A 50,262-nucleotide genomic window follows, 5' to 3' on the forward strand; every position below is an offset into this window, starting at 1 on the left:
GCAGGGCCCACGCTCGAATGTGGGCTCCGCTTTCGGCCGGCTCGACGTCAGTTGTCCTGCAGCTCGCGCCAATGCAGGTACAGCCGCAGATCGAACTCGATCTGGCCATAGCCCGGCAGCATGTGTTCGCAGAGCTTGTAAAAGGCGCGGTTGTGCTCGGATTCGCGCAGATGCGCCAGTTCGTGGACGACGATCATCTTCAGGAATTCCGGTGCCGCGTCCCGAAACAGCGAGGCGACCCGGATTTCCTTCTTCGCTTTCAGCTTGCCGCCCTGCACGCGTGACACAGCAGTATGCAAGCCCAGGGCACGGTGGGTGAGGTCGAGGCGATTGTCATAGAGCACCTTGTCGATCGGCGGCGCGCTTTTCAGGTGATCCTGCTTCAGGCGCTGCACATAGCCGTACAACGCCTTGTCGCTCTGGTGTTCATGGCGGCCCGGGTAGCGGCGCTGTAGATAGTCGCCCAGACGCTGTTCGGCGATCAGCTGGCGGACCTGCTCCAATAGCGGCTCGGGATAGCCGCGCAGGTATTTCAGATCAGTCATGGCCGTTCAATTGCGCTTGCGCCAGGCGAAGCTGAGCAGGAACAGCGCGGCGGCGCTGACGACGATCGAGGGCCCAGCTGGCGTGTCCTGATACCAGGACAGCGACAGTCCGAAGCAGACCGCCAGCAGGCCCAGCAGGCTTGCGCCCAGGGCCATCTGCTCCGGCGTGCGGGCGTGGCGCTGGGCCGCGGCGGCCGGGATGATCAGCAGGGAGGTGATCAACAGCACGCCGACGATCTTCATCGCCACGGCGATCACCATGGCGATCAGCAGCATCAGTGCCAGGCGGATGGCCGCGACGGGCAGGCCTTCCACCTTCGCCAGCTCCTCGTGCACCGTCACTGCCAACAGCGGACGCCACAGCGGGATCAGCACCAGCAGCACCAGCGCGCTACCGCCTGCGATCCAGGCCAGATCGGTCGGGCCCACGGCCAACAGGTCGCCGAACAGGTAGCCCATCAGGTCGATGCGCACATCCTGCATGAAACTCAGCGAGACCAGCCCGAGCGACAAGGTGCTGTGCGCGAGGATGCCGAGCAGGGTGTCGGAAGCCAGTGGCTGGCGCTGTTGCAGGGTCACCAGCAACACCGCCAGCAGCACGCAGCAAACGACGACCGCGAGGGTCAGGTTGACCTCCAGCATCAGTCCCAGCGCCACGCCGAGCAGCGCGGAATGGGACAGCGTATCGCCGAAATAGGCCATGCGCCGCCAGACCACGAAGGAGCCGAGTGGGCCGGCGACCAGTGCCAGGGCGAGGCCGGCGAGCAAGGCGTTGAGGAGAAAGTCGGGCATCGTTGGTCAGTGCTTGCAGTTCGGGCCGTGAACGTGGGTTTTACCGGTGATTACGCCGCCATGTAGGTCATGGCTGTGATCGTGCTGGTGGTGATAGATCGCCAAACTACGCGCGTCTTGACCGAATAGCTCGATGAAAGCTGGATCGGTGCTGACCTGTTCCGGATGACCGGAGCAGCACACGTGACGGTTCAGGCAGACCACTTGGTCGGTGGCGCTCATCACCAGATGCAGGTCATGGGAGACCATCAGCACGCCGCAGCCGTAACGCTCGCGTAGCCGGCCGATCAGTCGATAGAGCTCCGCCTGGCCGGCGACATCGACGCCCTGCACCGGTTCGTCGAGTACCAGCAACTCCGGTTCGCGCAGCAGCGCGCGGGCCAGCAGCACCCGTTGCATTTCGCCGCCCGAAATCGATTGCAGCGGGCTGTCGATCACCTGTTCGGCACCCACTTCGCTCAGCGCTCTGAGCGCAGCGGCGCGATCTACGCCCGGAACCAGACGCAGGAACCGTAGCACCGAGAGCGGCAGGGTGGCATCGACGTGAAGCTTCTGCGGCATATAGCCGACACGCAGCTTCGGCTTGCGCCAAACGGTGCCGCTGTCCGGTTTCAACAACCCCAGTACCGCGCGCACCAGCGTGGTCTTGCCGGCGCCGTTGGGGCCGATCAGCGTGACGATTTCGCCACGCTGCACTTGCAGCTGCACGCCTTCGAGCACCGCCTGCTTGGCGAAGCGGACATGGATGTCATCCAGGCGGATCAGCGCCTCGCTCATGCCGCACTCCGGCAGGTCGCGCAAAGACCGACCACTTCAACGGTCTGGCCTTCGACCTGGAAATTCACGCTGTGCGCAGCCTGATTGATGGCTTCGCTGACGATCGATTGTTCCAACTCGATCGCAGTGTGGCAGTTGCGGCAAATCAGAAATTGTCCCTGATGCGGATGTTCAGGGTGATTGCAGCCGATGAAGGCGTTGAGCGATGCGATGCGATGTACCAGGCCGTTTTCCAGCAGAAAGTCCAGCGCACGGTAGACGGTCGGCGGCGCGGCACGGCGGCCGTCCTGCTCGGTCAGCGCACCGAGAATGTCGTAAGCGCCGAGCGGCTTGTGGCTTTGCCAGACCAATTCCAATACACGCTTGCGTAGCGCAGTCAGGCGCACTCCGGCGCGGGCGCAAAGGGCATCGGCTTCGGCCAGCGCACTACTGACGCAGTGTTCATGGTTATGGGGAGTGCAGGCCAGCGGAGTATTAGGCATGAGCGGCGACGAGATGTTGGAGAGACGTTATTATGTTACCCATTCAGTCCAGCCGAGTGTTGCCCGTGTTTCGCCTTTTTTCATTACCTTTGCTTGTAACCCTTATCTTTCTCGGTAGCGCGCCAGCGCGCGCCGAGGTGGAACTACTGACCAGCATCAAGCCCCTGCAGCTCATCGCTGCGGCCGTTCAGGACGGTGTGGGCGAACCGCAGGTGCTGCTCCCGGCGGGCGCGTCTGCCCATCATTACGCGTTGCGCCCTTCCGACGTACGGCAGATTCGCAGTGCCGATCTGTTTTATTGGATTGGCCCGGATATGGAAGCGTTCTTGGAACCGGTGTTGAAAGGCCGTGAAGGGCCGAGCGTCGCCGCACAGGCGCTGCCGGAGCTGACATTGCGTCATTTCGGTGATGAGCATGCCGAGTCTCATCAGGGACATGCCGAGCATGCGCACGAAGCCGACGATCATGCACACGAAGCTCACGCGGCTGGCGGCCACCATGACCACGCCCATCGCCCCGGCAGTCTCGATGCGCATCTCTGGCTGTTGCCGGCCAATGCCTTGGTCATAGCCGCAGACATGGCCGACAACTTGGCGGCCGTCGACCCAGCCAACACAGCGCGTTATCAGGCGAATCTCGAGGCATTCCGGCAGCGTTTGGACGCGCTCGATCAGCGCCTGACGAAGCGGCTAAGCGATACCAGCAAAAAACCCTTCTTCGTCTTTCATGAAGCCTATGACTATTTCGAGGCAGCCTATGGCATTGCGCATACCGGTGTGTTCGCTGCTGGCGAGGCACAGCCGGGGGCGCGTCATGTCGCCGAAATGCGTCAACGCCTGGAGCAGGCCGGGCCCAGCTGCGTATTTTATGAGCCGCCGATCCGTCCGCGTCTGGCCGACAGCCTGATCAGAGATCTACCGGTGCAAGTGGCCGCGCTGGACGCAATGGGTCAGGACATTGAAGCCACAGCCGGGGGATACGAGCGTTTGATCGAAAATCTCGGCACCTCGCTCACTGCATGTCTGGACAATCTGTAAGTCACTGAAAGAAAAGAATGCCCGTAATACTCACAACGTCGCTCTGAAGCGCCACCGGTCAGGAGTTGCGCTCGACAACCGGCAACTTGATAAATGTCATCCCAAGCCGTGCCGGGCTGGCTTAAGCTTCGGTTTTCCCACCGCACGAGGATGCGCAGCATGGCGAAGACCGACGGGCCGATTGCGGCAGACAGTAAAACCACCGCCGGAATCGCCCTGCAAGCGGCTTCCGAGGATATATGGGCGCAGAAGTACCGCCTGACCGCCAAGGATGGCACGCCGGTCGACGGCAGCGTCGACGCCACCTGGCAACGGGTCGCGCGCGCCCTGGCCGACGTCGAGCCGGACGAGCAGCGCGAGCATTGGTACGAGCGCTTTCTTTGGGCGCTGCGCAATGGTGCGATTCCCGCCGGGCGGATCATTTCTAATGCCGGCGCACAGGACTACAAACCCGCCACTTCGACCATCAACTGCACCGTTTCGGGCACCATCGCCGATTCGATGGACGACATCTTGGGCAAGGTCCACGAAGCTGGATTGACGCTCAAGGCCGGCTGCGGCATCGGCTACGAATTCAGCACCCTGCGCCCGCGTGGCTCCTTCGTCTCCGGAGCTGGCGCGCATACCAGCGGGCCGCTTTCGTTCATGGATATCTTCGACAAGATGTGTTTCACCGTCAGCTCCGCAGGCGGTCGCCGTGGCGCGCAAATGGGCACCTTCGACGTCGGCCATCCGGACGTGCGCGAATTCATCCGCGCCAAGCGCGAAGACGGCCGCCTGCGCCAGTTCAACCTCAGCCTGCTTATCACCGATGAATTAATGCAGGCGGTCGAAGCCGACGGAGAATGGCCGCTGATCTTCCCGCTGCACCTCAAGGAAAAGGCCGAGCTGGATCTGGACGACCCCGAGCAGATCGTCTGGCGTGAATGGCCGAGCCACGAGGGCTACATTGTCCGCGACGACGGCCTGATCGCCTGCAAGATCTACGGCCGGGTCAAGGCGCGGCACCTGTGGGACATGATCATGGTCTCCACCTACGATTACGCCGAGCCGGGCTTTATCCTCATCGACCGCGTCAACCAGTTGAACAACAACTGGTGGTGCGAGGCGATCCGCGCAACCAATCCTTGCGGTGAGCAACCTCTGCCGCCCTATGGCTCTTGCCTGCTGGGCTCGATCAACCTAACCAACTTCGTGATCGAACCATTCGGCGTCGATGCCCGTTTTGATTGGGACAAGTACCGCGAAGTGGTGCGCCTGTTCACCCGCATGCTCGACAATGTCGTGGAAATCAATGGCCTGCCGCTGCCGCAGCAGCGTCACGAGATCGAGCACAAGCGCCGCCATGGCATGGGCTTCCTCGGCCTCGGCTCGACCCTGACGCTGCTCAAGCTGCGTTACGGCAGCCCGGAAGCCTGCGTGTTCACCGAAGAAGTCGCCCGGGAGATGGCGCTGGTCGGCTGGGAAGTGGCGCTCGAGCTGTCGAAGGAAAAGGGGCCGGCGCCCCTGCTGGCCCAAACCTTCGAAGTCACCGCCGAGATGCTGCGCAAGCGCCCAGAGATGAAGAAGCACGGTTACAAGGTCGGCGACCAGGTGCCAGGCCGCGTGCTGCACGCCAAGTATTCGCGTTACATGCAGAAGATCGCTGAATACGCGCCCGAGCTGATCGAGGCGCTGGCCGAGCAGGGCGCGCGCTTCACCCACCACAGCTCCATCGCGCCTACCGGCACCATCAGCCTGAGCCTGGCCAACAACGCTTCCAACGGTATCGAGCCGAGCTTTGCCCATCACTATTCGCGCAATCTGATCCGTGCCGGGCGCAAGGCCAAGGAAAAGATTGAGGTGTTCAGCTACGAACTGCTGGCTTACCGCACGCTGATCAATGAGCGCGCCAAGCCGGGTTCCGACGCGCCGGGCGAGAAGCTGCCCGAGTACTTCATCACCGCCGACGACATCACCCCGACCCAGCACGTCGACATCCAGGCCGCGGCACAGAAGTGGGTCGACTCGTCGATTTCCAAAACTGCCAACGTCCCCACCGATTACCCGTTCGAGGCGTTCAAGGACATCTACCGTTACGCCTGGCGCCAGGGCCTCAAAGGTTGCACCACCTTCCGCTTCAACCCGGCGGCGTTTCAGGGCGTGCTGGTCAAGGAAGCCGACCTGGAGAAAACCCTGTACCGCTTCATTCTTGAAGACGGCAGCGTGGTCGAGTTGAAAGGAAATGAAGAGGTCGAATACGACGGCGAGGTCAATTCCGCCGCCAACCTGTTCGATGCCCTCAAAGAAGGCTATTACGGCAAGTATTGAGCCCCGACCAGTAGCCGGGCGGCGCGCGCCGCCCGGATGGAGAACCTGTAATGACCGTCAAGATTACTCAGCGCATCAAGGGCTTCAAGGTTGTCGATGAGACCCTCGAACGCCCCGCCGTAACGCCCGACAGCAACGCCAGCAAGGCGAAGGTGGTGGAGATGGACGAAAGTCTGCAACGCCCCGAAACGCTGGTCGGCATGACCTACAAGATCAAGTCGCCGCTGTTCGAGCACGCGCTCTATGTCACCGTTAACGATGTCGTGCTCAACGCCGGTACGCCCCACGAGCAGCGCCGGCCGTTCGAGATCTTCATCAATTCGAAGAACATGGATCATTTCCAGTGGATCGTCGCGCTCACCCGGATCATGTCCGCAGTGTTCCGCAAAGGCGGCGACTGCACCTTCCTGGTCGAGGAGCTGAAGGCGGTATTCGACCCGCGTGGCGGCTATCTAAAGAAGGGCGGCGTCTACATGCCTTCCATCGTCGCCGAAATCGGCGGTGTGCTGGAGCGCCATTTGATTGCCATCGGCATGCTCGAAGGCCATGCGCTGGACGAAACCCAGCTCAAATACCTGGCCGAAAAACGCGCCGCCTACGAAGCCAGCCAGGGCGCGGTGGCGGTCGAGCCGGGCGAAGGCTTTCCGGCTGGCGCGCAACTGTGCAACAAGTGCAACACCCAGGCGGTGGTGCTGATGGATGGTTGCGCTACGTGTTTGAACTGCGGAAATTCGAAGTGCGGTTGAACACGTCGTCGGATCGCGACTTCGGACCGTCGGATTACGCCTTCGGCTAATCCAACCTACGTTGACTAGAGGATTGCGGCTGCTTTGCAGGATGGAATCGCCGAAGGCGCTTCCGTCGTTTACCGCGTAGCGTTTGCTTCTTCAGCCTTGGCTGTCGGCTGGACGAGCACCTGGCCCGCCGTATCGAGCGGGCCTGGCTCTGCTAGATATTAGAAACGGCTCCAGCAGGCCGGGGTTAGCGCTTCGACAGAGGGGCGAGCGACCGTAGTCGTTGCGGCCCCCCGGTTCGGGATATCAGCTCACTACCCGGTAGCACGGCTCGTAAGGCCGTCCGCCGGGTAGCTTCATCCGATGCTGCAGGACGAACGCCTGCAGCAACTCGTCCAAGGGTTTCATGATTGCCGCGTCGCCGTGGATCTCGTAACGGCCGTGCTTTTCGATGCGGCGGATACCCTTGTCCTTCACGTTACCGGCGACGATCCCGGAGAACGCCCGGCGCAGGTTTGCCGCCAGTTCGTGGGGGGGGACGTCACGGGTCAGGCGCAGGCTGGCCATGTTCTCGTGTGTCGGGTCGAACGGATGCTGGAAGCCTTCGTCGATCTTCAGTAACCAGTTGAAGTGGAAGGCGTCGTTGCGCTCGCGACGGAACTGCTTGACGGCTTTCAGCCCCTCGACCATCTGCCGGGCCACCTCGGCCGGGTCGTCGATGACGATCTGGTAGTGACGCTGGGCTTCTTCGCCAAGTGTCGCGCCTACGAAATCGCGCAGCTGCTGGAGGTAAGGCGCGGCGCTTTCCGGGCCGGTGAGGATGACCGGGAAGGGCACGTCGCGGTTATCCGGGTGCAGCAGGATGCCCAGCAGATAAAGGAATTCCTCCGCCGTGCCAACGCCGCCGGGGAAGATGATGATGCCGTGGCCCACGCGGACGAAAGCCTCCAGGCGCTTCTCGATATCCGGCAGAATCACCAGCTCGTTGACGATTGGGTTCGGTGCTTCGGCGGCAATGATGCCCGGCTCGGTCAGGCCCAGGTAACGGCCACCGACGATGCGCTGTTTGGCATGGGCGATGGTCGCGCCCTTCATCGGACCTTTCATCACACCCGGGCCGCAACCGGTGCAGATATTCAAATTGCGCAAGCCCAGCTCGTGGCCGACACGTTTGCTGTACTGGTATTCCTCGCTGCTGATCGAATGCCCACCCCAGCAAACCACCATGTTCGGCTCGATGCCCGAGCGCAGGGTGCGTGCGTTGCGCAGCAGATGGAAAACGTAGTCGGTGATGCCGGCAGAGCTGCTCAGGTCGATGCGCGAGCTGCCCAGTTCGCTCTCGGTATAGACAATGTCGCGCAATGCGCTGAAGAGCATTTCTCGTGTGCTGGCGATCATCTCACCGTCGACGAAGGCATCGGCGGGCGCGTTGATCAGCTCCAGACGTACGCCGCGATCCTGCTGATGGATACGAACCTCGAAGTCGTCGTAAGCCTCGAGCACGGTCTTGGCGTTGTCGATGCGCGCGCCGGTGTTGAGAATCGCCAGCGCGCACTGACGGAATAGTGTGTAGGTGCTGCCCGAGCTGGCTTCGCTGAGTTGTTGTACTTCCCGCTGGGACAGTGTTTCCAGGCTGCCCTTGGGGGCTACCGAGGCATTGATTACATAGCGTGAGGTCATTCGTTCTGTTCCCTGAAAACAATGCCACCGAGCCAGGCAGGTCAGGTGCATCAGGTTGGTAAGCGCAGTGCGGTGTGGCCGCGCATGGTGCGGTCGCCCGGGCTAGCATCGCGCTAGCTTCCTCATTGCGATGCTTCGTCCAGATCGCCACAACGACAGCCGGGCTGAGACCGGCCATCTTACACCTGCCGCAGCGGCGCGCAGGGTGGGTTTACTTGACGTCCAGGACACGAGAAAGGTTCCGCACGATTAGCTGGCGGTTGGGTTGGGATGCATCCGGCGCGTCTCGCCACCACGGTTCGACAGTTGGCGGCGCAGTTGCACTTCGCCGCCTTAGTCCATTTCGTTCACGGCAGCAGGGGAGCTGCGCTTACGCCCACCAATAACGCACCGTGTGAAAAAAGATCGGTGCGGCGAAGCATACCGAATCGAGGCGGTCGAGCATGCCGCCGTGCCCTTCGATCATGTGCCCCCAATCCTTCACGCCACGGTCGCGTTTGATCGCCGACATCACCAATCCGCCGAAGAAGCCGAGCAGATTCAGCGTCAGTGCGATCAGCGCTGCCTGCCAGAAAGTGAAGGGGGTGATCCAGAACAGCGCCGCGCCGATCAGCGTCGCCAGCGCGATGCCGCCAACGAAGCCTTCGACGGTTTTCGACGGCGACAGGCTGGGCGCGATTTTGCGTTTGCCGGCCAGCTTGCCGCAGACGTATTGCAAAACATCGGAGAGCTGCACCACGATCACCAGCCAAGCGATCAGCAGCAGGTTGCGGCCTTCGAAGCCGGCGATCTCCAGCGTCAGTAGCGCCGGGACGTGAGACACGCAAAACACTGCGATCATCAGCCCCCACTGCACCTTCGAGGCGCGTTCGAGATAGCGCGTGGTGTCGCCGCCCAGCGAGGCGAGGATCGGCAACAGCAGGAAGATGTACACCGGAATGAAGATCGCGAACAGGCCGTACCAGCCGATGCCGACCAGCAGATACTGCACCGGCAGCACGAAATAGAACGCCGTGATCAGCGCCGGATAGTCGCTGCGCCGGGTCGGTGCCAAGGTCATGAACTCGCGCAGGGCAAAGAAGGAAACCAGGTAGAACAGGATCACCACCGCCGTGTGCCCGAGCCAGAAGGCGATGCCGATCACCGCGACCATCACCCACCAGGCGTTGATGCGCGCGTTGAGGTTGTCAATTACCGGGTTCTCGGCGTCGCCACTGCGGCGTTTAAGTACGAAGCCGATCAGCGAGGCCAGGGCGAGCAGGGCGCCGATCCCGGCGAACAGCATGAGTGTGTTGTTATCCATGTCAGGCTTCCTCCGGCGCCAGTTCCAGCAGCGCCTGGCGGGCGCGAGTCAGGAACGCATCCTTGTCTTCGTTCTCGTCGATGCTTAGCGGCGCGCCGAAACTGATCGTGCACAGCAGCGGCAAGGGCAGCGAGTGGCCCTTTGGCATCACGCGGTTGAGGTTGGCGATCCATACCGGCACCAGCTCCACGGCGGGTCGCGCCTGGCCGAGACGGTAGAGCCCGCCCTTGAACGGCAGCAGACCTTCTTCGAGATTGCGCGTGCCCTCCGGGAACAGGATCAACGAATGCCCTTCATCCAGTGCATCGAGCATCGGCTGCAACGGATCGACCGACGGGTCGCGCCGCTCACGGTCGACCAGCACGCCGTGAAACACGCGATTGATGATGAAGCGGCGCATCTGTCCCTTCTGCCAGTAATCCGCACCGGCTACCGGTCGGGTGCGTTTGCGCAGTTCGGGCGGCAGGGAGGCCCAGAGCAGCACGAAGTCGCCATGGCTGGTGTGGTTGGCGAAGTAGATACGCTGGGTGCGGGCCGGTGCGCAGCCCAGCCAGAGACTGCGCGCACCGGTGAGCAGGCGGGCCCCGGAGGTGAGCAGGAAAGCGGACAGGTAGCCGAGCATCGATTGTCCCTCAGGCCTCGCAGGCCGGTAGTAGTGAGGAGGCCAGCGCAGCCAGAAGCTGGCGCGCAAACTTACAACAGTGGCGGGGTGGGGTAGAGGGACGCATCAGCTGACTCTCTGCGCCAGCGAAACACTGAAAATGCCCCATTCATCGATCCGCTGGGTCAGCTTGCGAAAGCCGGCCGCCTCGACCAACTGGTCCATTTCCGCCTGGCTGCGTCGACGCATGATCCAGGCTTGGCCGTCGCGGTGGCTGGTCAGGGCGCGGGCGATCAGCTCTAGCTGCGGATGCCAGGGTTGGCCGGTATAGATGAGATATCCCCCCAGCGGCACTGCCTCGGCCAGCCCGGCCAGTGAGTTCGCTAGCAATTGGTTGTCCCTAAACAGCTCATAGAGACCAGAGACGACGGCCAGTGTCGGTTTGGGATCGAGTGCGGCCAGGCTGGCCTGGTCGAAGGCATCTGCCTTGATGAAGCGGGCAATGGCACCGAGACCCTTTTCGCCGATCAACTTGGTGCCGTCGCCTACGTTGAGGTCGCTGTAATCGCGCAGCAGTATCGTCTCGGGCAGCGGTTCCACATGCTCCAGGGCTTCGAGGATGTAGCGACCGTGACCGGCGGCTATGTCGACTATATGCACCGGCGCGTCAGCCTCGCGCAGATGCGCGATGGCTAGTTGCAACAACTCTTCGACATGTCGCTTGCGTTGGCGAATACCGCGCCAGCCGATGGAATCCAGATAGTGCCGGTCGATCAGTCGACCCAGCGCCGATTTGCCGTTCGACTGGTTGCGATAGACGTAGTCCAGCGTGCTGCCAGAATCGAAGCCGGTCTCGAATCCCAGCCGGATACCGGCCGACATGCTCGCGGCCAGCCGCATGCCTGCACGCGTCGCGCGCCAGTACAGGTTCCGCATGGAGTGCTTCGGCAAGGCCGCAGCCAGCGCCTCGGCTTCGGCGCAGCTGGGGCCGATACGATCGGCATCCAGCAGGCAATGGCGCTCGGTGGCCGTCTGGAAGCTCTGCAAAATGAAGCGCCGAACACGACCGAGAGCCTGATGACGGTCACGCTCACCCAGCGTGTCGTGGAAAAATCCCGGAAGGATGTGTTTCTCCTTGCGTGCGCTACCCAACCGCGCGAAGAACTGCTCCTGCGGCTTGCGCTTGACCACAAAGTCGGCGCCGGAAATCAGCAACTGCGTCGGAATATGAATTGCCTCGGCATCGGCCACCACTCGCTTCGCCGCCTGATGCAGACCTAGCAGCATGTTCACCGAGATCGCCCTGGCAATCAGCGGGTCGCTCCTGTAGCTGGCGATGCGCGAGGTGTCGTGAGTCAGCAGTCTTGGCTTCACGTAGCTGTCGATGAAGAAATTGCCACGCCAGGCACGCAACAACGCCAGGCCTTGGCGCGCGAAGGGCACGTAGAGCTTTACCTGAAACGCCGGCGAGGCAAGCACCATAGCGCGGATTTTCGGTGCGTAGTCATGGGCCCAGGCCGACACGATCACCGCGCCGACGCTTTGTGCCAGCACCACCATGTCCGTTTCGTCTATTCCGTGCTGTTCGCCGATGTGTGCGATGAATGTCTGCACGTCGCGCACGCTGGTGGCGAAGCTGGGGCTATCACCGCGCAGGCCCGGCGATTGGCCGTGGCCACGAGCGTCCCAGGCAAATACATCGAATCCGGGAAGATCCAGCTCATCGGCCAAATGGGCCATACGCCCCGAGTGTTCATGACCGCGATGAAACATCACCAGCGCTTGGCGCGTCGCAGCGTTTTCGGCAGTTGCCGGCCAGTGGCGATAGAAGAGCTCCACGCCGTCATGGGTGGTGAAGCTGCAAGCGTCGGAGGTTCGCATCCGGAAATCCTTTTCCAAAATATTCAGGCGGCTGTTTCGTTCAGTCCTTGGCGTACACGGTTGATCAGCGTGTACAGCGCAAGGGCGGCGATCAGCAGCAACGCTGCGTTGATCCAGCTTGCCGGCAACCAGCCGCAGGCCACGCCAGCGGCCAGTACGCCGAAGGCAAAGGCGCGGTCGCTCTTGCCCATGGGACCGTCGTAGCGACGGGAGGAACCGACCATCAATCCTAGGACGCCAGCGTATTCACTGATCATCGCCAGCAGTACCACAGCGATGACCGCCTGCGGCCAAACGCCAGCGATCAGTGCGAAAGGAAGGTAGAGGGCGCTATCCGCTACGACATCACAGAGCTCGTTGAGATAGGCACCCAGCCTGGACTGCTGGTGAAATTCTCGCGCCAGCATTCCATCGATGGCATTGAGCGCCATGCGCAAAAGCATCCAGATGGGGATCAATGCAAAAAGCCAGGTCTGCTGGACCCTCAGAGCGATGACGCCAGCGACCAGTAGCGACAGTACGAGGGCGGCGATGGTGACCTGGTTGGCGGTAATGCCGAGCGCGTGGAGGCGTTGCACCAACGGGCGCAGCAGATCCTGAAAGCGTGGCTTGAGCTGATAGATGGAGAGCATCATCGATTCCTTTCGATGTGGGGCATGGTGTGCACGAATGATTGTGCAAGCCGGCTAGCGATCAATCGGAGCCGGACTTTGGGGAAAAACAGGGCGCGTGGCAAGTAGGCTCAGCGGCGCGCCGCTGTTTTTGGGAGCTGGTCGTCGTCAACTATAGAAAGACCCGTTATGGCGCTGGGTACACTGCGATTTGATGCGTCAGCCAAGTATCCAAAGTTCGGAGATCCACCCCGCGCTTCGGTACACGGCCGCTGCAGTTCGGCCAGGTCTTCGATGCGTGTGGGTCCGGCGTTCCTTGCGTTCGCAATCTTTCGCCGTGTTCAGCCTTTTGGCCTGGCTATCAGAGCGCAAACGGCAATGCGCTATGGCATTGCCGGCGGGCGGCGAGCAGGCGGCGGAATTCTTCAGGGTCCTTGATCAGCACGGGTTGCCCGGCGAAGTTCTGCGCGGCGATCAGGCGCGAGAGCCAGAAACGCACGCCAGCCACGCGCAGCATCGGCTGCCACAACTCGGCCTCGGCCGGGGTGAAGCGGCGCAGGCTGGAGTAGGCGGCGAGCAGCGCCTGGCTGCGCTCCTCGTCGAGTTCACCGTTGGGGTGGCTGCACCAATCGTTAACCGTGATGGCGATGTCGTAGAGCATTGGCCCGGAGCAGGCATTGTAAAAATCGATCACGCCGGTCAGGTGACCCCCCTCGAAGAGCACGTTGTCGCGGAACAGGTCGGCGTGCAGGTTGGCGCGGGGCAGGGCGAGGATCTTCGGTTTCAGCTCGGCGATTTCCGTCAGGCTGTCGCGCAGTAGCGGTAGCTGGGCCTCCGGCAGTCCCATGGCGATGCTGGGGCCCTCTTCTTGCATCCAGTCCAGGCCGCGGTCGCTGCGTCGCTCGATGATATGTTCGCGCGTTGTCAGATGCAGGCGCGCCAGCAGTCGGCCCACTTCGCTGCAGTGATGGGCATTGGGCGCCGCGACGTGCCGGCCCGGTAAGCGCGGTTGCAGCAGCGCCGGCTTGCCTGCCAGGTTGCGCAGGGCTTCGCCGTCGGCGGTCTGTAGTGCGTAAGGCACCGGCAGGCCTGCCCGGTGCAGTACTTCGAGCAGCTCGATGAAGAACGGCAGGTCCTGGGTCGGTCCACGCTCAACCAGGGTCAGAACGTACTGACCCTGTTCCAGGCTGACGAAGAAGTTGCTGTTTTCGCTGCCGGCGGCGATGCCCTCGAACTCTTGCAGACGGCCTAGCCCATAAGGCGCCAGAAAAGCTTCCAGTTCTTCGTGTTGCAGCGGGGTGAATACCGACATGAGTGGCCTTCCGTTATCGTCGTCGCCGCGTTACCAGCTGAAGATTTCCCAGGCGGGGATCAGCATGTCCGGTCGGTCGGCCCGGATGAAATTGCTGTCGCCATCGGCGCGCACCAGAAAATAGGGTTTGCCGGTCTTGGGGATGATCTTCACAGCATAGAGGAAGCCGTTAACCCGGTACTCTTCGACGGTCCGCTCACCTTCCTGGCGAATGGTCACGTCAGGCTCACCTTCGACCGACTCCTGGGCAAAACCGGTCAGCGGCACGAGCGCCAGCAGGCTGGCCAGCAACAGAGATTTGACTGCACGCATGATAACCTTGCCCTTTGTCGTCAAGTGGTCCCTGCATTCTAGCCCCGGACCCGCCGAAAAGGTTGATCCCGCTCATGAGTCAAACGCCCCTGGTTTTGGTGGACGGTTCGTCCTACCTCTATCGCGCCTTCCATGCCCTGCCGCCGCTGACCACCTCTACCGGCAAGCCCACCGGTGCGGTTAAAGGCGTGTTGAACATGCTGCTGTCGCTGCGCCGGCAGTATCCGGACAGCCCCTTCGCGGTCGTCTTCGATGCCAAGGGGCCGACCTTCCGCGACACGCTGTTTGCCGAGTACAAATCTCACCGTCCGCCGATGCCGGATGACCTGCGTGGCCAGGTCGAGCCGCTGCACGCCAGCGTTCGCGCGCTCGGCATGCCGCTGTTGTGCGTGGACGGGGTCGAGGCCGACGACGTGATCGGCACCTTGGCGCGCCAATGCGCAGCCCTCCAGCGCGACGTCGTCATCTCCACTGGCGACAAGGACATGGCGCAGCTGGTCTGCCCTCACGTCACGCTGGTCAACACCATGACCGGCAGCGTCTATGACATCGAGGGTGTACGGACCAAGTTCGGCGTCGGTCCCGAGCTGATCATCGATTTCCTCGCGCTGATGGGCGACAAGGTCGACAACATCCCCGGCGTGCCGGGTGTCGGCGAGAAGACCGCCTGCGGCTTGCTCAACGGCATTCCCGGCGGACTTAAGGGACTCTACGAGAACCTCGACAAGGTCTGCGATTTGCCCATTCGCGGCGCCAAGTCGCTGGCCGCCAAGCTCGAAGAGCACCGCGACGCCGCGTTCATGTCCTATGAGCTGGCAACGATCAAGATCGACGTGCCGCTGGACGTCGAAGTGGGCGACCTGATGCCCGGCGAGCCCCACCGCGAAGCCCTGATTGCACTGTACCGCGAGCTGGAATTCAAGAACTGGCTCGATGAACTGCTGCGCGAGGCGAAAGCCGCCGGGGAAGACTGCGAGGTGCAGCCTGAAGGCTGCTCGATCCAGGCCGAGGCCGAATACACGACGATCTTCGAGCAGGCCGAGTTCGACACTTGGCTCGAACGCCTGAACAGCGCCGAGTGCTTCGCCTTCGATACCGAGACCACCAGCCTCGATGCGCAGAAGGCGCAGCTGGTCGGCGTGTCTTTCGCCATCGAAGCCGGCAAGGCGGCCTATGTACCGCTGGGCCACAGCTACATGGGCGTGCCGCAGCAGCTTGATCGCGATGCCGTGCTCGCCGCGCTCAAGCCGCTGCTGGAGGACGCCGGCAGGCGCAAGATCTGCCAGCACGGCAAGTACGACATGAACGTGCTGATGCACTACGGCATCGAGATGCGCGGCATGACCTTCGACACCATGCTCGAATCCTACGTGCTCGACGCCACGGCCACCCGCCACGACATGGACAGCCTGGCGCTCAAGTATCTCGGGCGCGGCACTATTCGCTTCGAGGACATCGCCGGCAAAGGCGCTAAGCAGCTGACCTTCGACCAGATCGCTATCGAGCAGGCCGGACCCTATGCCGCCGAGGATGCCGACGTCACCCTACGTTTGCATCAGGCGCTCATGGGCAAGCTGGAAGCAACGCCGTCTCTGCTCAAGGTGCTCAACGAGATCGAGATGCCGCTGGTGCCAGTTCTGGCGCGCATCGAGCGCAACGGCGCGCTGGTCGATGCCAACCTGCTCGGGCTGCAGAGCGTCGAGATTGGCAACAAGCTCGTCGAGCTGGAGCGCGAGGCCTATGACATCGCTGGCGAGGAATTCAACCTCGGCTCGCCCAAGCAGCTCTGCGCAATCCTCTATGACAAGCTCGGCTGCCCGGTGCTGTCGAAGACCGCCGGCGGCCAGCCGTCCACGGCCGAAAGCGTGTTGGCCGACCTGGCCGAAAAGGATTACCCGCTGCCGAAAGTAATCATGCAGCATCGCAGCTTGAGCAAGCTCAAGGGCACCTACACCGACAAGCTGCCGCTGCAGATCAACCCGCGCACCGGACGTATTCACACCAGCTACCACCAGGCCGTGACGGCGACCGGGCGGCTATCGTCGAGCGACCCGAATCTGCAGAACATCCCGATCCGCACCGCCGAGGGCCGGCGCATCCGCCAGGCATTCGTCGCCGCGCCGGGCTACAAGCTACTGGCCGCGGACTATTCGCAGATCGAGCTGCGCATCATGGCGCACCTGGCGCAGGACGAAGGGTTGCTCTATGCCTTCCAGAATGACTTGGATGTGCATCGCGCCACCGCCGCTGAGGTGTTCGGCGTGGAGCTGGATCAGGTCAGCAATGACCAGCGACGCAGCGCCAAAGCGATCAACTTCGGTCTGATCTATGGCATGAGCGCGTTCGGGCTGGCCAAGCAGATCGACGTCAGCCGTGGTGAGGCGCAGGCCTATATCGATCGCTATTTCGCGCGCTACCCCGGCGTGCTCGCCTACATGGAGCGCACCCGCACGCAAGCGGCGGAGCAGGGCTACGTGGAAACGCTGTTCGGGCGCCGGCTGTATCTGCCCGAGATCAACTCGAAGAACGGTGCCATGCGCAAGGGCGCCGAACGCACCGCGATCAATGCGCCGATGCAGGGCACTGCGGCGGACATCATCAAGCGCGCCATGATCAGTGTGGACAACTGGCTGCAGGGCAGCGGTCTAGACGCCCGGGTAATCCTGCAGGTGCACGACGAACTGGTGCTGGAAGTCCGCGAAGATCTAGTCGAGCAGGTGCGCGAGACGATCTGTCCGCTGATGAGCCAGGCCGCCGAGCTGGACGTGCCGCTGTTGGTGGAAGCGGGCGTGGGCGACAACTGGGACGAGGCGCATTGAGGCGAGCATAGTCGAAGCGAAACGAAATTATTTTTCATGACCCATTGAACTCATGACGCAAAAGGCGAGTCATAGGCTTCGGAGGGTGTCAAAACCCTTCGATGCTCCTTGTTGTGTTAAGTGTTGGCAGATCATCTGGACCTCGCCCTAGCGGTCCGGATTTGGAACCTCGAACTTCCCCCTCCCCCAACGAAGTTCGAGGTTTTTTTTGCCTGTTGAAAATTCCTGCACTCTTCGTATGGCCGAATTCATTAGGTGATAGTCCCACGGCGGCCGAACAAGTTTGGCCCTACCGGACTGCAAGGCGCGTTGGGTCCGCCGGACTTTCATGAGGTACATGCCTTGTAGGGCCGAATTCGGCCATGGCTCCGCGCCGCCGAACAAGTTCGGCCCTACGGCAACTGCAGCCCGCCGCCGGCCTTATGCAAGCCACGCAGGCGATCGCCAATTTGCGCCAGATTGGCCTCCACATCCTCCAACTCTAGCCGACGCTCCTCACTCAACAGCAAGCGAACCTCTGCGTTCAGCGTCTCGGTGAGCTGCAGCAGCCGTGCCTGGCGCTGGCTGCTTTCCTGCTCCAGGCGCGCCCATTCGCTGGCCTGCGGTAGCCCGTAGCCGTGGCCATCGAGCAGCTCGGCTGGGCGACTCAGGTAGCCGCTATTAGCGAGGATGCCCTGCAGCGTGTCGTCGGCCTTGGCTAGGCTCTGGTCACCGCGTTCGCGACCACTCAGGTAGCGATTCTTCAGTTCTTCCTGTGCAAGCAACAGATGCCGGCGTAGCGCGGCTTGCTCCACTAGCAACAGGGCCGCGCTAGCGCGCAGGTCAGCCTGGGCGATCCAAGGGCGGCGCTGCTCGGCGCTTAGCGCCAGCCAATCCTCGACGTTGCTTTGCGGCAGGCCCAGCCGCTCGCGGAGCACCGCGAACATGGCTTGGTAGCGGTCGCGGTAGGAGTCGAAGCGATAACCCAGACGCAGCGCCTCGCGCGGGTCGTCGAGTACGCTTGCATCGGCTACGCCACGATTGATCAGAATCTCTAGCAGCCCGCTGGGCAGGATGCTGTCCAGCGCGTCGAATTCGGGACGGGCCGTCCCGCTGCGCAGCAGCTTGAGGGTTTCCACGGCGCAGTTATTGGACAGGAAGTAATAGTCGCCGTCATAGCTCCAATGCATCTCCGCGCTGCGCTCGACCAGCATATCGATCTCGCGCCGCTCCAGTTTCAGCGGAATCGAGGCCAGGCTGCGCAGCTCGACCTTGGTGTATTCGTCGATCACCTGACCCAGCGGCAGGACAAACAGGCGCGACGGGTAGACGCCGGTGAGGCCGTCCCAGCTGGACAGCTGCACGTCACCGACGAAGGCACGGAAAGACAACACTAGGTGGTGATCGAGATCCAGCCGGCAATCCGGCCCGCTTGGACGGCCAGGCGCGCAGATCACCAGACGCAGCATGCTGTGCCCCCAACGGCTGACCCAGGCGTCATTGGCCTCGGCGAACAGATAGTCCACTTCGTAGACGCGTTCCGGATCGAGTTCCACTAACGGTGTGCGGGCGAAATCATGACCGGCGTTGAGGATCGGCAAACCGCTCGCGCATTCATCCATTTCTGCCGGCTGCCAGCCGAAATGTTCGCGGAAATAGCGATGCAGGGAAGGTCGGCGGCAGGCGTAGCTGGGGTCCAGCAGGAAGTACTCCAGATTCACCGCAACGAATTCGAGGGGATTGGTCAGCTCATACATATCGGGGCTACGAGCGGCCTGAGCATTGCTGACTTCCCGCTCGCCGCGTTGGCCGACGCGCTGGGGCCAGCCGGCGAGATCGAGCAGGCGCGGGTCGTCGCTGAGGGTGAAGCGGCGCTCGGTCTGGCCGCGGCAGGCATCTGGCAATCCCACCAGACCGAGGCTGGCGGCGCGCTGACTGCAAAATGCGAGCTGCCGATAGCCTTCCGGCGACCAGAGCCGAGCGCGATCGTAGAGGTGAGCGATTTCGTGAATCAGCGTGGCCAGCAGCTCGCGGCGTACGGTCCCATGCGGGCGGCTGGTGCGTTGCGTGGCGGCGGAGCCATCGCTCAGCGCGGGCAGCAGACGGCGGTTGAGCAGCAGCTGATCGCCGCCAGCACTTCCGTAGACGTCATGCGTCAGCCCATCGTGCCAGCGGACGCGTACGTCCCGGTCGAGGTGCTCGACCATCCGCGGTGGCAATGCGGCCATGGCTTCATTCAGTAACTGCTGGCTAGCCGCTTGTTCGGCTGGTTGCAGGTTGCGGTCATCCAGCGTCAGGCGAAGGTCGGCCTGAGCAAAATTGGCGAGCGCGGTGAGCGCAACGGCAATCCACCATGCGCGAGGTGATTTCACTGGGCGAGGATGAGTTCAGCCAGTGCCTGGTCGCTGGCTTGCCGAGCTTCGGGGAATGCGCCGCGTAGTCCGCCAAATGCCGCTTCCAGACGAGCACCGCGAATCTCGCCGCCGCTGGCGACGAAGCCGGCCGCTTCGTCCCGCGCTTCGCTGACGACTTTCATGTCGCTGATGCGGCTGGTCACGTCCGAGGTGAAGTTGATGCTGCGATCCAGCGCGTTGACGAGGATGTTGCTGGTGGCCACCAGGGTCTGCGCCTGGGCACCGCCGACGAACAGGACCAGTGCGAGCGGCACGGCGGTCAGCTTGAAGTTCATAAGGGTTCTCGTAAAACGGGGTGGGTCATTGGACGAGGATTGCCTCGGCCAGTTCAAGGTCGCTTGCAGCCAGCTGCGGGTGGTTTTCACGCAGCCAACGCAGCGCCGATTCCAGCCGCGCTCCGCGGTTCTCGCCATCGCTGGCGACGAACCTCGCGGCTTCGTCTTTGGAGTCGAGGATCAGCTTGTTGTCGAACGGGGCGCTGGTTACCTGGCTGGCGACATAGGTGGAAGCGACACTGCCAGCAAGAAGGCTATCGAAGGCCTGTGCGTTGCCACAAAGACAACAGCCGACCAATACAAGGTAAAGCGAACGCATGCGGATCCTGGTGCCGAAAAATCAGCCGCATAGGCTAGCGAAACGCTAGCCCCAGGGCTAGCGCACGCTTGCTATAAAACTGTACGTCAGAGCGCCAGAATGGCGCTGGCCAGCTGCACGTCGCTGGCTTCGATGCCCGGTCGCTCACTGCGGATGTGTTTCAGCGCGGCTTCCAGCTGAGCACCACGTGCCTCGCCATTGCTTGCCACGAAACGGGCCGCATCGTCCCGCGCGTCGCGTACCAGCTTGTCGTCGCCCAGGTTCGAGGTGATGTCGGAGGTGCCTTCGACAGTGTTGACCAGCGAGGCGCCGATTGCATCGATGGTCCCGGTGATGCTGCCGGCGAAGGCCGTTCCCGTGACCAGGCAGGCAGCGGCGGCAACTGACAATAGATATTTGTTCATACACTTCTCCAGAGCTGAGCAACTTCGACCCGTGGCCGGGCGATGCCGTTCAGCTTATGCCGCTAGGCGTCATCAGAGAAGTGTGGCGTCAACGCCAGAACGGCTTACTCAGCTCGTCCATCCGCTCACTGTGACTGATGCCGACGTCGGACAGTTGATGATCGTCCAGCGCCGCCAGTTGGCGCCGAGTGCGCGCGCGTTGCTGCCAGAGCCGCAACAGTTGCAACAATCGGCGTAGCGGTGCCGTGCCGATACGGAGGGTGAGCATGCGGGGCAGTACGCGCTCCATGTGCCTCTCCTTCCCGCCGTTTCGCGGGGATGGGTTATGGGCAAATAGAGTCGCCTGGCGCGCTGTTGCGTAACAGTCACAGGCGTTGTGGATTGTGCCGGTCCAGTTGCAAGTGCAAACGAACTGTACGGCTGTTAATCCAGCGGAACTGTTCTTTGCAACGAGACCTGCTTGGCCTGATTCAGCCCGTAGCGGATGACGGGCTGATCATTTCGATCGGGCGGATCTCGAACTCACGAGTCAGGAAATCCATGCGCTGTTCGTGGAAGCGACGCATGTGAGGCAGCGCACTGTGCGCCTGGAGATGCTCGGGCGATTGCCAGACCTCATAGAAGATGAACAGCGTCGGGTCTTCGCCATCGCGCAGCATGTGGTATTCGATACAGCCGTCTTCGGCCCGGCTCGGGGCAACATAGCTGCGGAAAAGCGCTTCGAATTCGTCGGCTTTGTCCGGTCGCGTGTAGGCGTGGAGCATGAAGGCACAGGTGTCGCTCATGAGTTTCTTGCTCCGTAAGGGCAGTGGCTGTTGCAAACGCTACCGCATTAGCCGGCCAAGCATTCTTGACTTTCAGTCAATTCGTTTTTGTCTCAAAGGCTCTGTTTCGCGGGGTTAGTAATCGTTAGGCTGCTCGCCATTCGTAACTGATCAGGTCGCCTGTCGATGAAAAACGTATTGCTGCTCAATGGCGGAAAACAGTTCGCCCACTCCGATGGTCGCTACAACGCGACCCTTCACGAAACCGCGTTGAGCTTTCTCGACCGTGCCGGCTTCGACGTCAAGCAAACCCAGATCGATGCCGGCTATGACTTGGCAGAGGAGGTCGCCAAGTACCTCTGGGCGGACGTAGTCATTTATCAAATGCCTGGTTGGTGGATGGGCGACGCCCTGGACAGTGAAGAAGTACCTCGATGAGGTGTTCACCGAGGGCCACGGCAGCCTCTACGCCAACGACGGCCGCACACGCTCCGATGCGTCGCAAAAGTACGGCAGCGGTGGGTTGTTGCAGGGCAAGCAGTACATGATCTCGGCGACCTGGAATGCGCCGCAGCAGGCCTTCGACGATCCGACCGATTTCTTCGAAGGGAAGGGCGTCGATGCCGTGTACTTCCCGTTTCATAAGGCCAACGAGTTCCTGGGCATGACAGGCCTGCCGACTTTCCTTTGCGTCGACGTGATGAAGCGGCCGTCGATCGAGGCCGATATCCAGCGATACGAAGCGCATCTAGCGCAGGTCTTCGGTCTCTAACGTCTAAAAACAAAAAACCCCTCGCGGCGAAGCCGGGAGGGGTTCTGGTGTAGCGGGCGTCGGTTACTCCACAGCTTTAACCATGTCCTCGACGACTTTCTTGGCATCACCGAAGACCATCATGGTCTTGTCCATGTAGAACAGCTCGTTGTCGAGGCCCGCATAGCCGCTGGCCATGGAGCGCTTGTTGACGATGACCGTCTTGGCCTTGTACGCCTCGAGGATCGGCATGCCGGCGATGGGCGACTTGGGATCGTTCTTTGCCGCCGGGTTGACCACATCGTTAGCGCCAAGCACCAGCACCACGTCGGCCTGGCCGAACTCGGAGTTGATGTCGTCCATCTCGAAGACCATCTCGTAAGGCACTTCGGCTTCGGCCAGCAGCACGTTCATGTGGCCGGGCATACGGCCGGCGACCGGGTGGATCGCGTATTTCACGGTCACGCCCATGTGCGTCAACTTCTCGGCCAGCTCCATCAGCGCATGCTGTGCACGGGCCACCGCCAGGCCGTAGCCAGGGACGATGATCACGGTGTCGGCGTTCGACAGCAGGAAGGCGGCGTCATCGCTGGAACCGGATTTGACCGGGCGTTGCTCTTGGCTGCCCTTGGCCGGACCGGCATCGGCGTCGCCACCGAAGCCACCGAGAATGACATTGAAGAACGAACGATTCATCGCCTTGCACATGATGTACGAGAGGATCGCGCCACTCGAACCCACCAGCGAACCGGCGATGATCAGCATCGAGTTGTTCAGCGAGAAGCCGATACCGGCCGCCGCCCAGCCCGAGTAGCTGTTGAGCATCGAGACCACCACCGGCATGTCGGCGCCGCCGATGGGGATGATGATCAGCACGCCAATCACGAAGGCCAGCGCCACCAGAATCATGAACGCAGTGAAATTGCCAGTGAAGGTGTAGAACAGGCCCAGCACCAGAATCGCTACGCCAACGGCGAGGTTGATCTTGTGCTGATTGGGGAACACCACTGGCGCGCCCTGGAACAGCCGGAACTTGTATTTGCCCGATAGCTTGCCGAAGGCGATCACCGAACCGGAGAAGGTGATGGCGCCGATGGCTGCACCGAGGAACAGCTCCAGGCGGTTACCGGCCGGGATCGGGTACCCGATGGCCTGGACGATGCCCAGCGATTGCGGCTCGAGCACCGCGGCGATGGCGATGAACACCGCCGCCAGGCCGATCATGCTGTGCATGAAGGCGACCAGCTCGGGCATCTTGGTCATCTCGACGCGCTTGGCCATCAGCGTGCCGATGGTGCCGCCAATCAACAGACCGAGCACGATGAAGCCCAGGCCGCTCCAAGGGCTGGCGCTCTCGGCGAGCTGTGAGCCGAGCTTGAACACCAGGAACACCGTGGTAACCACGGCGATGCCCATACCGATCATGCCGAACAGGTTGCCGCGGCGTGAGGTGGTGGGGTGCGACAGGCCTTTGAGGGCCTGGATGAAGCTCACCGAAGCGATGAGGTAGAGCAGGGTGATGAGGTTCATGCTCATGGCTTGGACTCCGCCTTGGCGCCTGCGCGCTCCTTCTTCTTGAACATTTCCAGCATGCGGCGAGTCACCAGGAAGCCGCCGAAGACGTTCACCGCGGCCAGCGTTACGGCCAGGGTGCCCATCAGCTTGCCCATCGGGGTGACGGTAAGCGCAGCGGCCAGCATGGCACCGACGATGACAATTGCCGAAATCGCGTTGGTGACCGCCATCAGGGGGGTGTGCAGCGCGGGGGTGACGTTCCAGACCACGTGGTAGCCGACGTAGATCGCCAGCACGAAGATGATCAGGTTGTAGATGCCATCAGAAATCATGTCCATGTTCAGGCTCCCTTATCCGTTGGTGCGCACGACTTGGCCGTCACGGCACATCAGGCATGCGGCGACGATGTCGTCTTCGAGATTGAGCTGGAATCGGGCTTCGCCATTGATCACCAGCTTGAGGAAGTCCAGAAGGTTGCGTGCGTATAGCGCCGAGGCATCCGCCGGCACGAGGGTCGCCAGGTTGGTGTAGCCAACCAGGGTCACGCCGTGCTTGACCACCACCTGATCGGCTTCGGTCAGTGGACAGTTACCGCCCTGAGAGGCGGCGAGGTCGATTACCACCGAGCCGGGCTTCATCTGCTGCACGGTTTCTTCCTGCAGCAGCGTCGGCGCCTTGCGGCCCGGAATCAGCGCGGTGGTGATTATGATGTCGGCTTGCTTGGCACGCTCGTGCACGGCCTGGGCCTGACGGGCCATCCAGCTTGCCGGCATCGGCCGGGCGTAGCCGCCGACGCCTTCAGCGCATTCGCGCTCTTCATCGGTCTCGCACGGCACGTCGACGAACTTGGCGCCAAGGGACTCGATCTGCTCTTTCACCGCCGGACGTACGTCAGAGGCTTCGATCACCGCACCCAGGCGCTTGGCCGTAGCGATGGCTTGCAGGCCGGCAACACCGGCGCCGAGTATGAGAACGCGAGCGGCCTTCACCGTACCGGCGGCGGTCATCAGCATCGGCATGAAGCGCGGATACTGGTTTGCGGCGACCATCACGGCTTTGTAGCCGGCGATGTTGGCCTGGGAGGAGAGCACGTCGAGGCTCTGCGCACGCGACGTGCGCGGTGCCGCTTCCAGCGCGAAGGCGGTGATGCCGCGTTCGGCCATGCGCGCAATGTTTTCGTTGTCGAAGGGATTGAGCATGCCGACCAAGACCGTACCTGACTGCATCTGCGCCAGTTCGGTTTCGCTCGGTGCGTTCACCTTCAGCAGGATCTCTGCTGCGAACGCCGCAGCGGCATCGGCGATGGTGGCGCCTGCCGCTTCGAAGGCACTGTCCGGGACGCTGGCTTGTACGCCTGCACCGCTCTGCACAGTGACCTGATGCCCTTGGCCGATCAGCTTCTTGACGGTTTCCGGTGTCGCGGCGACGCGCGTTTCACCGGGCCTGGTTTCGAGAGGAACACCAATGTGCATTGTTCTTGTTCTCCTGCTTGATCGTAACCAGCGCCTCAGCTCGGATGCCGACTATCGGCCGCTGGTGGTCTGTTCGTCCGGCCACTGCAAATGGCGACGGGCGTTCGTATCGGCTAACGGGCCTCTGCACTGCTGGTCCGGCCTGCCGCGGCGCAGCATTCTGCTATCGCCGCGAAAATCAAACAACTGTTTTAATCAGGACTCGAGTGTGTCGCAACGTTCACGGGGTGACCGTTTGGTTTCGCTGCATCGCTGTAGGCTGCGCCGATATTGGCTTCGAGCCATGCCAAAACACTTGGGCGTCGGGTTATGCGCGACGTGACATGAATGGCGGGCCATAGACGGGGTTCGTCTGGTGTGTCGTCTATATTTGACTTGGGGTGCCGTTTCACAATGATCCGGCGCCAGTACCGAAAAAACTGTCAAAGGTTTGAAATGTCATGCATCCCTTGTAGTCCATAGACGTTGGTTAAGCTGGCTCTTGGCTGCCGACGACCTTCGATTGCTTTACTTGCGAGAAATTCAGCATGGCTGAACTGGATGTGAACGAGATGACCGCTTTGCTGGCCGAGCCGGCCCAGCGACGCCTGCCCTTCGCCTTCGCCCGGCGCCATGGCGTGATCTTGCTGGATCGACCCGAAGGCTTGCGTTTATGCGCGCGCGAAGGTGCGCCACTAACAGCGCTGCAGGAAGCTCAGCGCGTGGCTGGTGGGCCGTTGCCGATGCAATGGATTACGCCAGAGGCGTTCGATCAGGCGCTCGGTGCCGCCTACCAGCACGACTCCTCGGCGGCGATGCTCATGGTCGAAGGGTTGGGCGACGAGATGGACCTGCACAGCCTGGCCGACCAGATCCAGGAAACCGAAGACCTGCTCGAACAGGAAGACGATGCGCCGATCATTCGCCTGATCAATGCGATTCTCGGGGAGGCGATCAAGGAAAACGCTTCGGATATTCATGTGGAAACCTTCGAGAAGCGACTGGTGATTCGCTTCCGCATCGACGGCATCCTGCGTGAAGTGGTGCAGCCCAAACGCGAGCTGGCGGCCTTGCTGGTGTCGCGGATCAAGGTCATGGCGCGGTTGGACATTGCCGAAAAACGCATCCCCCAGGACGGCCGTATTTCTTTGCGGGTGGGTGGTCGCGAAGTCGACATCCGTGTCTCGACACTGCCCTCGGCCAATGGCGAGCGGGTAGTGCTGCGTTTGCTCGACAAGCAGGCCGGGCGCCTGACGCTGCGCCACCTGGGCATGAGCGACCGGGATCGCAAGGTGATGGAGCAGGCGGTGCAGAAGCCGCACGGCATCATCCTGGTCACCGGTCCGACCGGCTCGGGTAAGACCACTACCCTTTACGCCAGCCTGGTCACGCTCAACGACCGCACGCGCAACATCCTCACCGTCGAGGACCCGATTGAATATAACCTCGAAGGCATCGGCCAGACCCAGGTCAACACCAAGGTCGACATGACCTTCGCCCGTGGTTTGCGGGCTATCCTGCGTCAGGACCCGGACGTGGTGATGGTTGGCGAGATCCGCGATCAGGAAACCGCCGACATGGCCGTGCAGGCGTCGTTGACCGGTCACCTGGTGCTGTCGACGCTGCACACCAACAGCGCCATCGGTGCGGTGACGCGACTGGTGGACATGGGCGTGGAACCGTTCCTGATTTCCTCGTCGCTGCTCGGCGTGCTGGCCCAGCGCCTCGTACGGGTGCTGTGTAATGACTGCAAACGCGCCTATGTCGCCGATGAAGCCGAATGCGCACTGTTCGGTATCGACCCGAGCGAGGCGCCGACGCTGTATCACGCCGAGGGTTGCGATGTCTGCCGGCAGCTGGGCTACCGTGGACGGACCGGCATCTACGAGCTGGTGATGTTCGATGACACCCTGCGCAGCATGATCCACACCCGCGTAGCCGAGCAGGACATGCTTCGCCACGCGCGCCGGCTGGGCCCGAGCATCCGCGATGACGGGCTGCGCAAGGTGCGCGAAGGCGTGACTACCATTGAAGAAGTGTTGCGCGTGACACGTGAGGAGTGAGATGAACGCCATTGACCGGCAGGCACCTTACAGGCATGCAAGCGGATCGGGTTTATGTGGAACCGATAGCTGGCTTGCCGGAGATCCTGTCTGATGGCCGCCTTCGAGTACCTGGCGCTCGACCCGCGCGGCCGCGAGCAGAAAGGCCTGATCGAGGCGGACAGCCCGCGTCAGGCGCGGCAACTGTTGCGCGAGAAGCAATGGTCGCCGCTGGAGGTCAAGCAGGCCAAAGCCAAGGAAGACACCGGCGGCGGAGGGTTCGCCTTCGGCCGCGGTCTGTCCGCCCGCGACCTGGCCTTGGTGACCCGTCAGCTCGCCACACTGGTTCAGGCTGCGCTGCCCATCGAAGAGGCGCTGCGCGCGGCGGCGGCACAGGCGACTTCGCAGAAGATCAAATCGATGTTGCTGGCCGTCCGCGCGCGGGTGATGGAAGGGCATAGCCTGGCGGGATCGCTGCGTGAGTACCCATCGGCGTTTCCCGAGCTGTACCGCGCCACCGTCGCGGCCGGCGAGCATGCCGGGCATCTGGGGCTGGTGCTCGATCAACTGGCTGACTACACCGACCAGCGCCAGCAATCGCGGCAGAAGATTCAGCTGGCACTGTTGTATCCGGTGATTCTGCTGGTGGCCTCGCTGGCCATTGTGGTGTTGCTGCTGGGTTACGTGGTGCCCGATGTGGTCAAGGTCTTCGTCAACACCGGGCAGGAACTACCAGCGCTGACTACCGGGCTGATCGCCGTGAGCGAGGCGGTGCAGCGCTGGGGCTGGCTGATGTTCGTGGGCATCGTCGTGGCCGCGATCGGCATGCGGCAGGCGCTGCGCGACGAGAAGATCAAGCGCCGCTGGCACGCCGTGATCCTGCGCATTCCGCTGGTCGGGCGGTTGGCGCGGGCGACCAACACTGCACGTTTCGCCTCGACTTTGGCGATTCTTACCCGCAGCGGCGTGCCACTGGTGGATGCGCTGGGCATTGCCGCGGCGGTGATCGCCAACCTGCGCATCCGCGACAAGGTCATCGAGGCGGCGCAGCGGGTGCGTGAAGGCGGCAGTCTGACCCGCGCGCTGGACGCGACAAACGAGTTTCCGCCGATGATGCTGCACATGATTGCCAGCGGCGAGAAATCCGGTGAGCTCGATCAGATGCTCGCCCGCACCGCGCGCAATCAGGAAAACGACCTGGCCGCGCAGATTTCGCTGCTGGTGGGACTTTTCGAGCCCTTCATGCTGGTATTCATGGGGGCCGTGGTATTGGTGATCGTCCTGGCGATCCTGCTGCCGATCCTTTCTCTCAATCAACTGGTGGGCTAGTGAGCATGACGTTGAACGAACGCAAGCAGAGGGGCTTTACCCTCATCGAAATCATGGTGGTGGTGGTGATCCTCGGGATTCTCGCCGCGCTGGTGGTGCCACAGGTGATGAACCGTCCGGATCAGGCCAAGGTGACCGTGGCCAAGGGCGACATCAAGGCGATCGGCGCCGCCCTCGACATGTACAAGCTGGACAACTACTCCTATCCCAGCACCCAGCAGGGCCTCGATGCGCTGGTGGAAAAGCCCGGCGGCAATCCGCAGCCCAAGAACTGGAACCGCGACGGCTACCTCAAGCGCGTGCCGAAGGACCCCTGGGGCAACGATTACCAATATCTGTCGCCGGGCACCCAAGGCCAGTTCGACCTGTATTCCTACGGCGCCGACGGCAAGCAGGGCGGCTCCGAGCTGAACGCGGACATCGGTAACTGGGACCTCTGATCCATGCCTAGGGCGCGCCGGGAGGGCGGCTTTACGCTGATCGAGTTGCTGGTGGTGATCGTCATCCTGGGCGGCCTGGTGGGGCTGGCGGTGCTCTCGATCGGCGGTACCAACTCATCGCGCGAGATTCGCGACGAAGCGCAACGCCTGGCGACGCTGATCGGCCTGATGGCCGACGAGGCCGTGCTCGACAGCCGTGAGTACGGGCTGTTGTTCAGCCGCGACGGTTACCGGGTGATGCACTACGACGAGGCCGAAGCACGCTGGCTCGATGCCGGCGACGGCCAGGCGCACCGGGCGCCGGAGTGGATGCGTCTGGAACTCGAACTCGAAGGCTCGCCGCTGAAGCTGGTAGCACCAGTCAAGCGTGAGGATGATCCTATCGGCCTGTCCGATGACGAGGATCGTGAGCGCCGCAGCGCGCCGCGCGTGCAGCCGCAATTGCTGATCCTCTCGAGCGGCGAGCTTTCGCCCTTCACCCTGACCTTCTCCGACGAAAGACCGGGCGGTACCGGCTGGACTGTGTCCAGCGATGGCTTTCGCATGCCCCGCGCCGAACCGCTGGAAGAGCGCCGATGAGCAACAGCCTGCCGCGAGCGTGGGGGTTCACCCTGCTGGAAGTACTGGTTGCACTTGCGATTTTCGCCCTCGTCGCAGCCGTGGTATTGACCGCCGCCGGGCGTAGCGTGAGCAATGCCGGACGACTGGAAGCGCTGACACTGGCGGGCTGGATCGCCGATAACCGCCTCACCGAATTGCAACTGCAACAGCCGGCCCCGAGCATTGGCCGTGAAGACCGGGCGCTGGAGTTCGCTGGCCGCCAGTGGCAGACCCTCAGCGAAGTGGAATCCAGCGGAACGCCTGGGTTGTTGCGCATCCGCGTCTGGGTGGCAGCTGCCGAATCTCGTCGCGGCAACGCGGCTTCGATAGAGCGCCGGGCCGTCACCAGCCTGACCGGCTTTGTCGGGATCGATCCATGATGCGTCGTGCCGTGGCGGGCTTCACTCTGCTCGAGCTGCTGATCGCCATCGCGCTGTTCGCGCTGCTGGGGCTGGCGACCTATCGCATGCTCGAAGCCGTGTTGCGCAGCGATGAGGTGGTGCGCGCCCAGGAAACCCAGTTGCGCCAGCTTGGTCGCGCCGTGTGGCGCCTCGAACAGGACCTGATACAGGCCGTGCCGCGACCGGTGCGCGATGGCTACGGTGACGAGCAGAATGCCCTGATCGGTCAACTGTCGAGCTTCGAGGGCGGCGCCGCCCTGGAACTGACCCGCAGCGGTTGGCGCAATCCCACCGGGCTGCTTCGCTCGAATCTGCAACGGGTTCGCTGGCGCCTCAGTGGCGACAGCCTGGAACGGCTCTACTGGACCGTGCTCGACCGTGATCTGGACAGCGAACCGCGCGTGCAACGGGTACTGGACGATGTCACCGAGCTGCGCCTGCGTTATTTCGACGCTGAAAACAGCTGGCACGAGGAATGGCCGCCGTTCGACTTCGGCCGCGGTAATCCGGAAGAGCAGGCGCGTCGCTTGCCGGTTGCGGTCGAAGTCTCGTTCGATCACCTGCGCTACGGCACCATCACCCGGCTGCTGCGCCTGCCCGATGGCCCAACGCCGGCGCCGCAATTCATCCAGCCGGACTCCCAGGGTGTCCCCGAACCCGACCCCGAAGGAGAGATGCAATGAAAGCGCAGCGCGGTGTCGCGCTGATTACCGTGCTGTTGGTCGTTGCCATCGTCACGGTGGTCTGCGCCGGCATGATTACCCGCCAGCAGCTGTCGATTCGCGGCACCGCCAACCAGGCGCAGGCGCGCCAGGCCTGGCATTACGGGCTGGGTGGCGAAGCGCTCGCGCAATCGATTTTGCGACGCGATTTGCGCGCCTCCAGCCCCAGCCCCAGCTCCGGCACCGGCACTGGAGTCGATAATGGCACCGAAAATGGAAATAGCACCGGACAGTCAGCCGTCGATCACTTGCTCGAACCCTGGGCTTTGCCGCAGCCGGCCTACGATCTCGACGAAGGCCAGGGCCAGGTGCAGATCCGTATCGAGGATCTGGCCGGGCGATTCAACCTCAACAGCCTGGTGCAGGAGCAACAGCACAATGCGGCAGCGCTGGCGCAGTTCCGCCGCCTGCTGCTGCGCCTACAGATCACCGAACCCTATGCCGAGCGGCTGCTGGACTGGCTCGACAGCGACCAGCAACCCAGCGGCGAGCTGGGTGCCGAGGACAACGCCTATCTGCTGCTCGATCCGCCCTACCGCACTGCCGGGAGTCGTATGGAGGACTTGTCCGAGCTGCGCTTGCTACTCGATATGCGCGACGAAGACTTCCAGCGGTTGGCGCCCTATGTCACCGCGCTGCCGGCCGACACCCCGTTGAACGTCAACACCGCCAGCGCAATGGTGCTGTCGAGCCTCGCCGACAGCCTTAGCCTGAGTGCCGCCGAGGCGCTGGTTCAGGTGCGGCAGGCTGGCGGGTTTCGTGATGTTGCGAGTTTCACGGCGCAACCGGCGCTTGGCGGTGTCCAACTTGAGGGCATCCGTCTGGCGGTGGCGAGTCAATACTTCCAGGCCACCAGCGAAGTGCGGCTGGCCGATCGGCGGATGGCCCTGGTGAGCCGTCTGCGGCGCGAGGAAAACGGCGATGTCCGCGTCCTTCAGCGCAACCTGGGGCAGCCGCCACGACTGCCTCGTCAAACCAACGATGGAGAGCGATAGCTGATGGATTGCCTGTTTCTGCCGGCCGACTGCGGCGCCCGGCTCGCCACCGATACCCAGGTCTACTGGTTACCGGGCGACGGCGAAGGCGGCTGGATGCCGCTCGCCCGATGCGCCGAGCAGACGCCCGCGGCGGTGACGCTGGTGCTGCCGGCCGAGGTCTGCAGCTATTTCGCGGTCAATCTGCCGACGCGCAAGGCACGCTGGATCAGCCAGGCGCTGGCCTATGCGGTCGAAGAGCTGCTGGCCGAGAACGTCGACGATCTGCACCTGACCCATGGCGACGCGCTGGAAGACGGCCGCCGGCGGGTCATCGCGATTCGTCGGCAGCTGCTGGCCGACTGGCTGGATGATCTGCGGGCGCTGGGGCTGACCATCGTCGCCATTCACGTCGATGCCGATCTGCTGCCCCGTGACGATACCCAACTGCTGTTCATCGGCGAGCGTGCGCTATTGGGCGGCGCGCCGGAGGCGAGGTTGGCATTCGAAAGCAGTCAGTGGCCGCATCTGGCGGCCCAATGCCCGGCACCTCGTCATGCGCATGGCAACCTTGCCGAAGCTCCCGAGCCGCTCGACGACTATATCCGCGTGGACGACCCCTACCGCTTCCTCGCCTCAGGCCGTGCCGCCGCGCTGAACCTGGCTCAAGGCGATTTCGCCATGCAGTCCGCGGGCAGCGGACTGGGGCAGTGGAAGCCGGCGCTGATCGTGCTCGCATTGGTGCTGGCGGTGCAGCTGATCTTCAACCTCGCGCAGGCCTGGTCGCTGGAAAGTCAGGCCGATCGTTACGCCGACGCCAGCCGCGCGCTTTACAGCGAGCTGTTTCCCGAGGATCGGCGCATCGTCAACCTGCGCGCGCAGTTCGACGAACACATCGGTCAGAGCTCCGGCACCTCGGCCGAATTCATGCGCCTGCTCAACGAAGTGGCGCTGGTCATGGCCGAAGGCGTTCCGGTGTCGATCAGCCAGTTGGACTACAACCAGGCTCGCGGCGATCTGGCCCTGCAAGTCCGCGCCAGCGACTTCGCGGCGCTGGAGCAGCTGCGCCAACGCCTGGGTGAAACCGGTGAGCCTGTCCAGCTGGGTTCGGCCAGCCGCGATGGTGACGCCGTCAGTGCCCGCGTGGTGATAGGAGGTCGGGGATGAACCTGAGACAACAGATGCAGGTGCGCCTGGCCGAGTCGCCCATGTGGTTGCGCTGGCAGCGCCTGCAACCGCGTGAACGCCTGTCGCTGACGCTGCTCGGCTCGTTCCTGCTGGTGGTGCTGTTCTACCTGCTGCTCTGGCAGCCGGCGCAACAGCGGGTGAGCGACGCTCGGGCGTATTTTCAACAGGAGCGTGATTTGCACGCCTACCTGGAACAGAACACCGAACTGGCGCGGCAGATGTCGCGCAGCAACCCGGTCTCGCTGGCGCCCGAACAGCTGCAAGGGCTGGTCACCCAGAGCGCGCAGCAGAGCGGGCTGGTCATCGAGAGCTTCGACATCGGTAGCGACGGCAGCCTGCAAGTGAACTTGCCCGGCGCGTCCTACGCCAGCCTGCTGCGCTGGTTCGACGAGCTGCAGGCCGCAGGTGCGGGGCTGGTAGAGGTCAGTATCAGCCAGGTCGGCGATGGACTGGTGGATGCGCGGGCAAGTTTCCGCGCCAACGGCTAGCGGGTTGTTTGGCTATTTTTATCCAAATAGCCGGCTGGCTTCTGTAAGAGCCAGCTTTTCGCGAGCAAGCTCGCTCCTACGAAAAGCGCCTGGTGCAACTCGGCGTGCCGCTAAATTAACCAAACAGGCCATGGCATGCAGCAGGGCAGCGCCGTGGCTGGCGCTGCCTTAGTGTTCGGGTGGTCAGTGCGGCGACTGGAACTGCATCGCCAGGGCGCGCAGGGCGGCCTCGGCGTCCAGCACCTTGTTCACTACATCGTTGGCCTTTTCGCGGCTGAGGCCGAGGCGATCGAACAGCTCCTGCGGGATTTCGCTATAGGCGCCGGAGCCGATACCACGATTGCGCAGCAGGCGTATCGCCAGGCAGACCAGATTGGCATGGGCGGCATGCTCGCCCTGGTAATGCGGATCGTGCTGGAAGCGCAGCGCGGTGGACAACTCGTCCGGCATGCCCCAGTAACGCATCAGCCAGGCGCCGATCTGCTCGCGGGTGATGCCCAGCAGATGCTTTTCGATGACGCTGTGGCTCAGGTGCGGATTGACCTCCAGATGCCGGCAGATTAGCGAGAAATGCGGCGGAAAGACATGCGCCAGCACCAGATAGCCGAAGTTGTGCAGCAACCCGGCCAGATAGCTGATACCCGCTTCCGGTCGCTGGACGCGGGGAATGGCGCGGTTCAGGCCTTCGATCACCGCGGCGGTGTAGATCGCCTGTTGCCAGTAGGGTGTCGCCTGTTGCGGCTGATCCTTGGGCAGGCTCAGCGTCTTGCCTAGCGCGAGGCCCAGCGCCAGGTTGATCACCAGATCGAAGCCGAGCACCCGCACGATGGCATCTTCGACCGAACGGATCTTGCCGGGCGCGGCGTAATAAGGCGAAGCGGCCCAGCTGACCACCTGCGCGGCCAGCGCCGGATCGGTCTCGACCACGCCGGTGATGTCATCCACTGTGGCGTCGGGGTTGACGCGCAGCTTGATGATCTTTTGCGCCGTCTGCGCCAGGGGCGGAATTTCGATGGTTTCTTCCAGACGTTTCTGAATGCGCCGCGCGGTAAAGCTCTGCACCGCCTGGGTGATTTCGGCGCTGTCCTGTTCGGGACGGTCCAGATTGGGCTGAATCTCGCTCAGCGGCACGGCGAACCGGCCCGCGCTGGCCTTGCTGAGCAACTGCTTGAAGTCGCCGCTCGACAACGCCAAAAGCAACCCCGGTTGCCCGGATTCGACCAACAGCTCCGGCTGTTGCAGCAGGCGTTCCTCATACAGGCAGGGCGAACTGGTCAGCGGCGGCAGGCCGGGCAGCACCTGAAGGTCGTGCTTGGACAGCATGCGCGTCAGACGATCGGGCTTGACCGCGACCAACTGGCGCCCGGTCAGCTCCACCAGACGCGGCAGGTCGAGCATGTGATCGCGAGGATAAAGCACCAGCAACGCGCCGATGGCGTCGTCGACCAGCACAGCCTGCACGCGCCGGGCCGGGTCCAGATCCGGGCGATCCTCACAGGTGCGGTAAGACAACGCCAGTTTGTCGAGAAGCTGGACGATCATTGGCGGAAGCGAGATTGGTGTTTTTGTGTCGACAGCCGAGTTCATGAGCAAGTGATCCGTCTTATTCCATGCGGCGCAAGTATAGCCCTTGGGTTTGAGGGTCTGTTCCCGTTTCGTCGCGTACGAAACGGGAACAGACCTTAATGCGGTTTGGGTTTTACCGACGAGCGTTCAGACCTGCCCGTACTGCTGCCCATGACGCAGCCAGCGCTCCAGCAGTGGGCTGACGTGCTGCGGCCAGCGGGCCAGCAGCGCCTGGGCGGCGTCACGTACGGAGGGCAATAGATCGGCGTCGCGCATAAGGTCGGCGACCTTGAATTGCAGCAGGCCGGTCTGGCGGGTGCCGAGCATTTCGCCGGGGCCACGCAGTTCCAGGTCCTTCTCGGCGATGACGAAGCCGTCGTTGGTGTCGCGCATGATCGCCAGGCGCTGGCGACCGATCTGCGACAGCGGCGGGTGATAGAGCAGCACGCAATGGCTGGCCGCGCTGCCGCGGCCGACCCGTCCGCGCAGCTGGTGCAGCTGAGCCAGGCCCAGGCGCTCGGCGTTCTCGATGATCATCAGGCTGGCGTTGGGTACGTCGACACCGACTTCGATCACCGTGGTGGCGACCAGCAGTTGCAGCCGGCCTTCCTTGAACTCCAGCATCACCGCGGCCTTTTCCGCCGGCTTCATGCGGCCGTGGATCAGGCCGACGTTGAGCCCGCCGAGCGCTGCCGAGAGGTCTTCGAAGGTGGTTTCGGCGGCCTGGCAGGTGAGCTCCTCGGATTCCTCGATCAGGGTGCAGACCCAGTAGGCCTGGCGCCCTTCATTGCAGGCCGCGCGCACCCGCTCGATGACTTCCAGGCGGCGGCTGTCGGCGATCACCAGGGTGTTGACCGGCGTACGCCCCGGCGGCAGCTCGTCGAGGATCGAGGTGTCGAGGTCCGCATAGGCACTCATCGCCAGGGTGCGCGGGATCGGCGTGGCGGTCATGATCAGCTGATGCGGGCAGAGCCGGCCGTCGATGCCTTTCTGCCGTAGCGCCAGCCGTTGCTGCACGCCGAAGCGGTGCTGTTCGTCGATGATCACCAGTGCCAGGCGCTTGAACACGACTTCGTCCTGGAACAGCGCGTGGGTGCCGACCACCATCGGGCAGCCGCTGGCGATCTGTTCCAATGCAGCAGCGCGGGCCTTGCCCTTGAGCTTGCCGGCCAGCCAGGCGACGTCGATGCCCAGTGGTTCGAGCCATTTGCAGAAGGTGATGAAATGCTGCTCGGCGAGAATTTCCGTGGGCGCCATCAACGCCACCTGGTAGCCGGCTTCCAGCGCCTGCAATGCGGCCAGCGCGGCGACCACCGTCTTGCCTGCGCCGACATCGCCCTGCACCAGACGCAGCATGGGCTCGTCCTGGGACAGGTCATAGGCGATCTCGGCGCCGACCCGCTGTTGCGCGCCGGTGGGCTGAAAGCCGAGATTCTGCAGATAGCGCTGCGGCAAGCTGCGGGCGACCGGTAGTTGCGGCGCCTGCTGGGCGCGCACGCTTTCGCGCAGGCGCTGCAGCGACAGCTGGTGGGTCAGCAGTTCCTCGAAGGCCAGGCGATGCTGGGCCCAATGGCGGCCCTCGGCGAGTTCTTCCAGATCGGCATCCGGTGGCGGTCGATGCAGGTAACGGATGGCCTGGTCCAGCGGGGCCAATCGGTAGTCACGTGACAATTCTTCAGGCAGCCAATCCGGCAGGCTGTGCGGGCCGAGGCGGGTGAGCGCCTGTTCGCTGAGGCTGCGCAGACGCTGCTGGGTCAGGCCTTCGGTGGTCGGGTAAATGGGCGTCAGGGTTTGCTCGACCGGCGCTGGTTCGCTGGTCAAAGCGCGGTATTCGGGATGGTAGATTTCCAGCCCCGAGGCACCCGGTCGCGCCTCGCCGTAGCAGCGCAGCTGGGTGCCGCGCTTCATGGCTTCCTTCTGGGCATTGCTGAAGTGGTAGAAGCGCAGGCTCAGCGTGCCGCTGCCGTCCTGCAGGCGCACCAGCAGGCTGCGCCGGCGGCCCATGACGATGTCGGCGCCGGTCACCACGCCTTCGATCACGGCATCCTGGCCGGGGCGCAGCGCGCCGATAGGCACCACGCGGGTGCGGTCCTGATAGCGCAGCGGCAGATGGAACAGCACATCCTGCAAGGTTTCCAGGCCGACTTTGGCGAGCTTCTCGGCCAGCGCCGCGCCGACGCCCTTGAGTGCGGTGACCGGGACCGCCGCGAGCTCGCTCATGGATGCAGTCTTTCGCGACCGGAGGCTTGGCTAACAGACCGCTGAAAAACTACCTGCGTTGGCAATACTGCGTTAAAAACAGGCTCGGAATGCTCATTTAGAGCACCTAAACTCCGCTTCCTCGCCTGTTTTTGCCTTGTCTTGCCTGCCTCGCCTACGTTTTTCAACGGCCTGTTACCGAGCACAGGCGGATGGAGTCGGCCAGCACCTCGATGGCCCGCGGGCGCGGGAAACTGGCGCGCCAGGCGATCGCCACGGTGCGGAAGGGCACCGGCGGCGTCAGCGGCCGGATATCCAGCACGCCGGCCGAATAATGATGGCTGTCGACCGCCGACAACGGCAGGATCGACACGCCCAGGCCCGAGGCAACCATATGACGGATGGTTTCCAGTGAGGAGGATTCCACCGTGGTGTGGGTCGGCGCCTCGCCCTTGCGGGTGGTCGGGCAAGCTTCGAGCACCTGATCGCGGAAGCAGTGACCCTCGCCGAGCAGCAGCAGGCTCTTGTCGTTGAGCATCTCGGCGTCGATGGTTTCTTTCTTCGTCCACGAATGGTTTGCCGGCATCAATACGTAGAACGGCTCGTCGTAGAGCGGCAGTGTCAGTACGTCGGCTTCCTGGAACGGCAGTGCGATGATGATCGCGTCTAGTTCGCCGGTGCGCAGCTTGTCGCGCAGCACGTGGGTGAAGTTTTCCTCGATGTACAGCGGCATGTCCGGCGCCACGCGGTGCAGCTGTGGAATCAGGTGCGGGAACATGTAGGGGCCGACGGTATAGATGGCGCCGACCTTGAGCGGCGCGGCCAGCTGGTTCTTGCCCGCCTGAGCCAGCTCGCGAATACTCTGTGCCTGCTCGAGGACCTTCTGCGCCTGGGTCACGATGCCTTCGCCAACCGGGGTCAGGCGTACCGCGCTCTTGGTTCGCTCGAAGATCAGCACGCCGAGTTCGTCCTCCAGCTTCTTCACCCCCACCGAGAGGGTGGGCTGGCTGACGTGGCAGCGTTCGGCGGCGCGGCCGAAGTGTGATTCCTGGGCGAGCGTGACGATATAGCGCAGTTCGGTCAGTGTCATAGCGTGTTTCCATCAGAGTGCCGGCTAGCATAGCCTTTGCTCGTGTTCGAACCAACTGGCCATGCGCCGTTCCGTGCAAGCTGATCAGCGGCGCTGATCAGTGCAAAGCGTGCGGACGGCGGTACACTGCGATAACGCGGACCGATTGGCTGGTCCGCAACGGTTAAGGAGTAACCGACCATGGCAAATCGTCCTTCGGTCATGATCGCCGGCTGCGGTGATATTGGCGTGCGTCTTGGGCTGCAACTGAGCCGAGCGGGCTGGACGGTCTACGGCCTGCGCCGCCAGGCCGCGAGCCTGCCGGTGCCGATCCTGCCGGTCAAAGGCGATCTGGCCGCCGTCGAGGTTCCGCGCAGCTGGCCCAACGGCCCTTTGGACTATCTGGTCTACGCCGCAGCCGCGAGCCAGCATGACGAAGCGGGCTACCGCGCCGTCTACGTAGAGGGGTTGCGCAACGCGCTCGGCTGGCTGCAGCAGCGCGGCCAGCGGCCCAAGCGATTGATCTTCCTCTCCAGCACCGGCGTTTACGCGCAGAACCAGGGAGAGTGGATCGACGAATCCTCACCAACGGAACCCATCGGCTATACCGGCCAGGTGATGCTCGAAGCCGAGCAGTTGGCGCTGAGCAGCGGCATCCCGACCACGCTGGTGCGCATGGCCGGGCTTTACGATCCGGCCCGCCCCTGGATGCAGAATCAGGTCCGCGCCGGCTTGCGTGTCGATCGCGACCCGCCGCAGTACAGCAATCGCATTCATCGCGACGACGCCGCCGCGCTTTTGGCCTGCCTGCTACAGACCGATCAGAGCGGAGGCGAGCTGCAGGACTGTTATCTGGGCGTTGACGACGACCCGGCGCCACTGCATGAAGTCATCGACTGGCTACGCGAGCGACTTGGCGTGACCCATTGGGCCGAGCAAACGATGACGCGCCGGGCCGGCAGCAAGCGTTGCAGTAATGCCCGCGCCCGCGCGCTGGGCTGGACGCCGCAGTATTCAAGCTATCGCAACGGCTACGCCGGCGTCCGTCCCGGCAAGGGTTGAGCCACTGCCAAGACGACAGCCCGTCGGCGTTTTGGCCATTATTGCGACATTCAGGCAACTCTGCCGGCGCGGTGCTTACTAAAAATCTGTTAGCACGCACGCCGCGCGCCTGCCATTTGGCGGCAGTCGGGTCAGGAGCAGGTGCCGCCCCAGCGGCGATCAATCAGGAAGAACCACCACGGCGGCGTTTTCGAACACCGAACCAGGAGATTTTTCATGAGAGCCCTACGCTGGCATGGCAAGCACGATATCCGCTGCGACAACCACGTCCCGGACCCTTCAATCGAGGACCCGCGCGATGCCATCATCAAGGTCAGCTCCTGCGCCATCTGCGGCTCGGACCTGCACCTCTACGACGGTTTCATGCCCGGCATGCAACACGGCGACATCATGGGTCACGAGTTCATGGGCGAGGTGATGGAAGTAGGCTCGGCCAACAAAAAGCTCAAGGTCGGCGACCGCGTGGTGGTGCCCTTCACCATTGTCTGCGGCGAATGCGACCAGTGCCGGCGCGGCAATTTCTCGGTGTGCGAGCGCACCAACCGCAACAAGGACGTGGCCGACAAGGTCTTCGGCCACACCACCGCCGGGCTCTACGGCTATACGCATCTCACCGGCGGCTACGCTGGCGGGCAGGCTGAATTCGTCCGTGTCCCCTATGCCGACGTTGGCCCGGTGGTCGTCCCCGACGGCATGACCGACGAGCAGGTGCTGTTTCTCGGCGACATCCTGCCGACCGGCTGGCAGGCCGCGGCGCAATGCGACATCCAGCCCACCGACACCGTCGCTATCTGGGGCGCCGGGCCGGTCGGCCAGTTCGCCATCCGCAGCGCGGTGATGATGGGCGCCGAACAGGTGATCTGCATCGACAACGTGCCCGAGCGGCTGTCCATGGCTCGTGCTGGCGGCGCCATCACCATCAATTTCGATGAAGAGAGCGTGCTCGAACGGCTCAAGGAACTGACCCGCGGCAAAGGCCCGGAAAAGTGCATCGATTCGGTCGGTATGGAGGCACACGCGGCGCGCTCCATCGACTCCATGTACGACCGCGCCAAGCAGGCGCTGATGCTGGAATCGGATCGCCCGCACGTACTGCGCGAGATGATCTACGTCTGTCGTCCGGCCGGCATCATCTCCATCCCTGGCGTGTACGGCGGGTTGATCGACAAGATTCCGTTCGGCGCGGCGATGAACAAGGGCCTGACCTTCCGCATGGGCCAGACCCACGTCAACCGCTGGACCGACGACCTGCTCAAGCGCATCCAGGAAGGGCAGATCGATCCGTCTTTCGTCATCACCCACAGCGTAAGCCTCGAGCAGGGTCCGGAGATGTACAAGACCTTCCGCGACAAGCACGACGGCTGCATCAAGGTCGTTCTTAAGCCCTGAGGGCTTCGCTCCGCTTCCCTGAACAGGGAAGCGGGCGGCTTCTCCACGCCCCGAGGAGGGACTGATTCATGAGCGTTCCACATCGAGTAACCCGTACCAATCATTCGGCCCGCACGCTGGCCCGCGGCCTTGGCTGGTTCAGCATTGGCCTGGGCGTAGCGCAGCTGGTCATGCCGGGCAAACTGGCGCGTTTTCTTGGCGTGCCCGGCAATGAAGGGCTGATCCGCGCCTGCGGTGCCCGGGAAGTGGCCACAGGTCTCGGCCTGTTGCTGAGCGACGATCCCAAACCCTGGATTTATGCCCGCATCGGCGGTGATGTGTTGGATCTGGCCGGGCTCAGCATGAGCATCGAGAAGGGCACCGAACAGGTCAACGCCGCGATTGCTGCGGGCGCCGTGGCCGGTGTGACGGCGCTGGACCTGTCGTGTGCCAAAGGGCTGGCTGCGGAAAGCGAGGAGGTCATTGAGTGGGATTACAGCGATCGCAGCGGTTTTTCCCAGCCGCCTGAAGCCATGCGTGGACGCGTCGAGGCGGAGTTTGCGGCCATGCGGGCTGAGCCTAATGGGTATAGTCCGTCGGCTATGTTGCATTGAGGTTTATGTAGGGCGTCACCGGTGTGGGGACATTCTGGCTGGGCTCGATAGTTGGGTTTCAAGCCGGTTATCGAGTCGCTTGATGGCGCGGTTTCGCCCTGCTGGGCGACTCACTTTTTTCAAACGCGAAAAAAGTAAGCAAAAACGCTTGCCCCTGCATCCAGGTCTCGCTGCGCTCGACTTCCCTTCATTCCATCGCTGCTCCGAGGGTCGCCGCGCAAGGGCCATCCATGGCCCTTCACGGCTCTCGCGGCATCCATGCCGCTCGCCCCTCTACGCAGCGACTCCATTCGGCCTTCTGACGGGGCGTTCGGTGTCGTCTGATGGTTCGGCTGTTGGTAAACGATAGGCGCTCTAGACGATGCTCTGGGGACCGAACTAGAAAGCCCCTGACGAAGGAACGTACCTGTCTGCGGCCTCCTACCTTTCGTGACTCGCTCGGCATCACCCCTGTGCAGCGTCTACGCTCGGTCTCCTGAAAGGGGGCAGAAGTCCGAGTCGCCTGCTGGTCTCTTTTGCTCTTTTGCTCTTTTGCTCTTTTGCTCTTTTGCTCTTTTGCTCTTGGTTTTGGATTTTTTTGCGCGAACTATCAGGCGACGCAGAACGCCCCATCAGAAGGGTGAGCGGAATCGTTGCGCAGAGGGGCGAGCCGCATGGATGCGGCGAGAGCCGTAATGGGTCGGGGCCGCCATCGGTATGGATGGCCCTTGTACGGCGACCCTCGGAGCGGCGAGGGAGTGAACGAACCCCGGCGCAGCCGGGGCCGGATGCAGGGGCAAGACCTTTTGGTTCCTTTTGGCGGGGCCGGCCATCCGGGCAATTGCCAAAAGGGACTCGCCCAGCAGGGCGAAACCACGCTACCAAACAACTCAATAACCGGTTTGAAACCAAAACTTCCAAACTAGCAGCACCCCCGGACTTGCCAGTTCGTCATCCGCCATCGCTCACGACAACCGCGAAGCCCCCATTTTTTGCTAAGGTCTTCCGCCGGATCGTTCCGGCCAACACGCCCCGCGCCGCCACCTACTGCCGGCCAGCCTGCCGATGAGAAACCATGTCCGCCGTCGTCAATGTCGTCCTGCCGGTTTTCGCACTGATCTTCCTTGGCTATCTCTGCCGCCGTACCGGCCGTATGGGGCCGAGCGGTGCGTCCGAGCTGAATCGCTTCGTCGTCTGGCTGGGGCTGCCCGCGCTGTTGTTCAGCGTGATCGCCACCTCGACCTGGGAGCAGCTATGGCAGCCCGGTTTCATCGTCGCCTTCACGGTGGGTTGCCTTGGCGTGTTCGCTTTCACCCTGGGTTATCGGTTGCTGCAGAAGCAGCCGCTGGTCGATGCCAGCCTCGATGCACTGGGCGCGTCCTACGCCAACACCGGCTACATCGGTATTCCGCTGTGCATGCTGGTACTTGGCGACGAAGCGCTGCAGCCGGCAATGGTGGCGTCGATCATCGTAGTCTGCGTGCTGTTCGCCATCGCCCTGGCTTGCGTGGAAACCGGTTTTCATGCCGGACAGGGCTTCATTCGAACGCTGGGCAAGGTCAGCGGCGCGCTGCTGCGCAACCCGCTGGTGGTGGCGCCGCTGCTGGGTGGCGTCTGGGCCGCGAGCGGGCTAGTGTTGCCGGTGCCGCTGGCGACGCTGCTGAAATTGCTCGGCGCGGCGGCGGCGCCCTGCGCGCTGGTGTCGTTGGGACTGTTTCTTGCCCAGCCGCAGCCTGGCGGCACGGCCACCGGCGTCTGGCCACTGGTGACGCTGAAGCTGGTGGTGCAGCCGCTGATCACCTGGTATCTGGCATTCGAGGTGTTCGAGCTGCCGGCGCTGTGGGCCTATTCGGCGTTGCTGCTGAGTGCGCTGCCCACCGGCACCGGCCCCTACATGCTCGCCGAATTCTATGGCCGCGAGGCGTCACGGGTGTCGCGGGTGGTGTTGTATTCGACGCTCGGCTCGCTGATCACCTTGTCGGTGTGCCTGGTGCTGCTGCCGGTCTGAGCCGAGCCTCTGCGATTGATAGGTGCAACCCATCAATCCATGCTCAAGCGTCGCGTCGATTACTCAGCCGGCCGGGTCACTTCCAGCACCACGGCGGCGATCCGGTCGCATTCGGTATAGGCGCCGTCGAGCAATTCTTCGCCGAACACGTCCGGGTCGACTTCGCGGTAGCGCCATTGCAGGCCGCGACCTTCGAGGCGCTGACTAACTTCCATCAGGAAAGGGTCCTGATTGCCGATCATCGCCACGCCGGTATAGAGCAGCAGCGTGCCGCACGGGGCCAGCCGCTCCAGCGCGCTGTCGAAGATCGCCAGCGACAACCCGGCGCCCAGCGGGCCGCCGCCGTGGCGATAGGCGCGCTCGCCGGGGTCGACCAGGTAGGGTGGGTTGGCCAGGATCAGATCGAATTCGCCGTCGACATCCCTGAGCAGATCGCTGTGCTGGGCTCGCAGGTTGTCGGCACCGGCCAGCGCTGCGTTGATGCGGGTCAGGCGCAGCGCGGACGAATTGATGTCCACCGCCAGCACTTCGGCCTGTGGCCGAGCCAATGCGGTGAGCACAGCGCCGGCACCGGAGCCGCAACCGATATCCACCGCGCGCCGGATGTTGCCCGGGTGATCGTTCAGGTGCGCCTGGATGGCATTGGCGAAACGGTAGGTGTCCGGCCCGAAAAACACCGCGTCCGGCGCATCGGTGGGGTAGGCCGAATGCACGAACAGCTGACCATCCAGGCTCGACAGTCGGACCCGGCTGCGCCAGCGCGAATCGCAGGGCGCCAGCACGCCCGCCTGGTCCATCAGGCTGAACAGCGCCGGTAGCAGCAGCTCATGTTGGAACGGTCGACTCCAGCCAAAAACGCCGGCGAGGTCCTTGGCCAGTACGTTTTCGACTCGCTGGTTGACCCGTTCGTGGGTAAGCGGAGTGGGGGTGATGAAGTGATAGCCGCGCTCGCGCAGCGCCTGAGCCAAGTGCAGCAATGCACGGTCCTGGGCATTTTCCAGCGTCATGGGCTTCCCTGGCGAATTCGCCTCAGTTGAACGGTTTCAGTTGAACAGTCCGGTGAAAATCCGAGTGGCCAGCAGGCCGGCGGCGCTGTGGTGGCGCGCGGGCGATAACAAGGGCAACAGGTGACGCATGCGTGCATCGCGATTGGGCAGTTGCGCCAATTGCTGTTCCAGCAGTTGCGTTTCCTGGTCGAAGTCGCTGACCGTCTTGCTCCGCTCCTGCACCAGTGCAGGCTTGGTCGGACGTTCGTGAGCCGCCTGTCGACGACCGCTGAACTGGCTCTGGCGCTGCGCCAACGCGGGGTGCGGCCTGCCGCGGGACGATGGTTGCTCGGCCAGCCAGTCGCCGGCGATCCAGTCGTGAATCAGCTGCTGCTCATGGGCACTGAACACACCGAACATCGGTCCCTGTTCGCCCGCCATCAGCTGCCAGAAGCGGCTGTGCTGCGGATCTTCGTGACGCTTGATCCAGCCACGGCGCTGCAAGGTGTCGAGAAACTGCGGAATCTGCTCCGGCTCGGCCAGCCATTGGTTCACCGTGCGACCATCGAAGCGGCAATAGTCCGAATGCACGAACTGCCCGACGCCGGCCTTTTTCTCAAGCACGCGCAGTACTTCCTGCTCGGCATCGAAACCGCCAATCACCGACAGTGTGCTGGCGCCCAGGTCGTTGAGGCGATAGCCGTTGACGACCCGACGATAGAACGCCTCGCTGTCACCGATCTGTGGCCAAGCCGCCAGCAAGCCCTGTATGGCCTTCTTCGCATGTCCGTTGTCGGCGTTGTCGACGGTGACATGCAGAGTGAAATAGTAGGGGTCGATGCCCAACTCGGTGAGCTCGTACGAGCTGATCAACAGATGCAGCGGCAACTGTTCGTAACCGAGATTGAAGCCGATCACCTCGGGCAGGAAATGCTCGGCGTGTTCGGCCAGCGCCAGCTGAATCGCGCCCTGGACGAAGTTCTCGTCATCCAGGTTCTGCCAGTCGTCGCAGCCCTGGCTGGCGAGCAGCTTGCGATAGAGCACGACGTGATTCTTTTCCGGCTGGCCTTCGCCGAGTTCTTCGAGATAGGTCTGGATCAGCGCTGTGAAGCGCGCATCGTCCCAGCGCTGCAACAAGCCATAGAGCCAGGCGCCGTCGACCAGTTTGGTCGGCGCCACGCCTTGCAGAAAATGCAGCGCATGGGCCTTGCTGGAGAAATAGCGGCGCGGTGCCCCGGCGCGGCGCGCATCGAGATAGCTTTGATATTGGCCGCCGACGCTGGCGGTATGCGCTTCGAGCCATTCGCCGAGCCCTGCCGGGTCCGGCGGTAGATCGCAGGGCAGTGCCGCCGCGCTCTCCAACTGGGCGTTGAGATATTGAGCGGCGTCGGCACGCACGCTCTCGCTGGCCGGCGCATCGAGCAGCGCGAAATAGAGCGCTCGGGACGGCGCTGCGATCTCGGGTGCAACAGGAGCGGCATCCATGGGTAGGCTTCGAGTCAGTTGCATAAGCTCACACAGCGGCAAAGGGGAAGACCCCCGATGCTGTTTTGGCCTTTACCCAACCGGATAAGTTCAGCGCACCCGTCGAGTGGCCGGTCATCCCGCAAGGCGAGTCTTCATGCAACTTCCGAGACGCGTCGTCTTCCTACCTATTAGGTACACAGATGTTTTCCAGCGAAACCAGACGGAGGTCCCCCATGAACCCATCCGAACGCGGTAAGGAAAATCTTGACGTCATCAACGACCGTGACGACCAGCGCGTCGACCGAGCCGGTGGTAAAACCAATGGCGAAGCCGCCGGCGGCGACCGCAGCGACGTGCCCGGCGGCGCTTACAACGTGCCGCCGAACATGGCCGACGAAGTCAGCGAAGACGACGCCATGCAACACCGCAAACAGCAGAAGCCGGAGCGTTAGCGGCCCGCGCCGTGAACTTAGGTCGCCGGGACAAATAGTCCCGTCGTCTGATGGCCGATTTTCTGCGCTCAAAGGCCGGTGCGGTCGATGAATTTCACATCCGACGGTCGACTTATCGGTAGCGTCTGCACCGTGTCACCGAGCAGCCCGCTGTCCGGGTCGCGCTGTAGCACCACCAACTGATCGCTCTTCTGATTGGCGATGAGCATGAAGCGCCCGCTCGGGTCGATGGTGAATTCGCGCGGCTCCTGCCCCTCGCTGGCGCGCTGTTGAATCTCGCGCAGGCTGCCGGTTTCCTCGATGGCATAGACCATGATGCGGTTCGCCTCGGCGCGGTCGCTGACGTAGAGGAAGCGGCCATCCGGCGATGGATGGATGGCGCCGGGCGAATGCCCGTCGACCTTGCCGTTCTCGGCCAGATCGACCAGCTGACGCTGTACCAGGCTGCCGTCGACATGATCGAAACGTGCGACCTGCGCGCTCAACTCCAGCGTCGCGTAAGCCTGGCTGCCGTCCGGGCTGAATACCAGATGGCGCGGACCGCTGCCGTCGGGCAGCTGGATGAAGGGCGGTTCTGCGGGTGATAGCGGGCGCTCGGCACTGGCCGGATCGTAGCGATAGACGAAGATCTTGTCGGCACCCAGATCACTGACGAACAACCGCTTGCCGTTCGGCGACATCACCGCCGAATGCACATGCGCGGACTTCTGGCGTTGCGGATGCTGCTCGCTGGCCTTATGCGTGGCGAGCTGGGTCACCGGCGACAGGGTGCCGTCCTCTGCCGTGGGGATTACCGCCAGGCTGCCGCCGGGATTGGGCGCCGAGCCATAGTTGGAGACGAATAGATAGCGTCCGTCACGGCTCTGGCTCAGATGTGTGGGCTCATCGCCCAACGTGATTTGCTGGGCCAACGGCGACAGTTGCCCGCTGGCTGGCGCCATGGTGAATGCGCTCACCCGACCGACCGGATCGGGATGGCTCGGGCCATTCTCGTTTGCCGCGTAGAGCCGGTTGCGGTTCAGGTCCAGCGTCAGCCAGGACGGGTTGTGGGTGCGCACCACCTGCAAGGGCTGGGGCTCGAGATAGCCGCGCTCGGCATCGAACTGCATGCGGTAGATCCCTTCGCTACCACCCTCGCTGGTGTAGCTGCCGATCAGTAATTGGTACATGGGTGCTGCTACTCCCGAAGTGCTGAATGCCAGAAAAGCCATGGCGAGGCCGAGGCGACGATGGTGCACCAAATGAAATAGCAGACCGCGCAGTGGACCGGCCATGCCTCGCTCCTGTCTCGCTGAGTGTTTGTGATCCTGGACTGGCTTTGAGCGCCGTAGAGGAAAAAGATTTGCCGGCGCTGTCGATTTTTCCTGTTCCACCTCGACTATGAGGTAACAGCACACGTCGAGGTGTCGCAATGCGCTATCTGTGCCTGGTTTATCTGGATGAGCAGGTTCTGGCCAGCCTGTCGCCAAGTGCGCAGGCGGCGATGGATGACGAGTGCCGCGACTATCGCGAACGTCTTCAGCGCAGCGGCCAACTGATCATCGCCGAAGCGCTCCAGCCGGTCCTCAGCACCACGACGCTACGCCTGCGGGGCGGCACCCTCAGCCTGCACGACGGGCCGGTGGTCGACAGTCGTGAGCAGCCCGCGGCGTTCTATCTGTTCGAGGCAAGCGACCTCAACGACGTGATCCGGCTGGCATCGCGCATTCCACCGGGGCGGCTGGGCTGCATCGAGGTCCGAGCCCTGCATCCAAGGGCGCCACCCTGATTGCCGGTGCCGCCAACGACCTCAGCCATCCCAAGAGGCTACCAATCAAGAGGCTACTCGCATGAACAACGCAACTGAAAACCAGACCGACGAAGCCCGTATCCGCGAACTCACCAACGAGTGGGAGCGTGCGATCGGGGCCAAGGACCTCGATCGCATCATGTCCCAGTACGCCGCCGACGTACTGGCCTTCGATGCGGTGGGCCCGCTGCAATTCAAGGGCGCCGAGGCGTACCGCCAGCACTGGCAGAACTGCTTCGAATTCTGTCAGGGCGAAGGCTTTTTCGAGATCAGCGAGCTGGACGTCCACGCCAGCGCAGACCTGGCCTATAGTCATTTCCTGAGCCATTGCGGCGGCACCAACGAGAAGGGCGAAATGCAGACCGGCTGGATGCGCGGCAGCCGCTGCTGGCGTCGGCAGGGCGGCGATTGGAAGGTCGTCCATGAGCACTTCTCGATGCCGTTCGACATGGCCAGCGGGGAGATCGATTTCGGCATCGAGCCCCAGGCCAGCGCGGCCGGCTGAGCAGCAACCCTCGTCTCGCGGCTGCCAGAGCGGCAGCCGCCGGGCGTCACCGGAGACTGACATGAAATACCTGTGCTTGATCTATTACGACGAGCAGCGCGTGGATTCGATGACCGACGAGCAGTGGGCCGCGTTGGTCGAGCAGTGCATCGCCAACGGCGAGCGGCTGCAGGAGAGCGGGCACTTCATTGCCGGCGAGCCGCTGCAATCGGTGCGTACCGCCAAGACAGTGCGCGTCCGCGAGGGCACGGTGTCCGTGGTTGACGGCCCGTTCGCCGAAACCCGCGAGCAGCTGGCGGGTTTCTACCTGCTGGAAGCGCAGGATCTGGACGAGGCGCTGCGTCTGGCCGCGAAGATTCCACCGGCGCAATTGGGCAGCATCGAGGTTCGCCCGTTGCGCCAACTGCCCGATCGCTGATCGATGCAGGAACGGGGCAGGCCGCCCTCGACCGACCTCCCGAATGGCGGGCCGACGCGGGCCGAGATCGATACTCTCTACCGCAACGAGTCGCGACGGGCGCTGGCGACGCTGATCCGGCTGCTGGGCGATTTCGATCTGGCCGGGGAAGCGTTGCACGATGCCTTCTTCGCCGCGGTGCAGCAGTGGCCGCGCGACGGAATACCGGACAACCCGCGGGCCTGGCTGGTCTCGGCTGGGCGCTTCAAGGCTATCGACGGGCTGCGCCGGCGGGCGCGCTTCAATGCTTCGTTGAACCTGCTGGCCGATCACCTGGACACCGACGAGGAGCCGGACTGGGACCGCGACATGCTGGAAGATGATCGCCTGCGGCTGGTCTTCACCTGCTGCCACCCGGCTTTGCCGGCCGATGCGCAGGTGGCGCTGACCCTGCGCGAAGTCTGCGATCTGAAGACCGAGGAAATCGCCCGCGCCTTTCTCGCCTCGCCCAGCACCATTGCCCAGCGCATCGTCCGTGCCAAGCAGAAGATTCGTGATGCCGCGATTCCCTATCGCGTGCCTTCGCGCGATGAGCTGCCGGCGCGTCTGGATAACGTGCTGCGGGTGATCTACCTGGTGTTCAACGAGGGCTATTCGGCATCCAGCGGCACTGAACTGACCCGCACCGATCTGAGCGCCGAAGCGATCCGGCTGGGCCGGCTGCTGCTCGAATTGCTGCCGGACCCCGAGCTGATGGGGCTGCTGGCGCTGATGTTGCTACACGACTCGCGTCGCATCGCGCGCACCAATGGCGCGGGCGAGCTGGTGCGCCTCGACCAGCAGGACCGCAGCCTGTGGGACCGGTCGCAGATCGAAGAAGGCTCGGCGCTGGTGCAGCGGGCGCTGGCCTCGCGGCGTTTCGGTCCCTACACCTTGCAGGCCGCGATTGTCGCCGCGCATGCCGAGGCGCCCAGCGCCGCGCAGACCGACTGGGCGCAGATCGTCGGGCTCTATGACGTGTTGCTGCGAACCAGCCCGTCTCCGGTGATCGAGCTGAACCGCGCGGTAGCGGTAGCCATGCGCGACGGTCCTAATGCCGGGCTGCTGCTGGTCGAAGGCTTGCTGGCGCGCGGCCAATTGCAGGATTACCACTTGCTACATTCGGCCCGTGCCGACCTCTGCCGCCGCCTCGGCCGCCTGGACGACGCACGAAACGCCTACCGAAGCGCCTTGCAATTGGCACAGTTGGAGCCGGAGCGGCGCTTTTTGCAGCAGCGGTTGGATGAGCTCTTGTAGCGTGTCGAAGTCTCGCCGGATGAACTTTCTCAACATGCGATGCAACTCGTAGGCCGAAGTGCGGCGCTGACCCTTGCGGTGCGCGGAGCGCACCCTACGGGCGTGGCGGTGGAGTAGGGTGGCTATGCGCACCGGCGTGTACGCTGCTACGCGGGAACCCTCGCGTTGGTAGTTCTACGGCTAACGACGCGGGGCGTCGCAATAACGCATCCACGCAGAGCATGGGAGTGATCACCTGGGCAGAATCAGCCGC

48 protein-coding genes and 1 pseudogene are annotated in these 50,262 nt (G+C 63.2%); 23 read left to right on the top strand and 26 right to left on the bottom strand.

The window, feature by feature from the left end:
- Window positions 1-47 precede the first annotated feature (47 nt).
- Genes NA647_RS13820 through zur form a run of 4 tightly spaced genes read right to left on the bottom strand, consistent with a single transcriptional unit; the run spans window position 48 to window position 2,596 of the window.
- The gene (locus NA647_RS13820) at window positions 48-545 is read right to left on the bottom strand and encodes a YgjP-like metallopeptidase domain-containing protein (protein ID WP_256058196.1); all 498 of its coding nucleotides are present in this window, start codon (window positions 543-545) and stop codon (window positions 48-50) included.
- 6 nt (window positions 546-551) lie between these two features.
- Window positions 552-1,337 (bottom strand): zinc ABC transporter permease subunit ZnuB, encoded by a 786-nt coding sequence (znuB, locus tag NA647_RS13825; RefSeq protein WP_256058198.1) that lies wholly within the window; start codon window positions 1,335-1,337, stop codon window positions 552-554.
- Between the two features lie 6 nt (window positions 1,338-1,343).
- Window positions 1,344-2,114: a zinc ABC transporter ATP-binding protein ZnuC gene (gene znuC / locus NA647_RS13830; protein WP_256058199.1), complete on the bottom strand. Its 771-nt coding sequence runs from the start codon at window positions 2,112-2,114 to the stop codon at window positions 1,344-1,346.
- Entirely contained in the window at window positions 2,111-2,596 is a 486-nt protein-coding gene (gene zur / locus NA647_RS13835) for a zinc uptake transcriptional repressor Zur (protein WP_256058200.1), read from the bottom strand. Before zur ends, znuC begins: the two co-directional genes overlap by 4 nt.
- Before the next feature lie 65 nt (window positions 2,597-2,661).
- On the opposite strand from zur, the gene NA647_RS13840 reads away from it, so the two are divergent.
- From NA647_RS13840 to NA647_RS13850, 3 genes are all read left to right on the top strand, one after another.
- The gene (locus NA647_RS13840; RefSeq protein ID WP_256058201.1) at window positions 2,662-3,633 is read left to right on the top strand and encodes a zinc ABC transporter substrate-binding protein; all 972 of its coding nucleotides are present in this window, start codon (window positions 2,662-2,664) and stop codon (window positions 3,631-3,633) included.
- A 150-nt stretch (window positions 3,634-3,783) separates the two neighbouring features.
- Entirely contained in the window at window positions 3,784-5,943 is a 2,160-nt protein-coding gene (locus NA647_RS13845) for an adenosylcobalamin-dependent ribonucleoside-diphosphate reductase (protein WP_423836478.1), read from the top strand.
- A gap of 50 nt (window positions 5,944-5,993) precedes the next feature.
- A complete protein-coding gene (locus tag NA647_RS13850) occupies window positions 5,994-6,689 on the top strand; it encodes an NrdJb (RefSeq protein ID WP_256058203.1) in 696 nt (231 codons plus the stop codon).
- Window positions 6,690-6,983: 294 nt separating this feature from the next.
- Here NA647_RS13850 and ppnN read toward each other — a convergent pair whose 3' ends face one another.
- The 7 genes from ppnN to NA647_RS13885 all read right to left on the bottom strand — a co-directional run bounded on the left by ppnN (window position 6,984) and on the right by NA647_RS13885 (window position 14,377).
- The gene (gene ppnN, locus NA647_RS13855; RefSeq protein ID WP_256058204.1) at window positions 6,984-8,357 is read right to left on the bottom strand and encodes a nucleotide 5'-monophosphate nucleosidase PpnN; all 1,374 of its coding nucleotides are present in this window, start codon (window positions 8,355-8,357) and stop codon (window positions 6,984-6,986) included.
- A 370-nt stretch (window positions 8,358-8,727) separates the two neighbouring features.
- Complete coding sequence (locus tag NA647_RS13860; RefSeq protein ID WP_256058205.1) at window positions 8,728-9,660, bottom strand: phosphatidate cytidylyltransferase; 933 nt, start codon at window positions 9,658-9,660, stop codon at window positions 8,728-8,730.
- Between the two features lies 1 nt (window position 9,661).
- The gene (locus NA647_RS13865; RefSeq protein WP_256058206.1) at window positions 9,662-10,282 is read right to left on the bottom strand and encodes a lysophospholipid acyltransferase family protein; all 621 of its coding nucleotides are present in this window, start codon (window positions 10,280-10,282) and stop codon (window positions 9,662-9,664) included.
- Between the two features lie 105 nt (window positions 10,283-10,387).
- On the bottom strand, window positions 10,388-12,142 hold the full coding sequence (locus tag NA647_RS13870) for a bifunctional alpha/beta hydrolase/class I SAM-dependent methyltransferase (protein ID WP_256058207.1): 1,755 nt from the start codon (window positions 12,140-12,142) through the stop codon (window positions 10,388-10,390).
- Between the two features lie 23 nt (window positions 12,143-12,165).
- Window positions 12,166-12,774 (bottom strand): CDP-alcohol phosphatidyltransferase family protein, encoded by a 609-nt coding sequence (locus NA647_RS13875; RefSeq protein WP_256058208.1) that lies wholly within the window; start codon window positions 12,772-12,774, stop codon window positions 12,166-12,168.
- Between the two features lie 340 nt (window positions 12,775-13,114).
- Window positions 13,115-14,065: a homoserine kinase gene (locus NA647_RS13880; protein ID WP_256058209.1), complete on the bottom strand. Its 951-nt coding sequence runs from the start codon at window positions 14,063-14,065 to the stop codon at window positions 13,115-13,117.
- A 30-nt stretch (window positions 14,066-14,095) separates the two neighbouring features.
- Entirely contained in the window at window positions 14,096-14,377 is a 282-nt protein-coding gene (locus tag NA647_RS13885) for a DUF2782 domain-containing protein (protein ID WP_256058210.1), read from the bottom strand.
- A gap of 74 nt (window positions 14,378-14,451) precedes the next feature.
- On the opposite strand from NA647_RS13885, the gene polA reads away from it, so the two are divergent.
- Complete coding sequence (polA, locus tag NA647_RS13890; RefSeq protein ID WP_256058211.1) at window positions 14,452-17,196, top strand: DNA polymerase I; 2,745 nt, start codon at window positions 14,452-14,454, stop codon at window positions 17,194-17,196.
- Between the two features lie 392 nt (window positions 17,197-17,588).
- Here polA and NA647_RS13895 read toward each other — a convergent pair whose 3' ends face one another.
- From NA647_RS13895 to NA647_RS13920, 6 genes are all read right to left on the bottom strand, one after another.
- Complete coding sequence (locus tag NA647_RS13895) at window positions 17,589-19,547, bottom strand: DUF4105 domain-containing protein (protein WP_256058212.1); 1,959 nt, start codon at window positions 19,545-19,547, stop codon at window positions 17,589-17,591.
- Complete coding sequence (locus NA647_RS13900; RefSeq protein ID WP_256058213.1) at window positions 19,544-19,864, bottom strand: DUF2388 domain-containing protein; 321 nt, start codon at window positions 19,862-19,864, stop codon at window positions 19,544-19,546. The genes NA647_RS13895 and NA647_RS13900 overlap by 4 nt, the downstream gene beginning before the upstream one ends.
- 25 nt (window positions 19,865-19,889) lie before the next feature.
- Entirely contained in the window at window positions 19,890-20,183 is a 294-nt protein-coding gene (locus tag NA647_RS13905) for a DUF2388 domain-containing protein (protein ID WP_256058214.1), read from the bottom strand.
- Window positions 20,184-20,269: 86 nt separating this feature from the next.
- The gene (locus tag NA647_RS13910) at window positions 20,270-20,587 is read right to left on the bottom strand and encodes a DUF2388 domain-containing protein (protein ID WP_256058216.1); all 318 of its coding nucleotides are present in this window, start codon (window positions 20,585-20,587) and stop codon (window positions 20,270-20,272) included.
- 88 nt (window positions 20,588-20,675) lie between these two features.
- Entirely contained in the window at window positions 20,676-20,876 is a 201-nt protein-coding gene (locus tag NA647_RS13915) for a DUF1127 domain-containing protein (protein ID WP_256049554.1), read from the bottom strand.
- Window positions 20,877-21,057: 181 nt separating this feature from the next.
- Entirely contained in the window at window positions 21,058-21,372 is a 315-nt protein-coding gene (locus NA647_RS13920) for a putative quinol monooxygenase (RefSeq protein WP_256058217.1), read from the bottom strand.
- A 165-nt stretch (window positions 21,373-21,537) separates the two neighbouring features.
- Between NA647_RS13920 and NA647_RS13925 the strand changes: the two are divergent.
- A pseudogene (locus NA647_RS13925) lies at window positions 21,538-22,123 on the top strand (NAD(P)H-dependent oxidoreductase).
- Between the two features lie 63 nt (window positions 22,124-22,186).
- On the opposite strand, the gene NA647_RS13930 reads toward NA647_RS13925, so the two are convergent.
- Genes NA647_RS13930 through NA647_RS13940 form a run of 3 tightly spaced genes read right to left on the bottom strand, consistent with a single transcriptional unit; the run spans window position 22,187 to window position 25,089 of the window.
- Complete coding sequence (locus tag NA647_RS13930) at window positions 22,187-23,638, bottom strand: NAD(P)(+) transhydrogenase (Re/Si-specific) subunit beta (protein ID WP_256058218.1); 1,452 nt, start codon at window positions 23,636-23,638, stop codon at window positions 22,187-22,189.
- Window positions 23,635-23,955 (bottom strand): NAD(P) transhydrogenase subunit alpha, encoded by a 321-nt coding sequence (locus NA647_RS13935; RefSeq protein WP_021209089.1) that lies wholly within the window; start codon window positions 23,953-23,955, stop codon window positions 23,635-23,637. The genes NA647_RS13930 and NA647_RS13935 overlap by 4 nt, the downstream gene beginning before the upstream one ends.
- A gap of 12 nt (window positions 23,956-23,967) precedes the next feature.
- Complete coding sequence (locus NA647_RS13940; RefSeq protein ID WP_256058219.1) at window positions 23,968-25,089, bottom strand: Re/Si-specific NAD(P)(+) transhydrogenase subunit alpha; 1,122 nt, start codon at window positions 25,087-25,089, stop codon at window positions 23,968-23,970.
- Between the two features lie 527 nt (window positions 25,090-25,616).
- Between NA647_RS13940 and gspE the strand changes: the two genes are divergently transcribed.
- The 9 genes from gspE to NA647_RS13985 all read left to right on the top strand — a co-directional run bounded on the left by gspE (window position 25,617) and on the right by NA647_RS13985 (window position 33,252).
- Window positions 25,617-27,131: a type II secretion system ATPase GspE gene (gene gspE / locus NA647_RS13945; RefSeq protein ID WP_423836479.1), complete on the top strand. Its 1,515-nt coding sequence runs from the start codon at window positions 25,617-25,619 to the stop codon at window positions 27,129-27,131.
- A 93-nt stretch (window positions 27,132-27,224) separates the two neighbouring features.
- Complete coding sequence (gene xcpS, locus NA647_RS13950; protein ID WP_131649305.1) at window positions 27,225-28,439, top strand: GspF family T2SS innner membrane protein variant XcpS; 1,215 nt, start codon at window positions 27,225-27,227, stop codon at window positions 28,437-28,439.
- Window positions 28,440-28,444: 5 nt separating this feature from the next.
- Complete coding sequence (gene gspG, locus NA647_RS13955) at window positions 28,445-28,879, top strand: type II secretion system major pseudopilin GspG (protein ID WP_256049565.1); 435 nt, start codon at window positions 28,445-28,447, stop codon at window positions 28,877-28,879.
- Window positions 28,880-28,882: 3 nt separating this feature from the next.
- Complete coding sequence (gene gspH, locus NA647_RS13960) at window positions 28,883-29,458, top strand: type II secretion system minor pseudopilin GspH (RefSeq protein WP_256058221.1); 576 nt, start codon at window positions 28,883-28,885, stop codon at window positions 29,456-29,458.
- Entirely contained in the window at window positions 29,455-29,859 is a 405-nt protein-coding gene (gene gspI, locus NA647_RS13965; protein WP_272889688.1) for a type II secretion system minor pseudopilin GspI, read from the top strand. The genes gspH and gspI overlap by 4 nt, the downstream gene beginning before the upstream one ends.
- Window positions 29,856-30,563 carry a type II secretion system minor pseudopilin GspJ gene (gspJ, locus tag NA647_RS13970; protein WP_256058222.1) on the top strand — a complete coding sequence of 236 codons (708 nt, stop codon included), beginning with the start codon at window positions 29,856-29,858 and terminating at the stop codon, window positions 30,561-30,563. Before gspI ends, gspJ begins: the two co-directional genes overlap by 4 nt.
- On the top strand, window positions 30,560-31,597 hold the full coding sequence (gene gspK / locus NA647_RS13975; protein ID WP_256058224.1) for a type II secretion system minor pseudopilin GspK: 1,038 nt from the start codon (window positions 30,560-30,562) through the stop codon (window positions 31,595-31,597). The genes gspJ and gspK overlap by 4 nt, the downstream gene beginning before the upstream one ends.
- A gap of 3 nt (window positions 31,598-31,600) precedes the next feature.
- Window positions 31,601-32,743, top strand: a complete 1,143-nt coding sequence (gene gspL / locus NA647_RS13980) for a type II secretion system protein GspL (protein ID WP_256058225.1) — start codon at window positions 31,601-31,603, stop codon at window positions 32,741-32,743.
- Window positions 32,740-33,252: a type II secretion system protein M gene (locus NA647_RS13985; RefSeq protein ID WP_256058227.1), complete on the top strand. Its 513-nt coding sequence runs from the start codon at window positions 32,740-32,742 to the stop codon at window positions 33,250-33,252. Before gspL ends, NA647_RS13985 begins: the two co-directional genes overlap by 4 nt.
- Before the next feature lie 183 nt (window positions 33,253-33,435).
- Here NA647_RS13985 and NA647_RS13990 read toward each other — a convergent pair whose 3' ends face one another.
- The 3 genes from NA647_RS13990 to NA647_RS14000 all read right to left on the bottom strand — a co-directional run bounded on the left by NA647_RS13990 (window position 33,436) and on the right by NA647_RS14000 (window position 38,107).
- Window positions 33,436-34,839, bottom strand: coding sequence for an aminoacyl-tRNA deacylase and HDOD domain-containing protein (locus tag NA647_RS13990; RefSeq protein ID WP_256058228.1), 1,404 nt, complete (start codon window positions 34,837-34,839; stop codon window positions 33,436-33,438).
- Between the two features lie 126 nt (window positions 34,840-34,965).
- The gene (recG, locus tag NA647_RS13995; RefSeq protein ID WP_256058229.1) at window positions 34,966-37,038 is read right to left on the bottom strand and encodes an ATP-dependent DNA helicase RecG; all 2,073 of its coding nucleotides are present in this window, start codon (window positions 37,036-37,038) and stop codon (window positions 34,966-34,968) included.
- Between the two features lie 163 nt (window positions 37,039-37,201).
- On the bottom strand, window positions 37,202-38,107 hold the full coding sequence (locus tag NA647_RS14000; RefSeq protein ID WP_256058231.1) for a hydrogen peroxide-inducible genes activator: 906 nt from the start codon (window positions 38,105-38,107) through the stop codon (window positions 37,202-37,204).
- A gap of 180 nt (window positions 38,108-38,287) precedes the next feature.
- Here NA647_RS14000 and NA647_RS14005 point away from each other — a divergent pair, with 180 nt between their 5' ends.
- The 4 genes from NA647_RS14005 (at window position 38,288) to NA647_RS14020 (ending at window position 43,117) form a co-directional block, all read left to right on the top strand.
- Window positions 38,288-39,148 carry an NAD(P)H-binding protein gene (locus NA647_RS14005; protein ID WP_256058232.1) on the top strand — a complete coding sequence of 287 codons (861 nt, stop codon included), beginning with the start codon at window positions 38,288-38,290 and terminating at the stop codon, window positions 39,146-39,148.
- 216 nt (window positions 39,149-39,364) lie between these two features.
- Window positions 39,365-40,537 (top strand): zinc-dependent alcohol dehydrogenase, encoded by a 1,173-nt coding sequence (locus tag NA647_RS14010; RefSeq protein ID WP_256058233.1) that lies wholly within the window; start codon window positions 39,365-39,367, stop codon window positions 40,535-40,537.
- Between the two features lie 68 nt (window positions 40,538-40,605).
- Window positions 40,606-41,130 (top strand): transcriptional regulator, encoded by a 525-nt coding sequence (locus tag NA647_RS14015; protein ID WP_256058234.1) that lies wholly within the window; start codon window positions 40,606-40,608, stop codon window positions 41,128-41,130.
- 1,054 nt (window positions 41,131-42,184) lie between these two features.
- The gene (locus tag NA647_RS14020) at window positions 42,185-43,117 is read left to right on the top strand and encodes an AEC family transporter (RefSeq protein ID WP_256058235.1); all 933 of its coding nucleotides are present in this window, start codon (window positions 42,185-42,187) and stop codon (window positions 43,115-43,117) included.
- 59 nt (window positions 43,118-43,176) lie between these two features.
- Here the strand turns inward: NA647_RS14020 and NA647_RS14025 are convergent, their stop codons facing one another.
- Both NA647_RS14025 and NA647_RS14030 read right to left on the bottom strand, forming a co-directional pair.
- Window positions 43,177-44,124, bottom strand: a complete 948-nt coding sequence (locus NA647_RS14025) for a methyltransferase (RefSeq protein ID WP_256058236.1) — start codon at window positions 44,122-44,124, stop codon at window positions 43,177-43,179.
- Window positions 44,125-44,160: 36 nt separating this feature from the next.
- Window positions 44,161-45,612 carry an iron-containing redox enzyme family protein gene (locus NA647_RS14030; RefSeq protein ID WP_256058237.1) on the bottom strand — a complete coding sequence of 484 codons (1,452 nt, stop codon included), beginning with the start codon at window positions 45,610-45,612 and terminating at the stop codon, window positions 44,161-44,163.
- A 191-nt stretch (window positions 45,613-45,803) separates the two neighbouring features.
- On the opposite strand from NA647_RS14030, the gene NA647_RS14035 reads away from it, so the two are divergent.
- Entirely contained in the window at window positions 45,804-46,022 is a 219-nt protein-coding gene (locus tag NA647_RS14035; protein ID WP_256058238.1) for a hypothetical protein, read from the top strand.
- A 68-nt stretch (window positions 46,023-46,090) separates the two neighbouring features.
- On the opposite strand, the gene NA647_RS14040 is transcribed toward NA647_RS14035, so the two are convergent.
- Window positions 46,091-47,296, bottom strand: coding sequence for a lactonase family protein (locus NA647_RS14040; RefSeq protein WP_423836480.1), 1,206 nt, complete (start codon window positions 47,294-47,296; stop codon window positions 46,091-46,093).
- A 137-nt stretch (window positions 47,297-47,433) separates the two neighbouring features.
- On the opposite strand from NA647_RS14040, the gene NA647_RS14045 reads away from it, so the two are divergent.
- From NA647_RS14045 to NA647_RS14060, 4 genes are all read left to right on the top strand, one after another.
- Window positions 47,434-47,790, top strand: a complete 357-nt coding sequence (locus NA647_RS14045; protein ID WP_256058239.1) for a YciI family protein — start codon at window positions 47,434-47,436, stop codon at window positions 47,788-47,790.
- Between the two features lie 61 nt (window positions 47,791-47,851).
- Window positions 47,852-48,316 carry a YybH family protein gene (locus NA647_RS14050; protein ID WP_256058240.1) on the top strand — a complete coding sequence of 155 codons (465 nt, stop codon included), beginning with the start codon at window positions 47,852-47,854 and terminating at the stop codon, window positions 48,314-48,316.
- A 61-nt stretch (window positions 48,317-48,377) separates the two neighbouring features.
- Window positions 48,378-48,734 carry a YciI family protein gene (locus NA647_RS14055; protein WP_256058241.1) on the top strand — a complete coding sequence of 119 codons (357 nt, stop codon included), beginning with the start codon at window positions 48,378-48,380 and terminating at the stop codon, window positions 48,732-48,734.
- Between the two features lie 3 nt (window positions 48,735-48,737).
- A complete protein-coding gene (locus NA647_RS14060; protein ID WP_256058242.1) occupies window positions 48,738-50,009 on the top strand; it encodes an RNA polymerase sigma factor in 1,272 nt (423 codons plus the stop codon).
- Window positions 50,010-50,262 lie beyond the last annotated feature (253 nt).

Origin of the sequence: Stutzerimonas stutzeri, from assembly GCF_024448985.1 — a bacterium.
Lineage (GTDB): Bacteria > Pseudomonadota > Gammaproteobacteria > Pseudomonadales > Pseudomonadaceae > Stutzerimonas > Stutzerimonas stutzeri_AP.

What these genes read in the sequence shown, in the direction of transcription:
- NA647_RS14025 (WP_256058236.1), bottom strand. Translation starts at nt 44,124, where the DNA reads ATGACGCTGGAAAATGCCCAGGACCGTGCATTGCTGCACTTGGCTCAG.
- gspG (WP_256049565.1), top strand. Translation starts at nt 28,445, where the DNA reads ATGACGTTGAACGAACGCAAGCAGAGGGGCTTTACCCTCATCGAAATC.
- NA647_RS14010 (WP_256058233.1), top strand. Translation starts at nt 39,365, where the DNA reads ATGAGAGCCCTACGCTGGCATGGCAAGCACGATATCCGCTGCGACAAC.
- NA647_RS14040 (WP_423836480.1), bottom strand. Translation starts at nt 47,296, where the DNA reads ATGGCCGGTCCACTGCGCGGTCTGCTATTTCATTTGGTGCACCATCGT.
- NA647_RS14060 (WP_256058242.1), top strand. Translation starts at nt 48,738, where the DNA reads ATGCAGGAACGGGGCAGGCCGCCCTCGACCGACCTCCCGAATGGCGGG.
- NA647_RS14005 (WP_256058232.1), top strand. Translation starts at nt 38,288, where the DNA reads ATGGCAAATCGTCCTTCGGTCATGATCGCCGGCTGCGGTGATATTGGC.
- NA647_RS13865 (WP_256058206.1), bottom strand. Translation starts at nt 10,282, where the DNA reads ATGCTCGGCTACCTGTCCGCTTTCCTGCTCACCTCCGGGGCCCGCCTG.
- NA647_RS14055 (WP_256058241.1), top strand. Translation starts at nt 48,378, where the DNA reads ATGAAATACCTGTGCTTGATCTATTACGACGAGCAGCGCGTGGATTCG.
- NA647_RS13885 (WP_256058210.1), bottom strand. Translation starts at nt 14,377, where the DNA reads ATGCGTGCAGTCAAATCTCTGTTGCTGGCCAGCCTGCTGGCGCTCGTG.
- gspK (WP_256058224.1), top strand. Translation starts at nt 30,560, where the DNA reads ATGAAAGCGCAGCGCGGTGTCGCGCTGATTACCGTGCTGTTGGTCGTT.
- gspE (WP_423836479.1), top strand. Translation starts at nt 25,617, where the DNA reads ATGGCTGAACTGGATGTGAACGAGATGACCGCTTTGCTGGCCGAGCCG.
- NA647_RS13935 (WP_021209089.1), bottom strand. Translation starts at nt 23,955, where the DNA reads ATGGACATGATTTCTGATGGCATCTACAACCTGATCATCTTCGTGCTG.
- gspI (WP_272889688.1), top strand. Translation starts at nt 29,455, where the DNA reads ATGAGCAACAGCCTGCCGCGAGCGTGGGGGTTCACCCTGCTGGAAGTA.
- recG (WP_256058229.1), bottom strand. Translation starts at nt 37,038, where the DNA reads ATGAGCGAGCTCGCGGCGGTCCCGGTCACCGCACTCAAGGGCGTCGGC.
- NA647_RS13930 (WP_256058218.1), bottom strand. Translation starts at nt 23,638, where the DNA reads ATGAGCATGAACCTCATCACCCTGCTCTACCTCATCGCTTCGGTGAGC.
- NA647_RS14045 (WP_256058239.1), top strand. Translation starts at nt 47,434, where the DNA reads ATGCGCTATCTGTGCCTGGTTTATCTGGATGAGCAGGTTCTGGCCAGC.
- NA647_RS13915 (WP_256049554.1), bottom strand. Translation starts at nt 20,876, where the DNA reads ATGGAGCGCGTACTGCCCCGCATGCTCACCCTCCGTATCGGCACGGCA.
- NA647_RS13875 (WP_256058208.1), bottom strand. Translation starts at nt 12,774, where the DNA reads ATGCTCTCCATCTATCAGCTCAAGCCACGCTTTCAGGATCTGCTGCGC.
- NA647_RS14030 (WP_256058237.1), bottom strand. Translation starts at nt 45,612, where the DNA reads ATGCAACTGACTCGAAGCCTACCCATGGATGCCGCTCCTGTTGCACCC.
- NA647_RS13870 (WP_256058207.1), bottom strand. Translation starts at nt 12,142, where the DNA reads ATGCGAACCTCCGACGCTTGCAGCTTCACCACCCATGACGGCGTGGAG.
- NA647_RS13850 (WP_256058203.1), top strand. Translation starts at nt 5,994, where the DNA reads ATGACCGTCAAGATTACTCAGCGCATCAAGGGCTTCAAGGTTGTCGAT.
- gspJ (WP_256058222.1), top strand. Translation starts at nt 29,856, where the DNA reads ATGATGCGTCGTGCCGTGGCGGGCTTCACTCTGCTCGAGCTGCTGATC.
- NA647_RS13905 (WP_256058214.1), bottom strand. Translation starts at nt 20,183, where the DNA reads ATGCGTTCGCTTTACCTTGTATTGGTCGGCTGTTGTCTTTGTGGCAAC.
- ppnN (WP_256058204.1), bottom strand. Translation starts at nt 8,357, where the DNA reads ATGACCTCACGCTATGTAATCAATGCCTCGGTAGCCCCCAAGGGCAGC.
- znuB (WP_256058198.1), bottom strand. Translation starts at nt 1,337, where the DNA reads ATGCCCGACTTTCTCCTCAACGCCTTGCTCGCCGGCCTCGCCCTGGCA.
- NA647_RS13920 (WP_256058217.1), bottom strand. Translation starts at nt 21,372, where the DNA reads ATGAGCGACACCTGTGCCTTCATGCTCCACGCCTACACGCGACCGGAC.
- gspH (WP_256058221.1), top strand. Translation starts at nt 28,883, where the DNA reads ATGCCTAGGGCGCGCCGGGAGGGCGGCTTTACGCTGATCGAGTTGCTG.
- NA647_RS13940 (WP_256058219.1), bottom strand. Translation starts at nt 25,089, where the DNA reads ATGCACATTGGTGTTCCTCTCGAAACCAGGCCCGGTGAAACGCGCGTC.
- NA647_RS14035 (WP_256058238.1), top strand. Translation starts at nt 45,804, where the DNA reads ATGAACCCATCCGAACGCGGTAAGGAAAATCTTGACGTCATCAACGAC.
- gspL (WP_256058225.1), top strand. Translation starts at nt 31,601, where the DNA reads ATGGATTGCCTGTTTCTGCCGGCCGACTGCGGCGCCCGGCTCGCCACC.
- NA647_RS13845 (WP_423836478.1), top strand. Translation starts at nt 3,784, where the DNA reads ATGCGCAGCATGGCGAAGACCGACGGGCCGATTGCGGCAGACAGTAAA.
- NA647_RS13820 (WP_256058196.1), bottom strand. Translation starts at nt 545, where the DNA reads ATGACTGATCTGAAATACCTGCGCGGCTATCCCGAGCCGCTATTGGAG.
- NA647_RS13900 (WP_256058213.1), bottom strand. Translation starts at nt 19,864, where the DNA reads ATGAACTTCAAGCTGACCGCCGTGCCGCTCGCACTGGTCCTGTTCGTC.
- NA647_RS14015 (WP_256058234.1), top strand. Translation starts at nt 40,606, where the DNA reads ATGAGCGTTCCACATCGAGTAACCCGTACCAATCATTCGGCCCGCACG.
- NA647_RS13985 (WP_256058227.1), top strand. Translation starts at nt 32,740, where the DNA reads ATGAACCTGAGACAACAGATGCAGGTGCGCCTGGCCGAGTCGCCCATG.
- NA647_RS13990 (WP_256058228.1), bottom strand. Translation starts at nt 34,839, where the DNA reads ATGAACTCGGCTGTCGACACAAAAACACCAATCTCGCTTCCGCCAATG.
- NA647_RS14020 (WP_256058235.1), top strand. Translation starts at nt 42,185, where the DNA reads ATGTCCGCCGTCGTCAATGTCGTCCTGCCGGTTTTCGCACTGATCTTC.
- NA647_RS14050 (WP_256058240.1), top strand. Translation starts at nt 47,852, where the DNA reads ATGAACAACGCAACTGAAAACCAGACCGACGAAGCCCGTATCCGCGAA.
- zur (WP_256058200.1), bottom strand. Translation starts at nt 2,596, where the DNA reads ATGCCTAATACTCCGCTGGCCTGCACTCCCCATAACCATGAACACTGC.
- NA647_RS13860 (WP_256058205.1), bottom strand. Translation starts at nt 9,660, where the DNA reads ATGGATAACAACACACTCATGCTGTTCGCCGGGATCGGCGCCCTGCTC.
- xcpS (WP_131649305.1), top strand. Translation starts at nt 27,225, where the DNA reads ATGGCCGCCTTCGAGTACCTGGCGCTCGACCCGCGCGGCCGCGAGCAG.
- NA647_RS14000 (WP_256058231.1), bottom strand. Translation starts at nt 38,107, where the DNA reads ATGACACTGACCGAACTGCGCTATATCGTCACGCTCGCCCAGGAATCA.
- NA647_RS13880 (WP_256058209.1), bottom strand. Translation starts at nt 14,065, where the DNA reads ATGTCGGTATTCACCCCGCTGCAACACGAAGAACTGGAAGCTTTTCTG.
- znuC (WP_256058199.1), bottom strand. Translation starts at nt 2,114, where the DNA reads ATGAGCGAGGCGCTGATCCGCCTGGATGACATCCATGTCCGCTTCGCC.
- polA (WP_256058211.1), top strand. Translation starts at nt 14,452, where the DNA reads ATGAGTCAAACGCCCCTGGTTTTGGTGGACGGTTCGTCCTACCTCTAT.
- NA647_RS13910 (WP_256058216.1), bottom strand. Translation starts at nt 20,587, where the DNA reads ATGAACAAATATCTATTGTCAGTTGCCGCCGCTGCCTGCCTGGTCACG.